Source organism: Legionella nagasakiensis, assembly GCF_900639915.1.
Classification (GTDB): domain Bacteria; phylum Pseudomonadota; class Gammaproteobacteria; order Legionellales; family Legionellaceae; genus Legionella_A; species Legionella_A nagasakiensis.
Window position 1 is genome coordinate 173,015 of sequence record NZ_CAAAID010000004.1, and the last position, 56,577, is coordinate 229,591.

Consider the following 56,577-nt stretch of genomic DNA (forward strand, 5'->3'; position numbering starts at 1 on the left):
TACCAATGACACAATAGTGTTCAAACGATTCTACAAATGAAACAAAATTCCCTCTAGCCAAGCGAATATGGACAATATCGGCTAACGTCTCATCCGCCCCAATCACGGCACCATTGACCATTTTCCCTTGAAAACTCATCATTTGATAGGTAGTACCATAAGGAGCAATTTTTAAGACGGCGGGAAGCATGTCAGGCAATTGTCTCCACTGTTCAACCGAGATATTATCCTGTCTACTTTGATTCTGGCTGGAGGCTTTTTGATAAACAGAAACGGAAAGCAAATCCGTGCCCAATGCCTTAAACTGTGCCAGCGCTTTTTCAGTAGCCAACTGGCCGCAGCTCATTAATGCGACCACTGCGGCCGTCCCCACCAATATCCCCAAGACAGCCAGAAATGATCTTAATTTTGCCGCCATGATGTTAACCAAAGCCTGGCGACAATGACGGTTAAGCGTCATGACTCATTTCCCGCTTCTGCAACAATTTGACCATCGGCTAAAGTAATTCGCCGCGAACACAGTGTTGCAACCTGCTCATCATGAGTCACCAAAATAATCGTACGTCCTTCATCATGCAAGGTTAAAAATAATTTCATAATTTCTTTTCCAGTCTTAGAATCCAAAGCACCCGTCGGCTCATCGGCAAGAATAACCTGTGGTTCGCCAACCAAAGCACGGGCAATTGCTATACGTTGCTGCTGACCACCGGATAATTGCGGTGGGCGATGATCAGCATAGGATTCCATGCCAACACGGCGTAAGGCCTCATACACTGTTTGCTTTATTTTTGCCGACGAAACTGAACGATACGTCAGAGGTAGGCTGACATTTTGTACAGCAGTAAACCGTGATAATAAATTAAACTGCTGAAATACAAATCCAATATTTTGATTGCGCAATATGGCCAACTCATCCTGACTTAAACCAGCAATATCTCGGCCTTGCAAAACATATTGGCCTTCATCGGCCTTATCCAATAAACCAATGATATTCATTAAAGTTGATTTACCTGAACCAGAAGCCCCAACAACAGCCAACATATCGCCTTGTTTTACCGTCAATGAGACCTGCTTTAAAACAGTACTCTCGACATGACCTATCCGATATCGTTTAACAATATCAGTCAATGAGATAAGTGACATCATAAAACCTAATCATAAACCACAACGTCTCCTGGCTTTAAGCCAGAATCAATCACGACTTTATCAACCAATGCAATTCCCGTGGTTATTTCCTGTAACCGACATGCGCCATTTTTTTCTTGTAATTGCACCACACTTTTTCCAGATTTCAACTTCACAGCCGCGATAGGGATGATTAACTTGTCTGCACTATCCGCAGACAATTCGATAGAGGCACTCAGACCTACTTTTACCCAAGCCTGTTGTTGAGGCGTTAAATGTTTGACTTCTACAATCGCGGTAAATGATGGCAACGTCGCTGTGCTCGTCATTGAAGCCTGAGCATTAACAGCAATTAATTTTCCCTTAAGTTCTTCCTTGGGAAAAGCAATGCTGCGGACAATTGCGGGCATTCCTGGTTTAACTTTATCAATATCCACCTCAGGGATATCAATTTCTACACGAACGCCGCTCATGTCGCCAATCAGCGCGAGTACTTGACCTGCTTTGATTGCTGTTCCGACCGTCAGCTTCCCCGTTTTGTCATCATTTGATTTTGGCGGATACAAGAGCACGCCATCACCGGACGCCTTTAAGTGAATCATATTATGTTTAGCAGTCAAAGCGAGCCGTACTTTATCAAACGCTGAAAAACTTAAAGACGAAAGATTCTGCCCTGTGCCATCATCCATCTTCTCAAGCATTTCCGATAACTTACGTGTTGCCTGCATCAGCGTCACACGCGCATTATTTAGGCTGGATCTTTCACTAAGATAATTATTTTTGGAAAGAAGCCCCGCCTGCCATAAATCTTCCGTTCCCACAAATTTGGCTTGTGCCACCGTATACGTATCTTTTGCTTTCAAATAATCCGTCAATATTTCATTATATTGTTTTTGCAGTTCGGGAGAATTTAGCGTAAATACCACCTCGTTTTTTTTAACGTTCTGACCATAGTGATAATGCATAACTTCTATAACCGCATCCACCGGGCTAGTCAGTGTGTTTTCCTTCAATGGCTGCATGATCCCGGTAAAATGTAACGTTTTATGGATATTTTCCGCTTTCACCTGATACACTTTTGTAGTATTTTTATTGGTCGAAGGCTTGCTGCAAGCCACAACAATGCATGAACAAAATATCAAGACAGCTAGTTTGCCAATCATATCGACCACATATCTTCTAGATTTTCTTTTTACCTGAGTCATTCTCATTTTTATCCGCAATATCTAAGTTTTATTTGCCAGTCTTCTAGCGTCGTTCCCAACATGCGCTGCAATGCAGAGACCTGATTCAAATAAGCTATTTTTGCATTGATGAGTCCATTCTGTGCTTGTAATAATTGATTCTGGGTATTGTTAACATCCAACGAGCTTGCAATACCGGCCTGTTGTTTTTTCTTCTCCAAAGCATAAGATTGTGCAGCTAATTTAACTTGTCTCATGGCCAATTCATAACGTTTCGCTTGGCTTTGTATATTGTTGATGGTGTTTTTAATGTTCGTTATCAGGGCACGTTTAGCTGCAATTAAATTTAAACGATCTTTTTCCAGTTTGACTTTGGCGGTAATTAACTGATCGCGACGGCCAAGATCATTAATAGGAATCGTCAGCGTTACGCCCGCCGATTCAATGGTATTACGGCCATTGTAAATGCCCAAAAGACCCCGACCGTTACTGTCCACGCTATTCAAAGTTCCGGTTTGCACATTAGCATTCAGATTCAATTGCCACAATTGCTGATTTTTGGCAACGATGTATGCTCTTTCATCAGCACGAAGCGCCATTTTTAGCGCTAAATACTGGGTATTGTGATTTAAAGCTGTTTCAATGGATTCTTCAACATCAGGGATGATAATTTTTCCTAAAGAAACATCACTAGGAACGGCTAATTTCAATGCCGGATCAAGTCCAATGGTTTGCAGTAACTCTTGAGAAGCATTTATAAAATCATTTTCTGCTTGCTCCACCATCAAATTTAACGACTCAACTTGGTATGATTGCTGAATATTTGCCGTCGGTTCAAGTTGCCCTGCTTTTATTTTCTTTTCATTAATTTCATAGGTTTTTTTAGCTTCTTCCAATTGCCGCCGTTCGTTTTGCAAATTATTACCGCTTAAAATTAACGCACGATAGCTGGTAATCACCTGAGTGATCTGATCAATAATGGACTGCTGCAGATTTAGTTTATTTAACCATTCATTATCTTGGGCATTCAGCAATCCAGCTTCGTTAACCGCTTTGCCAAATCCTCGCAGCAGTGGTTGAGAAATAGAAAAATTAAGTAAAGGATTATAATTACCGGTTGCCGCAACATTATTATCCATTTTCAACGATAAATCGGTGCCTAGTTTGGTTTTTAAGTCTATTTCGGGCGTCAGTATTGAACTTTTTGTCGTTGCACTGCCAACACCACTGTAATGGCTTTTTTCAATCTGCGCGCTTCCTGCCAGAGCATACTGCACTTCGAACTGATTTTCCGCTAAACGCAACTGATAGCGCTGAATAATCCGATCAAGTTCTGCATTCTGAATATTGGGATTGTAGCGCAGGGCTAATAAAATTGCTTCTCTGAGACTTAAAAATTGTGTTTTGGTTGACCGTGGTTTTGGAGAGGTCGGCAATTCTATCCAATGTTCCAGCATATATTCCGGATTCTTGATTGCTTTATCCAAACGCTCCTCAGCAACCATAATTCGCTGCATTTCAGAGGCCGGATCATTGACCCAACGAAACAAGGATGTTTCAGGCACACCTGGATTTGCCGAATCACATGCAGAAATTGCTTCGCCATTAAAGAAAAATGCACTGGTCATCCAGCAAATCTTAGTGACAGCTTTCCAATTCATTCATTTCCTACCAATCCTGGCACCGCAAAACACTGTCTGTCTTGCAAGCGCAGCGCCGTTAACTGCCCTCCCCAAAGACAACCTGTGTCAATCGCATAAATCCTAGGATGAGGGCATTGACCCAGCAAAGCTGCCCAATGACCAAAGACAATATCCGCTGAAATTTCATGGCGCTGGGGAACCGCATACCAAGGATAAAGATTCTTCGGTGCATTACTCACAGTGCCTTTATAGTTAAAGCATAAGCGTCCTTGTTCATCACAAAATCGCATGCGAGTAAAATAATTACAAATAACTCGTAATCTTGTTGTACCACTTAAATTCGCAGACCATAAGTCTGGCTCGTTACCATACATATGGGATAAAAATTCCTCATAATAATCACCACGTAAGGCATATTCCACCTCTTCTGCCAATTGCATTGCCTGCGACAAAGTCCACATCGGTGCAATGCCAGCATGACACATCACAATATTCAACGCTTTATCATAAATTAAAATGTCTTGCTTACGCAGCCAATGTCCCAACTCATCACGTTCAGGTGCTTCTATGATTTCTCGCAATGTATCATCCGAATTAACTTGGGTATTTTTGCAAAACAGCCGATTCAAAAGATGTAGATCATGATTGCCGAGTGTAATTCGTGATTTTTGGGGTAATTGTTTAATAAAACGCAATACGGCGAGTGATTGGGGTCCACGATTAACCAAATCCCCTACGAACCAAAGCCTATCCTTACGTTCATCAAAATCCACCCGTTCAAGTAAACGCTGTAAAGGATCATAGCAACCTTGCACATCGCCAATAACATAATCAGCCATTATGTTTATTTCCAAGCTTCACTAAGGCTGCAGAAGCGTTCACAACTTGCCATTGGCCATTGGAAGCCAAGTGACGAAGTGGCTCCGAGGTTATCCCAGCCTGTTTTTGCGTAAAATGGCTGCTGTGCTGCGCCATATTAACTAATTCAGTGGCAGATTGTTCGGTTATTTTTCCCGTATTTAAATTATGAACCTTGACTTGATTCGGTAAAACAATCGCATAGTCTGAAACAACGATGCCACTGACCATTTGTTGGTTTTTGGCTTGTTCAAAGCGAGAAATAACCTGACCATCAGCAGCCATACGGTGCAACCCCAATGATAAAAAACCTTTTTGTATGGCTTGCCAGTTTTTAAACTCAGGATGCTCGCGTATGAAGTATTTAAATATATCTGCACACATCAACATACCGCCGGGAACCATAAATAACGGGGCTTTATTGATCATGATCTGGCCTTTTTCCAAGGCCGTTGTTAACCACTTGATAAACTCCATGCCAATCAATCGCTCTTTTTCAATCAATGACTCTGGCGTCGAATCAATAAACGTCGAAATTCGATTCCCTCGACCTCCACGGCCAGCCATATTTCGAATTAAAAACTCACTGAAGTATCGCTGAATCGCAATGGCATCCGCACGAATCAAAATCGCACCCAACGTACCCGCAGATTGCCAATCTTCATTAAGAAGCGCAAGCCATACAGCCAATACTTGTGGATTACCAGCTATCCAGGAAAACCCAGAGGTCGGCATTAACGCTCGCCCCAACAGTAAATTTAAACGACGACGCAGCTCCTCTTCAGGCTCTTTTTGAAATTCAAAATGATAATATCTGCCAACCGATGACATGCTTTCCAGCAATGGATTCCAAGTCTTTAATTGCTGTCCATTTAAGTCAAATAATTCGACGCTATAATTACTTTGCAATTTCCCAATGCCCTGCAACATACCTGCAGAAAATAAAGCATACGTCCATAATTTTTGCTCTTCAGATAATTCTGTGCCTTCTTGCAATACATATTCTCTAAAAAGATGTAGTGCCGCCTCCGTACGATTTAAAGCATGATCGAGTATGCCAGCAGGCAAAGCGTAATAGCTATTTGAAGTTTCAGGTAAACGTTGACAATGGTTAATCAAATTATGAATTAAAGGTGCACAAAGCAGCTCAAAACGTGACGGTTCGAGCCCACTCGATAATTCAATCTTCTCAAGTAATTCTTGTCTTTTACTGTCAGCCAACAGCTGTGCCGGTGATTCAATTGCAGTTAAATCTTTTAATGGCTTGGAACTGGTCGACTTTGCTTTTTTACTATAACGGTGAAACAAGGTAACCTCCTGACCTTAAAAATACCTTACCCATTATCCCTATTATTATACTTTTTAAAGCGAGTTATTTAGAACCTGTCTTCAGAGTCGTTCGGGTGAGACGAAATGCGTTGAGTTTAGAGGATCGCAGCGGAGCATACCTATTAAGTATGAGCAGTGGGCCGCATAAAATCAACGAATTTAGGCCGAAATAGTAGACTATGAAGACAGATTCTTATTTTCTGTCCGAGCGAAGTATACACTATTTGGCAACAAATTTCGCTATTTGAACATACTCGGCAATAGAGATTTGCTCAGGTCTTAATGTTGAATTAATGCCGAGCGCACTTATTTCAGAGGGACTGATGAGCGGTTTTAAGTTATTTGCTAAGGTTTTCCGTCGCATGGCAAATGCCTGCGCCAGCAAACGCTCAAGGAGAGAAAAATGAATAAAAGGATAAGGCGAAGTCTGATACGGGGTAAGACGCAAAACAGCCGACTCAACCTTGGGCTTGGGATAAAATACGTCAGCAGGCACATTAAACAAATGCTCTACCTCGCAATAATATTGCACCATGACGGTTAAACGCCCATAATCTTTGGTGCCAGGGGAGGCAGCCAAACGTTCCACCACTTCTTTTTGCAACATAAAATGCATATCTTGAATATGTTCCGTGTAATGCAGCAAATGGAGGAGTAACGGCGTGGAGATATTATAAGGTAAATTGCCAATTAACCTAAGCGAATCACCAAATTGACTATAATCAACCATTAATGCATCGGCATCAATCAGGCGCAATTTTCTCGACGCCTCCGGCATCGTCTGCAATTGCGCTTGTAAATCTTTATCGATTTCAATCGCTGTGAGCGCATGCAAATGCTTCAAAAGAGGACGTGTTAAAGCACCTTGTCCAGGACCTATCTCCACGACTCGATCATCGGGTTTCGGATTAAAAGCCTGTAAAATGGCCGCAATGATTTGCGGACTTTGCAAAAAATTTTGACCAAAACGCTTGCGCGGACGATGATGCATAGTACTCATTCCTCGGCCAGTTGCCTTTCAGCCATTTGTTTAAATAACCCAGGGCTTGACATCAACTGCGAATAAGTTCCCTGTTGCACAAGCTCACCATTGTCCATGACCAGGATTAAATCAGCTTTTTGAATAGTGGTTAGGCGGTGAGCAATAACAATACGGGTAACAGCCAAGGCTTCCAAACTGCGAATCACAATACTTTGAGTGCGATTATCCAGTGCACTGGTTGCTTCATCAAAAAAGAGAATTTTAGGATTTCTGGCCAAAGCTCTTGCAATCAAAACTCGCTGTCTTTGCCCGCCAGACAAGGTTCCTCCACGCTCAGAAACCATAGTATGCATTCCCATTGGCATGGCTTCAATATCTGCGCGCATACCGGCACGTTCTGCCGCCTGCATTGCATCTTGCAGGGTAAGCGGCGCCGAGCCTACAATATTTTCAAAAAGACTACCAGGCATTAGCATGCTGTTTTGTAAAACCACACCACACTGTTGCCGTACCCGTTGCGGATTTAATTGTGCCATATCATGTTCATCAAAAAAAATACTGCCTTGTAACGCTTGTTCAAATCCCAGAAGCAAGCGAAATAAAGTGGATTTCCCCGACCCCGATGGCCCCGTAATTGCAATATATTGGCCTGCCTCGGCAATAAATGAAACGCCTTTTAGAATCATGGGGCCTTCCTGGGCATAACGAAACACCAAATCATTGACTTCAATTTTACCACTTAATTCGCCCGGATCCGTCTTACCACTATGCACTTCAGGTAAACGCTCAATAATAGGCATCATCTGCTTAAGCATAGGAATGCTCTGAATGACTGCACTAAAAGCATTGGTCAAACCCACCATTCCCGCAGTAAATTGTCCTAATGCGGCGTTAAAAGCCAAAAAGGAGCCTAAGCTCAACTGCTCCTCGAGCCTACTGATGTAGGCAAAAATCAACAACGACAACAGTGGCAACCATACGACATTAAACGTTGCAAGTGTCGCATTTAGCCAATTGGCATGGTAACCTTCTGATTTAATAGCAGTATTACGGTTTGCCCATTGGGCAAATGCCATTTTCTCCTTACCGCCAGCCTGGATTTTGGCAATGCCGGTTAATAGCTGTACCACCATTCCGGAAAGTTTGGCGAGCTTGTCTTGCATGACTTTATAATATGAAAACTGGCGAAGACTCACAACGATGGTGAAGCCACATAAAAGCAACGTCCCACCCGTGGCGATGAGCGCAAGCTTCACATCATAATAAAATAACAAAATAAAGCTAAATAGCGAAAAAACGCCGCTTAATATAGAAGAAATTGCCACGCCGGCTATCACATGGCGCATGCCGCTAGCGGCCATAGCTCGAATGGTTAGCTCTCCGGTAGTAAATTGCTTAAAAAACCCTACAGGAAGTCGGATTAAGCGATCCCAGATGCCTATCTCAAGATTGAGATTCATTTTCCCACTTAAACGCAGCACGGAAATCGCCCGCACCAATTCAAATAGTCCGGCAGCAAACGCCGCGACCACCAAGGCCAGTAGAATTTGCAATAATTGCCCTTTTTCTCCATTAGGTACGACATAATCAAAAATATAACCAGTAAACCAAGGAGTAGCCAAACTAAGCAGAGCCGCCAAAGAGCCCACGATTCCTAAGCGCAGCAAATCCAGTTTCGCGCCCCAAAAGGAAAACGGCACAATGCTTCTTAAATCCAGCTTTTTCTGTGGCAAAGGGCGGTAAGCCTGCCAGGCAATCGCTTTAAACATTTTTGCTTTTTCGGCAATGAGTCGCTCGCGCACCTGATTTGCTGGGTCAATTAATTCATAACCGCCACGACGAGGCAACGCAATGCAAAAATATTTCTCATCTCTGGATTGCAGCAACAGCGGGCTAGTTGCAGTACGCCACCATTCTCCGCTCAAATTAATTTCTCTAAATTGGATGCCGGTGGCTTGCGTCACATCCTCTAAATTGCGGATAGCATGGTGTTCAGGAATGATCATTTCATAAAATTCCGCCACATGAGCCATACAAGGAGTCAGAGTATCTTGCGCCGATGATTTATGAATGACCGGGATTTCACCCAAAATAGACAGCATATCTTGATAGCTGCGTTTAAGCGCCTCTTCTTCAATTTTTTTTAAATTTTTGGCATGCTGCAACTCTTTAAGATCATCAAGACGAGTTGCTTTGAGCAATTGCGGATAAATCGTGCGATAAAAATTTAAGACACGTGTTTGTATATATTTCGCGTCAATACTTTCCCGCAGGTTAGCCTCTTCGTTATCTTTTATTTTATGAATGTTCAAATAGGCAATAAATTGCTGCTTCCAGATGGACAATGCTTGCAAGATTGCCTCCTGCTTGGTTTCATCTTCTATAGCTTGCGCCACCTCTTCCCAGCTCATGGCTTGCAGAATTGCATCCGGGGTCCCGCTTGCTATCAATGCCCAAGTCGGCTCCGAAAGCGCCTCCTGCAAACCCACCACAATTCCTCCAACACCAAGCCGGCCTACAGGATAGCGCTTGCCTTTATCTTTTCCCTGAACAGGCGATAAAAACAAATCCACAATCCCTTCCAGAATACGATAATGATGGGAAATGCTATGACAACTCAATTCGCCTAAATCAATCATATGAATTTTTTCTTTGGCTGCATCTCTCATCGTCATCTTTATGCCTCAGTTGCCAGAAGTTGGCTATACATTCCCTGTTTTGCCATTAATTGCTTATGGGTGCCTCTTTCAACCACCTGTCCTCTATCCAAAACAATAATTTCATCACAGTCACGAATAGTGCTCAGTCGATGCGAAATCACTAATACAGTACATCCAAGAAAGCGGATATTATTATCAATGATTTGCTCCATTTTGGGATCCAGTGCGGATGTCGCTTCATCCAATATCAATACACTGGGCTTTTGTAAGAGCGCACGAGCAATTTCCAGACGCTGACGTTGACCACCACTAAAATTGCTTCCACCTTCCTTAATGATGCTTTCATAGCCTTCTGCCCGCTGTTCGGCAATGGTTTCATGAATTAATGCCATCCGGCAGGCAGTGTGAATGTCTTCATCACTGAAGATGGGATCCCATAAAGTAAGATTATCTTTCAAACTAGCTTCAAAAAACTGCATTTCCTGATCAACACTGGCAATGGAGCGGGTGCGTACTTCATTGGGTATCTTTGCCAAAACAACACCATCAATTGAAATTTGCCCTGACCAGGCCTCATAATGGCCAGCCAGAAGTTTCCCAATGGTCGATTTTCCACTGCCTGAACCACCTACCAATGCAACACGTCTTCCAGGCCTAATTTCAAGGCAAAAATTAGTTAATAAAGGCTCAGCCAATGGGCTGTAGCCAAAGGTTACATCGTCAAATTTCACATGTCCGATCAATTTATCGCTAGAGGAAACAAGCGATTTTTTAATCGGATGATAGCGCGCGGCTTCCTTATGGCTCACCACATCGTCAATCCGGAACAAATCAGCAATGGTTTCCTGAAGCATTCCTGCCATCATCACCAAGTTGCTGATTGGTTGATTAAAATTACCATAGAGCATCTGAAAACCAATCACCGTTCCAATGGTCATCTTCCCTTGAATAACCAGCCACCCGCCAAAGCCTAAAATGGCCGTATTCCCTAAAAGACTCAACACATTGGGAATAACTGAAATAGTATCGCGAACAATGCCCAGACGTTGTTCGGCCTGAAGATAATTGGCATGTTGTCCGGAAAATTTTCTAAAAAAGTCAGTTTCAGCACCGGATGCTTTATAAGTTTCAATCATTTGTAAGCCACTGATGGCCGTACTCATCATTTTATTCATGGCTTTGGTTTGACGATGACTTTCATCTGCCCTCTTTTTGTTAATAAGCATTAAGACCACCGCGTTTAAGGACGTCAAAAGTACGGCGATGATGGCCAAAGGAACACTTAACAGCAGCAGCACAATCAGGTAAATCAGTGTCAATAAAACATTGACGGCATTCGTTCCAAATTGCTGTGAGACAAGTTTAGCTACTGCATCACTGGATTGCAGGCGCTGCTGAATATCGCCTATATAGCGCTGAGAAAAAAAAGCCATGGGCAGACGCAGCAAATGCCAGAAAAATTCAGAAGCATTCACAACCGATAGCTTAATTTCAAGACGCATCAGTAAGGATTGCTGCAGCCAGGTCAATATACCTTGGAATATTGCGGCAAGTAATAGGCCAATCAATACTGGCCGCAACCATCCTTGCATCTGCTGCACCAGCACATTATCAATGAAAATTTTGGTGATCCCCGGGATAGCAATGCCAGGAACAGCCAGAGCCAATGTCGTCAGGATCACAAAGCAAACCGCAGATTTAGAATGGCGCAACCGTCGCAGTAAACCCGGCAATATACGTGGTTTTTGTCCGTATTTTTGAAAGTTCTTATCGGGCTTTAACTCCAGAAAGATGCCCGTGAATCCATCATCAAATTCACTCCAGGTTAATTTTCTGGCGCCGTTAGCTGGATCATTAATATAGACATACTTATCCGTTACCGCTTCCAACACCACAAAATGATTAAACTCCCAGTGAATAATTGCCGGTAAATAATAATTTTTCACTTCTTGCAGCTCTAAGCTGTAAGCGCTGACTTTCATGCCGTGTTTCTCTGCCGCCCGATAAATATTATCAGCACGGCTACCATCACGCGACACACCGCAGTCGCTGCGCAAGACATCCAGAGGCAACCAGCGTCCGTGATAAGACAGAATAATCCCCAGCGCAACCGCACCACATTCCACAGCTTCCATTTGCAGCCGAGTTGGGGTTTTGATTCGAGTTGAAAATAAATTCACCAACATGATTTTAATCAACGCCTAATAAATGTTTCAATGCCGGGATAATAAGCGTAATCGGAGCCTGGGTTTTTGTCGTGACTTCCACGGTACACAATGTACCATTGCTGATTTCAAGATCAGGCCCCCGGGAAGACGTCCATTGGTAACCACTGGGTGTATTGGCTTCAACCAAATCAACGCGGGCAAAAAGCTGCGGTCCGGTTTTCGCAAAATCGCGCACCAGCTGCTCATTGGCAAGTACTCCCATCATGCCTGCCTCACTGCTGGGAAAGCGCGACACAAAAACCACCCTGCCAATAATGCTGCCATACTCCTGTTTTTTTACTGTGGTAGGTACAACATGGGCCACCATGCCCTGGCGGATGTTTTTGCCTTCGGCCGCAGGAACATAGATTGCAGCATCGATGATTTCAGCAAATCCTTCAATGTCAACCAGAATTTCTCCATGCTTGACAATATGCCCCGGCTTGCCAATGACTTCAATGACAATACCCGCGACAGGACTTTTCACCGTGCTTGTCACTTGTATGCGGCGCTTCATGGCCACGTATTCATGGGCAGTACGTAATATGGTATTACGCAATTGGCGCAAGCGCTCCTGGTTTTGTTCTATATGGCGTTGGGTTTCAATTTTATTCTGCGTCATCTTGTTGGCAATGGCATCCCTTTCCTGCAATTCTTTATAATAGCGGCTTTTCAAATCTGCCATTTCCTGACGGCTAATAGTCCCACGCCCCACCAGTTTTTCACGCGCTTCAATAGCTTCTTGTAAAAATTTAAGATGCAGATTGGCATTTTGTAAGTCCTTTTGCCAATTTTCCTGCAATTCTTTATTCTGCTCACGCAACAGGTGTAAATCCTTGGCAACGAATTGATTTAACTCTTCGAGCTGGTTCTTTAACCCCGCAAGTTCTTCTTTTTTATTAGTCAGTTCTAATTCCTGTACCGGTAGCTCCAGTTGGGCGACTGGTTGGCCTTTCTTCACCGTATCGCCCACACGCACCAAAATCGCTGCAATTCGCCCTTCCGTCTGAGACACCGCATCATAAATCTGCTGGCCACGGCTGACCAAAATACCATTTCCATGCACCCGTGTAGCAATACTGCCAAAAAATCCCCATATTAATCCGGCAATTAACAACGTGAGCAATACGGCAAGAATCACCCAGTTTAAAGGAGAGACAATACGAAAAATTTGATCCAGCCGCTCAGGGTCATTTAAACGTTCGAGGCTTTTTTCGCGAAACAGTTTAGCCATGAATTAGAGAATTCCTTATTATCATTGGTACCCGGCTATGCTAGCAGAATCCCGTTGCCCATAAGCGCAGCTTTGTTGGATAAATCAAAAATTATTCCTCCCTTTATTAAGGAAAGTTAGGAAGGATATATAAGGAAATCTTTTAAAAAGAAAATTCTTTTATTAATCAACTCACACGATCAAGTTACGAGAAATTATAATGCATTGATTGCCATGTAAGAAATCCCTCCCAGCCTCCCTTAATAAGGGGAGGAGTTAATACAATGTTTGCAATAACTCCCATAAGTGCTATGCAATTTACATGGGAATTACTCCTGTATAGAGTAAGATAACTGGCTATAAAGTTGAAGTATTTTTTTGAAGGAAAAGCGGAAATGTTGGCTCCAAACTTATTGTTTTATATTGAATTCGTGACATTATCTCTTGAATTACATAATCAGGACGTTTATGTTAAATCATCTCATTGAACTTCGACGCCGCCTTTTGCATATCGCATCGGCTTTTCTGGCCTTGTTTATTCTATTTTTTTTTAGCGCCCATGATTTATTTCACTGGGTGGTGTCCCCTTTACTAAAGGCGTTGCCAGGACATAATGGATTAATTGCCACCCAGATAACGTCTCCCTTGATAACGCCACTGCGCTTGGCAGCCGATGCGGCATTGTTGGCTACGACGCCTTTTGCGCTGTATCAAGTCTGGGGATTTGTTGCACCAGGTCTTTATCATCATGAGCGCCAAAATTTACGCATGTTGATAACCATCAGCTTGCTGCTTTTTATGATTGGCGTTTTATTTTGCTTTTATATTGTCTTACCGCTTATGCTGCAGTTTTTTGTCACCGCCATGCCTGCTGAGGTGCGCTTTCTGCCGGATATGGCTTATGCTGTGGATTTTATTACCCGCATGCTATTCATTTTTGGGCTCTCTTTTCAGGTTCCCTTATTATGTTTGCTCCTGGTACGCCTGCAATTGCTGCAAGTCGCCACATTAAAAACCATCAGACCTTATGTTATTGTTGCCGCATTTACGGTAGGAATGCTCTTGACGCCGCCGGATGTTTTTTCACAAGTGATGTTGGCCATTCCGCTTTGTCTTCTATATGAAATGGGCATTTTGCTTACTGTTTTTTTACAACCCAAAATGCCTTAATGCCACAAACTTAAACGGCACACAGTCAAGCGTTTGCGCAGCAAGTCCTCAGAGGCGCGGCTCAATTTTTTCCGAATCTGTATTGTGCGACTTATAGGCCAAATCCGCTTGTTGTGCTTTTTTCAGATTTTCTTGCAATTGGTGTTCCTTGAGTTGGGACTGCCAAAACTGGGACAGTTCCTTTTGGTAATGATTCAGAACACGAACCAGTTTTGCCAGATGCTTAGCAAGCATAGGCAGCTTGGAAGGACCGAACACTAAAAGTGCAACAAACACAATAAGCAATAACTCCCCAAAACTCATGGTTTCTTATCCTCTTCCTCATTCAACGCACGACGAAAACTTTTAATGGCTGCTCCCAAATCTGATCCTATGTTTTTAATTTTATTGGTTCCGAATAAAACAATAACAATCAAAAAGATTAATAATAATGACAATGGACTGATTCCGCTTATTCCCATAGGAACTCCTCATAAACTTTTTTAGCGTCGCATCAAGAAGGTTAATCCACCAACTATCGCTGTACCTAAAGCAATCATTGCTAATTTCTTATGATCAAGCACATTAAGATAACTCATACCGCTAAAAATAACCATGACCATGAAAAAAGCACTTCCAAGACGTCTATTCCAGGTATCACGTGTTTTTACCCCTGACTCATCAGACATCAGAGCCTCAACATCCATCATTTTCTGTTCCTTGCTTAATAATAATACATCGTTTAACAACCGCGGCAGGTGAGGTAATTGTTCAACAAAAAAAGGAAGATTTTCACGCAGATGTTTGAGTAAGGCTTTAGGACCTAATTGTTCACGAAGCCATTTTTCAAGAAAAGGCTTCGCCGTTAACCATAGATCAAGCTCTGGATACAGTTGACGTCCCAAACCTTCTATCGCCAGCAGTGTTTTCTGCAGCAATACCAGCTGCGGTTGCACCTCCATTTGAAAACGACGAGCAACCTGAAACAACTGCAGGATAACCAATGCAAAAGAAATGTCTTTTAATGGTTTTTCAAAAATTGGCTCACACACCATACGAATAGCACTTTCAAATTCATGAACACGAGTATTTCTTGCGACCCAACCGGATTCAACATGTAATTGTGCAACTCGTCGATAATCACGATTAAAAAAAGCCAACAAGTTTTCTGCTAAATAGCGCTTATCACTATCATTCAACGTACCAATAATGCCAAAATCAATGCAAATATATTGCGGATCATGCGGATTAGTGAATGAGACAAATATATTTCCTGGATGCATGTCTGCATGAAAAAAACAGTCGCGAAAAACCTGCGTGAAGAAAATCTCAAGCCCTCGCTCGGCAAGCTTTTTGATGTTCACGCCGTAATTTTTCAAGGTTGCAATATCGGTAACAGGAATGCCATAGATACGTTCCATAACCATGACGTTATCGCGAACATAATCCCAATACACTTCAGGAATATAAAGTAATGGAGAATTATGAAAGTTACGCCGTAATTGCCCCGCGTTAGCCGCTTCACGTTGCAGATTTAACTCATCTATTAAATTGTGCTCAAATTCTCTGACAATTTCTCGCGGCTTAAATCGTTTACTTTCAGGCCAGTATCGGTCGGCCAGATTAGCGATGGTATGTAAAATACTTAAATCCTGTGCAATTATTTTTTTAATGCCCGGACGCAAAATTTTTACAACAACATCTTCCCCGCTTTTCAAAGTGGCCGCATGGACTTGCGCGATGGAAGCAGACGCGAGCACTTGCTCATCAAATTCAGCAAACACTTCGAATGCAGACTGGCCAAACGCTTTCTCAATAATCGCTAAGACTTTTTCGCTGGCAAAAGGTGGTACCTTGTCTTGTAATTTACATAACTCCAAAGCAATATCCACAGGCAGAATATCGGGTCTGGTTGATAAGGCTTGTCCGAATTTGACAAAAATAGGTCCTAATTCTTCTAAAGTCCTTCGCAGAGCCTCACCACGCGATAGTTTTTCCCTGCGAAACCAATTCCATGGATTCAAATACACAACAAAACGAAGCGGCGCAAAAAGACGGATGCTCACAATCACTTGATCAAGACCATTCTTTGCCAAAATATAGTTAATGTGCAGTAATCGCAGTAATTGCTTAATCGGTTTCATAGCGGGCCCGTAAGTGATTGATATGGGCCGCCAGACGCTCAACACGCAAGGACAGTTCATCAATGTCCTTGAAAAAATCCTCTATCTCTTCTCGCGGTGGCAGAATGCGTAATTCTTCTTGCAAATATTCAGTCATATTCTGACGTAAGGATGCTGTGGTGCGTTCCTTTAGGGCAAAGCCTTGCCGAAAAAACGAACCCACTTGATAGGCAACCACATCGCCAGTAAATTGTGCAAGATGCCCCTCCCAATCAATATCCAACTCATCAAATAATTTTTTGATCTGGTGGCCTAATTCAACATCACCCGACACCTTAATTTGATCATTAAATAAGGAGCGAACCTTTGAAGCAGGCAACAAGCTTAAACGAATTAACCCAAGTGGGCTGCTGTGGATTACTGTATCGATATGACCATTGTATTCAGGGAGTAACTGCAATTCACCTTGAGAAAAATAGATAAAAAAGCGAACGTTTAATGGTGCAATGACTATCTCTAATACCTTACCCTGCAAAGCCTGTAATTTGGGCATACTGGTCTCATCAAGCGATAACGCGTGGTTAATTGCTTTCTGTAAGGTCTTTATCGTCAATTCTTTAATCATATCGCTCTCTTACGTCTTCACTTGTCATCAGTACAGTACTATTTAGTCGCTTTAATTTTACTCACACCCAGCTTAATATTTATAGGCAATGTGGAGCGCCACAATCCCACCCGTCAAATTATAATAATGACAATCTTCAAATCCAGCCCGTTCAATAAGGATTTTTAAGTCTTCTTGTGAAGGATGCATGCGAATTGATTCTGCTAAATACTGATAACTTTCAGAATCTTGTGCAAATAACTTCCCAATTTTAGGCAATATATTAAATGAATACCAATCATAAAACGGTCTTAATCCTGGTAAAACCGGCGTAGAGAACTCTAAAATCATGATTTTCCCGCCAGGTTTACATACCCTGAACATTGAGCGAAGCGCCTCCTCTTTATCAGTGACGTTTCGCAATCCAAACGCAATGGTAATGCAATGAAAACTACTGTCAGCAAAAGGTAAGCTCTGTGCGTTAGCCTGTACAAACCTTAAATTAGTCAGCAATCCCTCATCAAACAGACGTTCACGACCAACCGCGAGCATTGCTGAATTGATATCAGCCAAAACGACCTGGCCAGTATTACCCACTTTTTTGCTTAAAAGACGGGTCAAATCACCGCTTCCCCCCGCTAAATCAAGAACAATTTGGCCTGGATGAACACGGCTTAATTCCACTGTAAAATATTTCCATAAGCGGTGAATTCCGATGGACATCAAGTCGTTCATTAAATCATAACGTCTTGCCACAGAATGAAACACTGCCCCAACTTTCTTTTCTTTTTCCTCCCAGGGAACGGATTGAAATCCAAAGTGGGTTTTTTTCTGCTGTTTGCTCATGACTGGTTTCTTTGAATAAATACATCGTCTATCTTAACCGATAATCATGGAAAAAGCGTATAGTTGAATCAATCAATGTTCTTCGCATTCATGTTCCACATTTGATAGGATCATCTAATCATCAAATTGAATGTGCATACTCCATTGCCATGCTGCTTGTTATTGCTGAAACATTTGCACCCCTGTTAAGTCTTTTTATATTCATCTTAGGTGCCGGTTTTTTTTCCACGCTATTAGCATTAGTCATGACCCTTAACGGTGCTTCTACCATAACCATCGGCGCTATGACAGGCATTTTTTATGCAGGTGTTATCTTCGGGTCATTTCGCATCGAACGTTTTATCACCCGTGTTGGTCATATTCGCGCTTACTCCGTTTTCTCATCCACATTGGCTGTTGTCTGTTTATTGCACGGTGTGTTTTATAGTATTTGGTTGTGGTTGATTTTGCGTTTTATCGCTGGTTTTGTTAGTGCTGGGTTGTTTGTAGTTATCGAAAGCTGGCTATTGTGTAAAAGCACGCATAATAACCGAGGTCAAATATTAGCTTTATACATGATTACTTTTTATGGAGCTCAAAGCCTCGGACAATTTATTTTAAACCTTGGTGACCCGCAAACCATGCTGCTATTTGCCGTCGCCTCGATGACCTGCTCATTGTCAATTATTCCATTATCCATGACGTATGTGCAATCGCCACAATATGATGAGCCCTCAACCCTGGGCTTGAAAAAATTGCTTAATCAATCAGCATCGGGCCTTTTAGGATGTTTTAGCTCGGGACTGATCATGGGAGGAATCTATGGATTAATGCCGACTTTTTTAAGTCACTTATTTCACTCCAGAGCGGAAGTCGCTAAGTATATGTTTGCAATCATCGTTGGCGGAATGATGCTGCAATATCCTGTTGGGAAACTATCTGATGTTTTCGAACGACGGCTAATGCTCATTATTATTTCACTTGCAACCATATTCATCTCATTAGCTGTTATCTTTATTAATCCTGAAATAACATGGTTGTTTTTCAGTTTGATGGCCTTGGTTGGCGGATTAACCTTTACACTATACCCCATCAGCATCACACAAGCTTGCGATGCTTTAGATACCGCCGATATTGTCGCCGGAACACAAAGTCTCTTATTGGCATATAGCATTGGCGCCATGATTGGCCCATTTATTGCGCCTGTTTTTATGCAATTCTTTGGTAGCTATGGGCTTTTTATTTATTTTATCAGTATTTGCGCTTTTTCTATCCCGTTATTTATTATCCGTAAAGCTCAAAAAGCCGATATTCCCCAGGAAGAACCTTTCATGTCCATGCCACAAACCTCACCCATTTTATTGGAATTAGACCCACGTGGTGATGTAAATCAGTCATAAAAAAGCCCTAATAAATTAGGGCTGGCAGAGAATAGTTACATCAGTCTATGATTGATGTGCAGCAGGTGTTCCTGAATCATTACTGTCATCACCTTCAGGATTTGGGTCATAGGAAGGATCACCTTCATCACCACTGCCTTCATCTTCATCACTGTTTTCATCATCAGTTGATTGTTGTGTGTTTTGATCATTATTACCGGCAGCATTATCAGGTGCCACATTATTTGCCGCAGGCGCCTGCTGCGTATCCGTTTGATTCATATCAGCGTGAGCAAACATTGAAACGCCAAACAAAACAGCCAACATAGCAATTACCTTTTTCACGATTAGCTCCATTAATTTTAGCAAAGGTCTAATTACTATAAATCGAATTTAACAATCGTCAAGAGGCTAACTACAAGATTTAAAATTATTTTTGTTAGTTAATTGTTGGCATGCCCTCAGGTATTTTTTTTCATCTGGCGTGGTTTGATAACGCTGTGCCAGCCATAAACATTCTGCCAAATGATCCATAAGCATATGTTCTACGACAAGAGGATCGCCGTGTCGTTTTAATAAGGTTTTATAAATGACTGCTATTCCAACCGGTCTGTTCGTGGCAATTTGATCGCGCACGGCTAAATGCAATCCCATATGCAAGAAAGGATTTGTTTGTCCTATTTCAGGGAAATAAGGTGTCTCATTAAGCATCCCCTCCTCAAGGAATGAATGATACTCAGGGTGCTCTATGATAATTGCAGCAATTTGCTTTTCCAAAGGAAGCAATGATTGTTTTTCTTTATATTTTTTCCAACTTGAAAAAAATAGCGCACGAGTATCTCGAACTTCATTGCTATAAAACATAGTTTATCATTTAAAAATTCTACATAAAAAAAGAAAGTCTAACGCATTCAACCAAAAAACAACAACCACAGGGTAAACGCATCTGACAGCGCGACTTAAAATCAAAATGCCTATATTTTTTGTTTTATGCACATAAATCAGTCAAAAGAGTGGGTTTTTGTGCTCAACAATTAGATGCGTTACCTTGCCCACAGCCCAATTTCATTTGACAACTGCAAACAAATTATGCGATATTTTCGCTGCGAGGTTGGACTTGCTATGTGTCATTCCACTGGGTCAATTGGCGACACACTGATTGGCCCTTTCTACTATGAAAGCAACGAACCTATATCTGGCTATTTAACAATTTTATGGCCAGAAAAAGCATCAAAACCCCACTAAAAAACTCAACACGGCGCCAAACGACCTCTCGAGTTAAGCTATGGGCGAAGTAATATGCCGTGAATGTCAGGACAGTGAACCACAATAAACTTGACGTGATCACCCCCATTAAAAATAAGTGAGGATGCTCAGGAAACTGGCTACTGCCGCCACCTATTAAAATCAATGAATCAATGATCGCATGAGGGTTTAATAAACTAAATCCCAAAGCAAGGATAATGATTTGCCATCGACTCATAAGCTGATGCTCAGAATGCATGACCTCAGTTCGACGACGAAAGGCTTGTTGCAAAGCGCGTCCACCATAATACAATAAAAACGCCGCGCCAAACCAGGCCATCCACAAACGAAAATTGGGGTGTAACTCCAAAAGTTGTTGTAAGCCAGCAACACTCGCCGTTACCAGAATGCAATCGCAAAAAAAACAAATAACCGCAGATAACACGGCGTGACGACGTAACGCCCCTTGGCGAATTAGAAAAATATTTTGTGGGCCCAGTGCCATGATAAGAGATAAGCCCAGGATCAGCCCATTAAAATAAACCGGCATGATATCTTAATGCATTAAAAATCAATTGTCGCATTATCACACATATTGTGTGATTTTGGAATAAAAAAAGGCCGCCCACCTTTAATATTTATTTACAGTTAGCCTAATAACTGTTATCACTTATTCCATAACGTCATAACAACATTGCAAGTTACCGGCACAGCAGTATAAAATGCCAAATTTGTTTATCCTGCCAATGATTATCCAAAATATTGAGTTTAAGGAGGGAGCGTGGGCTCTTTGTTGAAAAACAACACAATCGCCTGTATGTTAGCCACACTATTGGCAGTTTGCACACCACTACAGGCTGCTGACAATAATAACAATGGCAGCAAAGAAAATGGCTTTAGATGGGTTGACCCCTTGATCGACGGATTTTATCCAAAGTATCCTCCTACGGCACCCGCATCCGGTGAAAAAGAGCAATTAATTAAACGCGGTGAATATTTAGCAAAACTTGGTGATTGTATTTCCTGTCATACAAACGTCAAAGGTGGAACACCTGCTTACGCTGGAGGGCTACCCATTGCAACGCCTTTTGGCACCATTTACAGTCTTAACATCACCCCAGATAAAAAAACTGGAATTGGAAATTGGACCGAAAAAGATTTTATTCGTGCTCTAAAAAAAGGGCGAGATCCGAAAGGACGTAATTACTTTCCCGTATTTCCTTACGTTTATTTTGCAAATATTACGGATGATGATGCACGGGCGCTTTATGCTTATTTTATGAGTATTCCTCCAGTTGAGCTGGAAAACAAACGTCAGCCGTTTCCTTTCAATATGCCAGGGGCAAGCCTTGGAATGTGGGGCTGGAATTTACTGTTTTTCTACCCGAACAAACAATATGAATATGATCCAGAGCATTCTCCAGCCTGGAATCGTGGCAAATACATTGTCGATGGTCTTGGTCATTGCAGCATGTGCCACACGCCCTTAAATATTTTAGGCTCACCAAAACAGCGTTTTTATCTAACCGGAGGGTTTGTTGATGGTTACTGGGCACCGAACATCACTCAATTTGGTTTGCGCTCTGCAAATCGCTACGATGTAGCGGATGTATTTATTAAAGGGGAATTGATTAATATGGCAGGCCCCGTAGCAGGACCCATGGCTGAAGTCAATCATAATAGTTTAAGTTACCTGACAGAAGATGATCAATTAGCCATTGCCACTTATTTAAAAACCGTTGTGAGCGAAGAACCGTTAGGCGTACCCCCTTCAGATAAGCAACCAACGTTAAAGCGTGGTAAGCAGGTGTACGTGAACACTTGTATTATTTGCCATCAAGACGGAAAAATGGGTGCTCCCCTGATTGGAAATGGTGCCGGCTGGTACATGCGCCTTAAAAACAGTGGTCTAACTGGCCTGTATCGTCATGCAATTCATGGCTACAACAGCATGCCCCCGCGTGGTGCTTGTGTCACTTGTTCTGATAACGATGTCATTGCTGCTGTGGATTATCTTTTGAATAAATCATTATCACGTTCTCAATGGATAGATCTTAAATCAGGTGGTCCAGCTAAATTTCCTGCTAATGGTAAAGTCATTTATGAGGAAAACTGCGCAGTATGCCACAATGAAGGCAAGCTTGGTGCGCCTAAAATTGGCGATAAAGAGATGTGGAAACCACTCATTGCACAAAATATGGATGTGTTGATTGAAAACACCGTCATGGGTAAAAAACATCCTGTGAATGGTGGCTGTAAGCACTGTACCACAGGTGAAGTGATAGACGCGATTAAATACATCGTCAGCCAGTCCAAAACAGAAGGCAATTACTCATTGTGGTAAAAAAAAGAATAATTATTATTTAAAAGAGGGGCGGGAATGTTAAAGAGGTTAAACGTCTGCAACACAGTAATCTTGCTTTGCGCTGCAATGGTGACACAATCTGTGTCAGCCACTCCTGATCGCTGGCAGATGAATATGCATAAAGGAGTAACCCCCTTAAGCCACGATATGTATGACTTGCATATGGTGGCCATAGCCATTTGTGCAATCATCGGCATTGTGGTCTTCGGCGTCATGTTTTATGCGCTGATTCATCACCGTAAATCAAAAGGATATGAAGCGGCCAGCTTCCATGACAATACTCGATTAGAAATTGTCTGGACAATTATTCCCTTTTTAATTCTGGTAGGACTTGCGATCCCTGCAACTAAAGTCTTGATACGCTTAGAAGACAGCAATGAATCCGATGTGACCATTAAAGTGGTTGGACATCAATGGAAATGGCAATATCAATATTTAGATCAAGGCATCAGTTATTTCAGTAATCTCTCAACCCCTTATGCACAGATTGAGAATAAAGAACCGAAAGGAGAATGGTACTTATTGGAAGTTGATAAGCCTGTCGTTGTGCCAATCCACAAAAAGATTCGCTTTTTAGTCACGTCCAATGATGTTGTTCATTCTTGGTGGGTTCCTGAACTCGGTGTAAAACGCGATGCAATTCCTGGATTCATGCACGAAGCTTGGGCTCGTATTGAAAAACCCGGGGTTTATCGGGGACAATGTGCCGAATTATGCGGTATTAATCACGGCTTCATGCCTATTGTTGTTCGAGCCGTTAGTGAGGAAGAATTTGCTCAATGGGTAGCCGCCCAAACAAAAATCGAAGACAAGTACGCTGCTACAGAAGACAAACCCACCGAGCAAAAAACTCTGACTCGCGCTGAATTAATGAAGTTAGGTAAAGAAAAATACGACTTGATTTGTTCGGCCTGCCATAAAGCAGACGGCACGGGCCTACCGCCTATGTTCCCGCCACTAAAGGGAAGCTCAGTCGCCGTTGGCAAGCCCATATCAAGACATATTGACATCGTTCTTAACGGTGTTGCAGGAACCGCCATGCAACCTTATCGCGATCAATTTACCGACGAAGAAACTGCAGCAGTCGTTACCTATGAACGAAATGCATGGGGGAATAACACGGATGATGAAATTCAGCCAGCCGATGTTGCAGAAGTTCGGCAAGGCAATAACCAACAACCTAAAATGGTGAAAAAAGCTCAAGCTGGAGGTTTACGATGAGCCAAGCATTCGTACATGAAATCGAACACGCTGAACATGGCCCAGTGCAAGGCAAAGGAGTGATTGGCTTTATCAAACGCTGGTTATTTACAACCAACCATAAAGACATAGGTACCTTATATCTCTGGCTGGCTTTTTTGAGCTTTTTTGTTGGCGGCGGCATGGCCTTGCTCATTCGCGCCGAATTATTTAAGCCTGGTCATCTTTTTGTTGATCCTAATTTTTTCAATCAAATGACCACATTACATGGTCTAATCATGCTGTTCGGTGTTGTTATGCCAGCCTTCACCGGTTTAGCTAACTGGCAGATTCCAATGATGATTGGCGCACCAGATATGGCACTGCCACGATTGAATAACTGGAGTTTCTGGATCCTTCCATTTGCATTTGCTCTTCTAGGCTCAACGCTTTTCCATAATGGTGGTGGACCAAACTTTGGCTGGACCATGTATGCACCATTATCTACCCGCTATGCCCCTCCAAGCACCGATTTTATGATCTTTTCCGTGCATATGATGGGATTATCTTCCATCATGGGTTCCATTAACATCATTGCAACCATTCTAAACTTGCGTGCGCCAGGCATGACCATGATGCGATTGCCAATGTTTGTATGGACCTGGCTCATTACGGCATTTTTATTAATTGCCATCATGCCAGTATTAGCAGGAGCAGTCACCATGATGCTCGCCGATCGTCATTTCGGTACCAGTTTCTTTGAAGCCGCAGGTGGTGGCGATCCAATTCTCTTCCAACATGTATTTTGGTTTTTTGGTCATCCTGAAGTGTATGTTCTTGTATTACCAGCCTTTGGCGTTGTATCGGAAGTGATTCCTACCTTCAGCCGTAAGCCACTGTTTGGCTATCATTTTATGGTTTATGCCACGGTCAGCATCGCCCTCTTATCCTTTCTCGTTTGGGCGCATCATATGTTTACGACAGGGATACCATTAGGTGCTGAATTATTTTTCATGTACGCGACCATGTTAATTGCTGTTCCAACAGGAATCAAAGTATTTAACTGGGTTGGAACCATGTTTAAAGGCTCTATGACCTTTGAAACACCAATGCTTTTTGCCGTTGCATTTGTTTTTCTATTTACCATCGGTGGTTTTACGGGTTTGATGCTTTCCTTGGTTCCCGCCGATTATCAATATCAGGACACCTATTTCGTCGTTGGTCATTTCCATTATGTGCTTGTCCCCGGTGTGATATTTGCTCTCATGTCAGCCATCTATTACTGGTTGCCCAAATGGACAGGGCATATGTACAATGAGCGGCTTGGGAAATGGCATTTTTGGTTATCCGTCATCTCGGTCAATGTTCTCTTTTTCCCAATGCATTTTTTGGGCCTTGCCGGCATGCCGCGCCGTATTCCTGATTATGCTTTGCAATTTACTAACTTCAATATGATTGCTTCCATTGGCGCCTTTGTATTCGGATTTTCACAACTGCTGTTTTTATATAACGTGATTCGAACCGTAAAAGGGCATGGGAAAAAAGTAGATGCACAAGTGTGGGAAGGGGCTCATGGCTTGGAGTGGACATTATCATCTCCGCCACCATATCATAGTTTTACCACACCGCCGGAAATTCATTGAGAATATGAATGGCAGCGAAAAGCCACTCTAAACTTTTAATGATTTTAACAGCCATCGTCCTAGGAATGTTTGGTTTTGGTTTTGCATTAGTGCCCATTTACAATAGCTTATGTAAGGCGCTAAATATTAATGGCAAAATAAACCCTGAAGCAGTTTCTTATGATGCAAACACCCATGTTGCTAAAGAAAGAGATGTACTGGTGGAATTTGTAGCAACAAATAACAGTGGTATACCCTGGGATTTTTATCCTAAAACACGCAAATTGCGCATCCATCCCGGTGAAATTGCCAAATTGTCATTTTATGCGGAAAATAAAACAAGTCACACAATGACTGTACAGGCAATCCCGAGTGTCACACCGGGTATTGCTGCTAAATACTTAAAAAAAACAGAATGCTTTTGTTTTACGCAGCAAACTCTAAATGGCCATGAGGCAATGGATATGCCATTGTTATTTCATATTGATACTGATTTGCCAGCTAATGTTAAAACAATTACTCTGGCTTATACCTTGTTTGATGTAACTAATAGATGATGATTTTTAACTAAAATTTTAAAAAAACAGGAGAATCAAATACTATGGGAGACCACGGCACCTATTATGTCCCCAAGCCGAGCCATTGGCCGTTAGTTGGTTCAGTCGGCCTGACTACCATGTTGGTTGGGGCGGCTTCCTGGCTGCACGCCGATTGGTATGGGCCTTATATATTTTTTCTTGGCCTGTTTATATTGTTTTTTATGATGTTTGGCTGGTTTGGCCAGGTTATCTATGAGAGCGAAAAAGGTCTTTATGACATGCAAGTTGACCGCTCATTTCGTTGGGGGATGTGCTGGTTTATTTTCTCTGAAGTTTGTTTCTTCGGTGCATTTTTCGGGGCTTTATTCTTCTCGCGCTACTGGACCGTACCGATGCTGGGTGGAGAAGTCCATCCGATCACGCATTTTACTTTGTGGCCTGATTTCAAAGCAACCTGGCCATTACTGAATAACCCGAATAATCAGATTTTTGTTGGAGCACACGAAGGGATGGGGGCTTGGGGGCTCGCCGCCATCAACACGTTAATCCTGCTGTCTTCTGGAGTAACCATCACATGGGCTCATTGGGCATTAAAGCTCAATAAACGCCGTCAATTAGACATCGGTTTAATATGTACTATAGCACTTGGAATACTCTTTTTGACGTTACAAGCCCATGAATATTATGACGCTTATACGGAGATGAATTTGACCTTGGATGCAGGAATCTACGGCACAACCTTCTTCATGTTGACTGGTTTCCATGGCTTGCACGTAACCATCGGTACGATCATTCTTATTGTCATTCTTTTGCGTTCTCTTCGTGGTCATTTCACCCCGGAAAGGCATTTCGGTTTTGAAGCAGCAGCCTGGTATTGGCACTTTGTTGATGTTGTTTGGCTATTTCTATTCGTATTTGTTTATTGGCTATAATATGCTCGCCCTGACTGCTTATCCGCAGAGAGGGCGAGAGTCTAATTGTGAACCTTAATTGGTAAAAGAATTTAATTCTTATCCAGCTTCACCTGTCCAAGAAAAGTAATTGCTGGATCGAGACGACACCATGGAAACCGCCATAGGACGCTTGAAACCAAACCTTCTACTTCAAATCTAGTTTTTGGGCGACCTTTTTAATCTGGCCTTTTGTCATCTCAGCCGTCGTGAGCATCTCTCTCTGATATTACGAGACAGTGCATCCTGTTGTATGAGAGTCATCGGGCATCTCTACTGGACGATGTGCACGAATACTTCGACAAAGCTCACTTATACCTCGGGTTGGTCCTTCTATTGACAAATAATCTAAAATTCGAGGATTTCTCACAATTGCATCGTGAATTTTACGTACCCCAGCTTCACCACCAAAAGTATTTTCTGTTAAATCCATATAAACTTCAGAATGGATTTTATTTGCACGAATAACATCTGATAATTTTTGGGCTCCAGCTTCTTTAATTGCGTTGAAAACCAAATAAAGCTTCATTTTCAAGCTCTCAGGCATGCTTTCTAAAGCATCTAAAATAATAGCAAAGCCATCGTCTTTTAATCCCTGTTCACTTAAATCCAACTCAAGCCGAGTAGGACAATCCATTGTTTTTAAAGCCTCAAATAAGATACTGATTTCTACAGTTGTAAGATGTTTAACGCCAAATTGTAATGATAATTCTTCTGGACACTCATTAGACTTTAGCGCATCGGCTAAACTACAGATAACACCTGTTCCATGTTTACTAAACTCGTACATAATGCTTAAACCATCCCTTGTTGCACCACATTTCATGCCCCTAATTAACGCGGTAGAGCCAGCCTTGGTAGTTGGATTAAATAATAAATTTAGCGATAACTTTTTAGTACTGCTTGGCAAGCAAAGCGCATCTGCAAATGCAATGAAACCCTTATCTGAAATATTATTATTTGCTAAGTTTAGAGACACTTTTGATGGGCCATGTTCTGACTGTAAAGCACTGGCAAGCACCATAGCCCCATCATTCCCAAGCCTGTTACTACTCAATCCTAATTTAACTTCAGAAGCTCTACATCCGCTGGCAATTGTGCTCGCCAAAACCTCTAATGAACTCGCGCTAAGAGAGGTTTTGGTTAATATGAGATTTATAGAAGCTGGGCAATTAGCGGACTGTAAAAACATGGCTAGCTCAGAAATATCCTGTTCACTTAGAGTATGATTGGTGAAGTCTAAACAAAGACTTTTGATTGAATTTTCCATAGCAAGGCTCTCGCAGAGCGCTTTCATTTTATTCGTTACTGGGCTAGTTGGGGAAAACTCAAATCTTACATTCTCCTCATGTTTATGCTCATCATACAAAGCATTAAAATCTTCCGCATGAGGCACATGAATAATTGTTTGAGGCATGAGTGATATTCCTTACAGTTTGAAAGCAAAGATACAATATTTAGTTCATTATAATACCACTATGAAATAAATTAAAGCAAAAAGCGCAGGTGTTTATTTTATTCAGGCGTCTATCAATCCATTGAACTAAGCACATTAAATGATAATGCCTTTATGTTCAACCATATAAGCTGCCCTATAACACACAAGCAAAAACTAGAACAATCAAATGATTAATGTTTTTTGAGACAAAATAGAAAAAAAACATTAAAGCTTACTTTTCTCTCCAGGCTAATTATCAGATTTTTTTATGTCATAAATAAAACATAATATTCAATTTAATATCTTATTTTGAAAAAAATAACCTTTTGATGTAAAATAAAACCAATTGATATAAAAAATAATCATCTTCCAAGTGATATTAATGAGACAATTATATGCCAACTAATAAATTCCACTACATCTGGATGGGACGTTTGCCTACAGGTAAACATGAAGATTCTTTTAAAGATGGTCCAAATACCTTGGCCCAACAGTTAAGAAAATATATAAAAGATGTTAAAGAAAGAACGCCAGATTCTCCTAACCCTCAGGATCAAGAAATAATAATGTGGGTTCCAGAAGCACTCATTGAAGGAATCAAAGAAGCAGGTTTACTAGATCCAGACATTACGCTTAAGCCCATAGAAGATCTTTATAAAAATGCTAAACATTTAACCAAAAAAGAAATAGAAAACTTAGAAACAACTGTTGAATTATTAGGGGAACATAATGCATATGCCTCTCAAAAAGACATTCTATCAGCCGCCATACTAGAAGAATATGGAGGGTATTTTTTGGATACGACAACATCCATCGATTCCGTTGAACATTTAATTAATAATCAACCTAAAGACGTATGGTTCCCAAGAATTACAGAAGAAGCTGCAAAAAGGTACGATGGAGTGACTGTCATCTTGCCTGATGTATGGGCTTTATATAATCCAACGCCTGGTGGCGGCACATTTAAGGCAATGGCTGCTAGCTATGTTCAAAGATGTCAATTCTATTTTCCAGACAAATTTGAAGGCGTTACATTTGATATGGATAAAGCGAGGGATCCGTATGGCGATTTAAAAAGTGGCTATTTTAGTGAGGAGAGTTATGGGCAAGGAAGCGCAATAATGGCTTCCCCTGATAGGGATGAGTTAATTGGGCAGACCGCTATCTTCTCATTCTTGGATGGACTGAATCAAACAAAAGGCCCTTTAACCGATGCTCGAATGCGTGAACTAAGCTCATATGCTGAAGAGGCACCAGAGGGTAAAAAAGTTGTAGAATTAGGTCTTGAAAAATTTCATAGAGGACTGTGGCGAAAACAAGCGATTGCAGATGCTGCGGAAGAAAGAAGAGAAGAACGAATAAGAGAGCAAAGAGAGGAACGAGTAGAAACTCAAATGCAACAAACTGCACCACCGCCTACAAATCGCTACCACATGTTCACAGTACAAGGATCTGACTTTGCAAATTTCAAGGCAAAATATCAATCATTAAAAGGAGATGCATTGAAGCATCAGATTATTAGTGACTTTGAAAAAAAACTATCTGAAATAACAGATAGAAAAACACTCGATCATTTTGTAGCTGATTTCAAAAAAAGCACCGCTTATGAAATACTGTCAAAAGGACAAGGGTTAACAACCAGGCTTTTTTCATTAGATACCACTTCTAAAATAAAAATTGATAATATAGTCAAAGATAAAGAAAGAGAGTTAGACGGACAAAATTTATCTATTACCTAAAATACTGTTACTACTTCAGCTGATTTTTTAATACCAATATTTCATCTCGTATTTTTGCCGCTTGTTCAAACTCCATATTTTTTGCATGAGCATACATTTGTTTTTCCAAAATACTAAGTTGTTTAGCTAATTGTTCTGGTGATAACCCCTCATAGACCATCCTCGTTTCTTTTACCTTACTTCTACGAGCATAAGAATGTGAGCTTTCCAGGATATCAGTCACCGATTTTCGAATTCCTTTGGGCGTGATGCCATGTTTTAAGTTAAAAGCAATCTGCTTGTTACGCCTGCGTTCCGTTTCATCAAGCGCCCGTTTCATTGAGCCTGTTATCTTATCTGCGTAAAGAATTGCCCGACCATGAATATTGCGTGCGGCCCGGCCGATGGTTTGAACCAAAGAGCGATCCGAGCGTAAAAAACCTTCTTTATCGGCATCAAGAATAGCTACAAGAGCAACTTCTGGCATATCCAATCCCTCTCGCAGCAAATTAATTCCCACCAACACATCAATCTCGCCAAGACGCAACTCACGAATGATTTCTACCCGCTCGACAGTATCAATATCCGCATGCAAATACCGCACTTTAATGCTGTGTTCATTTAAATAATCCGTCAAATCTTCCGCCATTCGTTTGGTCAACGTCGTGACCAGAACGCGCTCGCCACCAGCAACGACATAACGAATCTCTGACAATAGATCATCAATTTGATTGACAATAGGACGAACTTCAACGTGTGGGTCGATAAGGCCCGTGGGCCGTACGACCTGCTCTGCCACATTGTCCGAGTGCTCCTGCTCATAAGGCCCAGGCGTTGCCGACACATAAATGGTTTGTGGGGAGCGTTCACTAAATTCTTCAAAACGTAATGGACGATTATCCAAGGCAGATGGCAATCTGAATCCATACTGAACAAGAGTTTCCTTACGTGCACGATCGCCACGATACATCCCGCCAATCTGCGGTACTGTAACATGCGATTCATCGAGAATGAGCAAAGAATCCACCGGTAAATAATCAAATAATGTCGGTGGCGGCTCACCAACTTGTCTTCCAGATAAATAGCGAGAATAATTTTCAATGCCAGAGCAATATCCCAACTCCAACATCATTTCAATATCAAAATTGGTTCGTTGTTGTAATCGTTGTGCTTCTAGCAATTTGTTTTGCGCATTTAATTCTGTCAGGCGTTGTTGCAATTCTTCCTTGACCCACTCAATGGTTTGCAAAATGCGTTCACGCGGCGTGACATAATGTGTTTTGGGGAAAATAGTAATACGCGGCAAGCGCTGCAAAATTTCACCCGTTAATGGGTCAAACGTTGCAATGCTGTCGATTTCATCATCAAATAACTCAATGCGCACAGCATCTTTTTCCGCATCAGCGGGAAATACATCAATCACATCTCCATGCACCCGAAATTGCCCTCGTTCTAAGGTTTGAGGACTGCGAATGTATTGCATTTCTGCAAGCCGTCTTAAAATTTTACGCTGATCACATTGTTCTTTGCGGGAAAGATGTAATACCATACGCAAGTATGAATCCGGATCGCCCAAGCCATAAATCGCGGAAACCGTGGCGACAATGATGGCATCCTTGCGTTCAATGAGTGCTTTGGTGGCTGAAAGACGCATTTGTTCAATGTGTTCATTAATGGAAGCATCTTTTTCAATGAATGTATCCGAAGCAGGGACATAGGCTTCAGGTTGATAATAATCATAATAAGAAACAAAATATTCCACCGCATTATCGGGGAAAAATGCTTTAAATTCGCCATATAATTGGGCCGCCAACGTTTTATTGGGCGCCATGATTAATGTTGGCCGTTGCAAAGCCTGAATCACGTGTGCAATGGTGTAGGTTTTACCTGAACCGGTTACACCTAAAAGAATTTGGCGCGCTAGCCCGGACTCAATGCCATCAACCAAGGAAGCAATGGCCGCAGGCTGATCCCCTGCGGGTTGGTAGTTTGCGTAAATTTTAAATACTTTCTTCATAATATGAACTATATCATAGGAGTTTACTGATGGATATTGTACTGGCAGACAGAATACAGCAAGTCAAACCATCGCCCACATTGGCGGTCGCTGCTAAAGCGACGCAAATGAAAGCGCAAGGTCTTGACGTCATTGGCTTGGGCACAGGCGAACCTGACTTTGATACCCCAGATCATATTAAACAAGCCGCCATTGCCGCTATTGAGTCTGGCTTTACCAAATACACAGCCGTAGATGGCATTGCGGATTTAAAACAAGCCATAAAAAATAAATTTAAAAATGACAACGGCCTGGATTATCAGTTGAATCAGATTCTTGTTTCTACTGGAGGCAAACAAAGCATCTATAATCTATGCCAAGCGTTTCTTAACGACGAAGATGAAGTTTTAATTCCAGCACCTTACTGGGTCTCTTATCCAGACATGGTATTGCTGGCAGGTGCTAAACCTGTGATCATTTCCGCCCCCTCCTCACAACGCTACAAAATTACAGCCGAGCAATTAGCCGCAGCCATCACGCCTAAAACCAAATTATTCTTCATCAACAGTCCTTCCAACCCCTCCGGAATAGCCTATTCCTATGCTGAATTACAAGCCTTGGGCGAAGTGCTTAAACAACATCCGCAAGTATTAATCGCCACCGATGACATGTATGAACATATTCTCTGGTCACAACCTTTTGTTAATATTTTAGACGCTTGTCCCGACTTATACGAGCGCACCATTGTGCTCAATGGGGTCTCAAAAGCTTATGCAATGACTGGCTGGCGGATTGGTTATGCTGGTGGCCCGGCAAAATTGATTAATGCAATGAAAACCGTGCAATCACAATCCACATCCAATCCCTGCTCCATCGCACAAAAAGCGGCTGTTGCGGCCTTAACAGGCGGGCATGAAACCGTGAAGCAAATGGTTAAAGCCTTCCACGAACGCCATGATTATGTCGTACAACGACTCAACAGCATGTCAGGTATTGAAGTCATTCCAGCAGATGGTACTTTTTATATTTTCCCCAACGTACAGGAGATTATTGAACGCCGCGGCTTTGTCAACGACATTGAGTTTGCCGACAAATTATTACAAGACGTCGGGGTGGCACTCGTCCCAGGCTCTGCCTTCGGCAGCGAAGGATGTATCCGAATTTCTTTTGCCACCAGCATGGACATTCTGCGCGATGCCATGGATCGTCTGCAAAGATTTTCAGAAAACTAGATTAATTTCACCTTAGTCTATTGACCCATGAGCGGAATCGATCTAAGATTCCGCCTCATTCCCCGGTAGCTCAGTCGGTAGAGCGGATGACTGTTAATCATTAGGTCGGCGGTTCGAGCCCGTCCCGGGGAGCCATATATAGCAACGCTTCTAGCTCAAAAACCCAAATCAAAAGTTTATTCTTGGTACCGGTTTTGGTACCGATTCGAAAATGTAATCGATTGTTATTCTTTTTAATCGCTTGATGATTTCTAAGTTTTTCATGCATTGTTTTTTTAAAAAAAAAGCCCCACATGGGGGCTTAATACCTTGAAAACACATGCGTCTCGCCATTAACATCTACCGAACAATAGTCATTGATAAACAGATCACGGGCAAAAGCCTCACAATCAAAGTAATATCTCAAATTATCCGGTATCTGGTGCGCATAACATTCATCAAATAATTGCCAGGCAAAATCAACCTCTGAATCGAAGCAACCTTGATAACAGTTATCCATCACTGATTCAGCTTCTGATACCTCGTAATCAGATAGCAGTGCTTCACCAATGCGGCCATATTGCTGGATAAAACTTGCATACTCAGCAATGGTCTGTATCGCGGTAAATTCATCGATATGAATATCACCAAAACCTTCATAATCATGCAGCGCAAATTCCTCTGCGCCAGCTATGGGGCTATTTTCCAGCATCTCGTAGATTTCCGCCATAATATCGCTTTCTGATTGTGTGGCGTCAATCCACTCGCCATACAAGATGGCGTTATTATAAGATGCAAGGCATGCAACATAGATTTGAGGGGTATCCATTGGACTTTCTCCTTATTCATTTAAAGAGCAAGCCCCATGGGAGCATGCTCCCATGTTGGGTGATTGATTAAAACGGTATCTCTTCTGTCGTTTCGTTCAACATTTCTCGCATTTGAGCCATGTGGCTTTCGGCGGTGTTGTTGACAGCCTGGTCATTACTGGTCTTATTTTGACCAAGTAACTGAACGTTACTAACCACAATACTGATAGCAGAACGGGTATTTCCGTCTTTATCAGTCCATGTATTAGAACGCAGTTTGCCTTCAATGAAGACTTGGCTGCCTTTATGTAAAAATTCAGCGACTTTGGTATATTTGCCAAAGAAAACCAATTGATGCCATTCCACCCGTGTTTTCCATTCATCGTTTTGTTTAAACGATTCATTGGTGGCCAGAGTGGCGGCGACAAAAGGTTGACCGTCTTTGCCGGTGATACTTTTTGGATCAGCACCCAAATTGCCAATCAGTTGGATGCGGTTCAATGATGCAGTCATAATATTCTCCTGTTAGGGTTAAAAATCTCATAACAGAAAAACAGCCGCATAGAGCAGACACTTTTCTGTTATGCGGATAATGATTTGCTTCAAGGGATTAACAAGCGATCTTTCTACCTGAGAAAGTTTTTACAAAGGAAATGAGCGATTCCAGTTTATTCAAACTCAGTTCTGCCTGGTGGATGTCATCCGCAGATATTTGCAGGCGAACGCTTTGAAGATCATTCACACAGCAATTGAGTTCAAACAACAAATGCTCAACTTCCAATTGCACCGCTTCTGTTATTTGCATGATATGCTCCTTATAAATAAAGAGGATTAGCCCCATCAGGGATAAGTAATCCCCTGTGGGTTATGCAAAACAAAGATCACCGACGTGTCGGTTGATTTGCCTGATTATTAAAGATGATATGCCTAGCGCATTCCGTAGGCTTAAAGCCGTAAGACGAATCCATGAAGTGTTTCCCGACTAAACGTTCCACCATCAAATTAGGGAAAAAATGGTGTATCACAAGACCTCGCGGTTTCGTCAGGATTTCACTGACTCCTCAGTTGTGTTTCTTTGATTTTATCAAGTTAAATGCTTGAAACAATGGTTTTGGTATAGGTGTAATTAAATGATATTGATATATAGCAAAAGAACTTTTCATGACTGCTATCCACAATAAATTCGAGTTATGACCCTACGAGAATGACCCATTTCCCGGGAAAGTATCTCTCGAACCTTACGGTCAACTTTTTTCTCCGCTGGCGACATTTCTTTATATGCCTTACCACCTTCCAAAGGACAACGCATACCCTTGCCTTGAGGATCATACATTTTGGACAGTTCAAAATATCGTCTTTGAGCATAAGCATGGCGAAGTCCGTGGCATTTCTTTATACCCAGACGTTCAGTTTCGGTCTGGTAACATCTGAGATGTTGCTTGTAAGTTCTAGAATCAGGAATTAGTGAATAGCCTTGCTTTACTTGTAGTGACGCCTTTTGTAGCCACTGGCGCTGCTCTTGATTGGTAATTTCCAGTGTTCGGCCAATACCGCCTTTCGTCCAGCTAGGTTTAATTTTAAGGCAGTTACCATGCCATGCTTTACTGATGATGATTTTCATCGATTCTTCACGGCGAAGTCCGAATAATGCTTGTGCTTCAAGGGATAAGCGGAGCATCGGATCAGTACATTTTGAGGTATCAAGGTTATAAATGGCTTTGTTGTGGGTGGGGGTATAATTTCTTCGTGTTATTGCGTAATCATCATTAGCAGGTTTTACCAGCGTTGGTTTATCTAACAAAATCGCCAGTTTTCTCAGTTTGGACATGTAATTTTTGATTGTAGCGGGCTTCTTGTCCTGTTTTTTCCAATGTTCAACCAATACATACACATGCTTAGGTTTTAATCCTTTGATATGGCCAATTTTGTATCCAAGCTCGTGTAGATCCTTAACGCAACGGTTGAGCATGTGGCGCATGTCGGCAAGGCTTGCGTGGGAGTAACCTTTGATCTGTTTCAATCCTTCATTGATAGAAAATTGTGCGCTGCGTAGCTTTGATTTACTCATTGAGATATAACCATAACGTGTTGCGTGATTTAATGCCCATCTCATCCCGTATCACCCAGCAGGTTTGATAATTGCCTAATAAGGGACACAGTGCTTGATACAAATATCTGGCATAGAGATAGCGCCATGATTTATTGGTCGGTAGATGGTGGGTAGTTAATTCGTTGCGCCACGCCGTTCTGATACTATCGTAGTTGTTTATTTCTCTCATGCTTTTATTATTCGTCAGCTGGCATAACTCAACCACAATCGCCTTTTGTACAGTATTTCTAATCGGAATCATGCGATCCTCTGAATTAAAAGCGATTTCTCGAGTGATCCAAAGACTTTCCTCTTTGATATGAATATCTGGCAGTAAATGAATGGCTTCGGAAAAATTCAATCCAAATTGCGTTTGCAACGCCATGATCAGTCGAGGTATAGGCAAATGCATGTGTTCCCAGATATCAGGCTGGATATCGATTTGTCTTTTGTGAGTTTTCGCGCGCGCGAGTTGTAAGCTTTGGTTATCAATTTCAGCAATCGGGCAGCCAATATTTGCAAGATATTTTCTAATGGTGGTCATATACCGCATGATGGTTGCTGGATTAATGCGGCGTTTTTGCCAGTGCTGAACCAGTTGTTCAATGTGGTACTTTTCCAATGCCTTCCAAGACACTGGGACATGGCCAATCACAAAAAGATCATCAATCATTTTGTGGATGACAAAAGCACGATGTTGTTTATCCTTGAAGCTGCCCCGATGATCCATTTTTAAATATCGGTTGGCGGTCTGTCTTAAAGAATATTTTCTCATCATCCGATCCGAATTATTGTTTTCTCATCAGCCGGTATTTGCCCTGTCTTTGGTTTAGTGTTGGTCGAGCGGCTCACTCAAAGGCGATACCTGGCTGATGCCATAAAAGCTCGATACAGGGGGCAAATCAATCGATCAATGGCTAACGATTCATTTGATTACAACGTTTTTTCCTGGTTTTATCCTCCTTAGGTTTATTGATTAATGAATACGACAAAGCAACAGCCTTGTCACAAGTCCGTGGTCAAAATGAAAGGTGTTGACTGCAAATGCTCAAACGCATTTGTTCTACCGGTTGGTAGAAGATCCATGAAGGGTTTCCCGACTTAACGTCCAGCCACAAGGTTAGGGAATGAAGTGGCATTGCATAAGACGTCAGATAACGTTTCGCCGGATTTGCACCAGCTCATCAGTTATGCTCAATTTAAAATTACCAAAGCGGTGCTTGCTACGCAAGGGTTTAAGGGCAATATTTTGTCCTATCGCATGAGGCGCGCCAGGACAAATGCGTTTAATGGGTTGATTTTACTGCGTAAAATCATGGGTGGTGTTCTGCGTCACTGCACATGATTTGCAGTGACGCAGCTTGATAAATGTTATATTATGCGCACCCAGAAACTGTAATTTTGATTTAAAGCAATACTCACAAAACGAACAGTAAAATTTAAATTTAACAAATCAGACTCAACTTTATGACTAAATACATTAATCAAGAATCAGAAAATCAATTATCTATAGAAAACATTGAGCAGAATCTATTGTACTTGCAAAATTCTTTCCCTAAAGAGGCTGTTTCAGCTGCTATTAATCAAAAAGTATCTATCACCCCCAAATTATTAGCTTGTTTAAATCACGCTATAGAAAACAGAGCGGATTTAGAGGATGACTATATTGGGCATTTATTTGCTGTTTTTTTGCTGTCACAATTTCAGGAGGAAAGTGCTTTCCCCTTAATAATAAAGCTTGCACGATTACCTGAAAATGAAGTTGATACATTAATTGGCGACTGCATAACAGAAGACTTACATCGATTTATTGCCGCAACCTATGATGGTGATTTAATTTCGATTAAAAATCTTATTGAAGATATAGAAGTAAATGAGTGGTCTCGTAAAGCTGGATTAAGAGCTTTAGTAGTGCTTGTAAAGGCCGGAAGAATAGAAAGTAACGCAGTTGAAGAATATTTATCGAGTCTTTTCGATCATCCTTCATTTATTGATGATGATGAACAAATCACCCACTTGGTAACAGTTTGTTGCGATTTTGCACCTAAGCGTTTTTATGATGAGATACAAAAAGCATTTGAAGAACAAAAAGTTGATGAATTTGTTATCAATATGGCTGATTTCAAACTATGTTTGTCTCGACCAAGCCCGAAATATATCGATGATCATTACACATTAATTGAAGACACCATTGCTGAGATGGAGTTCTGGCCTTGTTTTAAAAATTCAAACAAACGCAAGTCGTCAGGCAGCCTTTTTAGCCCAGAGTGGTTTGAAGAAGATAGCCATGCATCCATGGTTTCAACTCAAGTTGTTCGTGGCGCACCCAAAATAGGAAGAAATGAGCCTTGCCCTTGCAATAGTGGAAAAAAATATAAAAAATGCTGTTTGTTGCTGCATTGACAAGAGAACAATTAATGATTGGTTCCAAAGAAGCTTTACTCATGTGGGAAAAAATTCCTAACCATGCACGCATGAAGCTACTCAATAATGTATATTGTAGTCGTTGTCAAAAAGTTACCAGTGCTGCTCAAGCCTATGTGGTGCTGAATGGGGGGGATTTACTTATTAAAGGAAATTGTATTCGATGTGCTGCGGATGTTACTCGTTATGTTGAGTTTGATTAGTGCCGGTAATGATACTGAATCTATCCTCTCTTAATTTTTACTGATTGGCAAAGGTATCCGTACCTTGTAAACCTCCCCGCCACTCACTAAAACAAAAGCCTGTCCCTTCGGTAAAGAAATAATATCATCCACCCCAATCATCGACACAGAAGAAGTTTGCACCCGATCCTCATTAGTTGTATTAAAATAAACCCCATCATCCCCATGAGGTGTATCATTCACCATAGATACCTGCGTATGACCAACCACACCCACTTGAGGCAGGATTTTGACTAGCAGGTTGGCGGTATCTTCATTTTTAACCCGGAGCATAATCAAAGTATTGAAGTTGCCCTCAGAAACATCAGCTTTAGCTCTGGAACTCAGAGCCACCTCCATGTCTTGAATGGTCTGGGCATAGGCGGTCACCTGAAAACCAGCGCCACCAGCTTTATTGAGTATTTTCACAAAGGAATCTTGGATGATTTCTGATAACTCATCGCAATGCAGGTTTAATTTGTAATTGGCATCGGTTTCCTTGTAAATTTTTCCAGCAGTAGATACCAGATCGGATAAAAATGCCTTGCCCACGGCCTGGGCGATGTTGGGGTTGGTGAGGCTGTCTAGCCCAATATATAGGATTTTTTTGTTTTTGATGATGTTCATCAACTCGATATCTTCTGGTTGTTCGTTAGATGACAGGATTTTTGAAGCGTTGCTTTTATTGATTTCTGATAATACCGGACCGACACTAGCGGTGATTTTGTCGTAATAGTGTTTATCCATGATTGCAGCATCATACAGGTCTATCAGGATTTGATCTTGCAAGGATTCAATGTTGCCGTTTTTGATGGTCTTGTTGATGTGGGTTTTGACGTATTGAATCACGGCTTGATGACGCTCCATGGGCGACTTGGTTTTGTTGTTTTTGCCGATTTTGCTGTCGTGTTCTTCAGTGATTTCTTCGATTTGTTGATGATAGTCTGGGTAAAAGCTGGGGAGGATGGCATCGGCGTAAGTCATTAATAACTGATCCAAGCGACTGATATAGAACGATATGGATTGGTAGTTAATGGCTTGTTTCATTTCTTCTAAACAAATCGCTACGATATTGACGTATTTCCAGGCAAAGGCGGCAAACTGTTTGCCTTCTCCTTCTGCGGCAATAGCATCGGTGATTCTTGTTGCGACTTCGCTGACTTGATCGTAGTTTTTTAATGGGTTGTAGTGGGCGGATTGTTCGGGGAAGCCAAGGTGGACGATTTTAAAATCATCGGATCTGCCTGCTACTTTGGCGGCAGCTTTCATATCTCTGACAAGTTCTTGATCGCCTTTGGGATCAACCACAATGACCGCTTCACCGTTTCTGATATCTTGATTGATCAGGATGCTGGCCAGTCTGGTTTTGCCCACCCTTGTGGTGCCAACCACAAAGGAGTGGCCGACTCTGACATCTTGGGGGATATAAACGGGCTTATCTTCTTCGCCAACACCATGCAAGAAAGGGCTTCCGCCAACGGGTGGATCGGGTCGAAATGGGTTTAATTTTGAGCGTATGTTGAGCCACTTGGCTAATGTGCTGTGTTCATGGTTTTGGCAAAAGCGACGCACTGCTTGATAGCATTTGCCCCTTTGCATGAAGCGTTCATTTTTGACTTGTTTGATTTGATGCAGCTTTTGAGTATGGCTTGGTCGCCAGCGAAACCCCCTGCCAATGAATAGCCAATTTTTTGATAGGGGTATCTGGGTGGTTGATAGCGCATAGGTGGGCATGGCCAGTAAACGGTGGTGGTAGCGTTTTACTTTTAATGCCTGATAACCACGAAATAGCCCCGGAATGAATAGAGTGATTGCTGCGTATTTTGCCATGCCTTGGGTAAGCAGGAAAAAATGCGGTTGGGTGTAGGCTAATATGGCTAAGGTAATGCAGGTAATTGCAGAATAGGCTTCTGTGGGTTCACGTAATAAATTATTAATGGGGTAGTCTTTCATGCTTATCTCCAGAGCATCAGTAAATCAATCAGGATAAAGGTGGCGAGCAAATACCAGCGTGCGCTTTTGGCCATGTTGAGCTGGTGGCTGCTTAGCTCAGTTTGCTGTTGAAAACGGTGGATGATTTTAGGCCATAGCAGTATAAATGCCAGATAAAAAACGCCATGGAATATGAGAAACCAAGGCTTCATGGTTGTGAGTTGATGTTGTACTTGCATGAGTGAAGATGAATGATTGAATAACCAAGGGATTATCAGCAGAATTGCGAAAATTGGCAAAATAGCTTGAATCAGGACTATAATAGTTGAACGTAGGTAATTTTTTAGCATAGGGATAGCTCCAAATGAGAAAGGTATTTCAATTGTTGGCAGTGGTGCTGGATGCCATTGTTGGCGTTATAGATGATAAGCCTCGCAAGCCATATATGAGTATTGATGAAGCGCGTGAGAAGTACGATGCTGGCTTGATTGGTATGCATGAATTCAATCAAGTCTTTGAACGAAAAGATACCTTTTAATTGATTCATCGTATCACCCCTGTAGCAATTTTTGCTCCTGTCTTTGCTGCCTGTATACCCGATTGGCTTAAGCTTTCACTTTGTTGCACCGAACTATCAATCATTCCCATTAAGCTTGTGCCTGCTTCACCACCAAAATGACTGGACATTCTCAGCAATAACACCGGAGCTGCAAAATAAAACATGACCGCCATATTTTTCATGGCTGCAATGGCTTCATTTTCACCCAATGGATCAAGCACAGTGCGTTCAACAAATCCCACAAGATGCCAGAGGTATTGCAAAAATATGGTCATGATAAACATGGCGCATAGGCTTCCTAATGCTCTGGTACTGTAGCAACTAAGCGTTAATACGATTGGCGTTAAGATAATCAGAAAGAACATGAAAAATGCCTGCATGACGGGCAGGGTCTGCATAATCGATTCACGTTTTAACGGTGTTGATGTCCATGATTTAGCCCATTGACCGACATTGACTAAACTATTGGTAATAGCACTACCCACTTGGCCATTGTTGGTATCCATCATGTTTTTAACCGCATTAATCTGCATGTCTTTGCTGTCGTTTAATAACATTTTGGCGACATAATCTTCCGCGCTAATCTCTGCTTTCCATGCTTTGGGGTGTTTCAATTTGTACTGGCGAACGCGATCCAGCATGGCGTAATAGTTCAGGTGCTTATTGAAGAAGCTGGCTTTGTTGGCCACTTCAACCAAATCGGTTCGAATTTTATTCCACCATTGCTGGCAACTGGGATAACCATTTTCCGGCAGTTGTTCTTCTGCCAAGTCGCCTCGATTACGTGCCTTTTGCAGATTCGGATTAGGTGCTTGATTGTAACTAAACCCTGCGACTGGGTGTCTGGCATGAATTTTTGCGTAATAAAGCTGTTGTAATATCTTTGAACCCATCCAGCTTAAGTCTTCTTCTCCACCAAAGCGTTTAAATAAAGGGTCGATTTCACTGGCTGGATGCTTATCGTGATAAAACTGCGTTCTGGCTTCAATGAAACATTGGCGGTGAAAATCCAAGGCTTGAGAGCGGACATCGTGTGGCAGGTACGTGGATACCAAATCGCCTTCGATGGATTGTAGGCTATCGGTGCAGCCAGTCACTTTCATTAGGCTATAGGTAAAACTCGACATGAAGTTTTGAATCATGGCAAAGCCAATGGGAATCTTAACTTGTTTGGTCAAAACATCGGCAAAGGCTTCATCATAGGTTGTACCGGTATCGCCAATGCTTGCAGAAGATGGCGATTTTAATCCGCATAACGGCTTAAATTGCAGTGCCTTGGTTTCAAGAGGAACACAGGGATACACAAATATACCGCAGATGAAAACCGTGATGGCCAGTTCATACAAAAAGTGGTTTAAGGCATGTTCGACAGCAAAAAAGGCTCCAGCAGGCACCAAGACATTTTTTAAAAAACGATACCCAACGGCCAGAAACCCCAGATATAACAGCCCCGTTTGCCACAGGGCGTTAAATAAGATTTCATATTGCTGCCAGCCAAGGTAGGTGGTATATAAGGATAGTGGGTTAAAGACAATCATATTAAGCCCCTTGGTTGATATAAACCGCACCATTTTTCACGGCAGGTTGTTCCCGATCTTGCCCGGGCAGGTTTTTGCTTTGAGCTTGTTGGCGTATTTCCATGATCATGCCCAGTGTTTCTGTCATCATTTTTTTGCGGACTTCATTTTCAAAAGCCAGAGAGTGAATATCGTCATCCAGTTTTTTCAATGCAAAACGAACCATGTTGAGCGCGGGTTTTAAATTTTGTACTTCTTGAACCTGCAAGCCAGCCTGTAACATCCGGCGCATCATCAGCGCTTTATCCAGCATATTTTGCACCGCGATTTCTTCAGCCAGTTTTGAAACGGTCAACAGTTGTTCTTCACGGGGCAGGTGTTGAATGGTGAGAATAATTTCATCGGTAATCAGTAAATTAGAAGCGCTGACTTTACGAAGATTGTCCTCGGTTAAAGCCCATGAGCCATGGACCAGATTCCACAAGGCTTTGGCAATATTCTGGCTGCATGTATTGGCATTGGCGCAACTTTGCAACAGCGCTGATAAACCTATACCTGCCTTAGCATCATGATTTTCTTTGTTATCGCTGGTACTGACATGGATATCACCCAAAACTTTAACTGCCCATAATGCAGCATCATTGGGTGATGGCCATATCTGGGTCATTGGTGTGTGTTCGTGGGGTTTAGCTGTGCTATCAAGCGGTTTGCGTTCAAGCAGGATGTTATAGCCCGCTATGACTACATCATTGATCACTTTAATCGGTCGTTGAAACTTACCACCAGCATTGCCTTTTTCATTGCCAATCCACGGTAAACCATATTCATCACGCTTCTTGGCAATGCTTTTTGAGGTTTCGGTCACATCGACATTATCGGTTTTTGCACGTTTGGCTGCATCCAGCCAGCCTTGGCTATCGGATACTGATAACATGCTTTCAACTGGCGATTGGTTTTGCTCCAAAGCTTGTTTGACTTGCTGGCAATCTTTGACCTTGAGGGTAAATTCATTTTGCGCACTGGCAGCCGTATTTTGGATGACGTTGTATAAAGCCGGCATGGATTGTTGCAGTTTATAGAGGGGATAGCCTGCCACTGAGCCTTTAAGATTTCCTATTACACCGGCAGGAATATTAATCGCTGATTTTTTTAAATCCTGAAAGGTATTGGTAATTGATACGACTGGATTAAACCCACTACAGGAAAAGCCCATGCGCCCATCGATATCGGCACCAATGCGTAAGGTTTGATCTTTATTAATCGGAGGCACAAACAAATTTGAAGCACCGCCTAATTGATAATAATAATCCGATTGGCTTGGCATAAAATCACCAGCCAGGGCGAGAGATGGAAATAACAGGGTGATGATGAGCGTTTTTTTCATAAGTGCCCCTATCGTTTTTGAGGTTGACCCACTTTGGGAAAGGTTAAAAAGCGCACGAGTTTGCCATGATGCTGCACACAACCTCGGTACTTGCGCCACAACACAAACACATAATTGCCATTCCCTGCTTTATCATCCTCAATACCAAAATCATCAGGATCACCTGGGTGAATCGTGCGATTGTTTGGATAGACTTCCTGCCAGATAACCTTGCTGTTATTCGGATCAAAAATGGCATTGGCGACAATGCAGTTTTGTCCGCAGCTGTTGCTGGTGGATTTGGTGACATGTAACGAATTTTGATTGGTCACAATATCCACCGCGTGCATGGCAGCCACCACTGAGGCGCGATAATTATAAGGCTGGGTGATACGCATCAGGCGTGGGATTTCAGAACCCCAGATATGGGTGAAGCTGCCAATGTCATGATTAATGAGTAACTGTGGGTGTGTTGCCATATAAACGAGTTCAGCGGCTTCCGTTCTATCCATGATGGCATCGGCCTCTGACAGATAATAAGGCATGCCAAAACCCGTTTCAGGGCGATGCGATAAATAAGGAAACCGATAAAATCCAGCCGGGCTGCCAATAACATCGACTACACGAGTACGCTCGTCATTGCCATGAAGGTTGGTATTCTGCCCAGCATCATTGCCAAAGCCTAAATTAAAGCCAGTCGCTGCTTGATAGGCTTTTTGATACACACTTCTTGCAACAGCGTTTTCATATAATGCCCGTGCTTCAAGCCAAGGGTTTTCTTCTGGGTTATGGCTGACAGTAATCACCAAATCAGGCAGAAATTGTTCAACGGCTGGAGTAAACTCAATCTTTGGTGGGAATTTTTTCACCGTCCAAGCACAAGAGCCAATGATTTTATAATGGCTGTTGTGAAAGATTTTTTGTAAGATGCGCCCTGCAATAGTGAAGCTATTCATTGGATGCGGTGGTTTCGTGCTTTCCTCAGCCAATACTGGATTAGTCATAAAAATAAGCCCGGTTATCGTCAGGTACTTTAGGCTGTTCGAGTTTTTCAGCCATGATTTCAGCAGCTTCAAGGACATCATGTTCTTTCTCCAGTAAATGGCGTTCAGCTTTTTCACTTTTTTCATTCATCAACAGTGCTAATAAATAGCGTGGCGGAATGACACGAAATAATCCTTGGTATCGTGAACCTAATAAAACGGCTTCGGCATACAATCCTTTTTGTGAGTCAATATCACGAATCAATGCTTCTTGTTGTGGGGTCAGGGTTTTAAACTGCTTGATGTTGGTGATTTCATTTTCATCCAGTCCAAGGGCAATCCAAGTTTCAATCAACGATAAAATCTTAGTGGCTTTGGCTGAGCTCATGTCAGCCACATTTTGTGTAACAGGAATCAGCCAAAGGCCAAGTTTACGAGCGACTTTAGCGATTAAGGTGGCGTAAGAAACAATGACATCAATTTCAAACTGCAAATGGGCTTCATCGATAATCAGAAACATGGGTCTTGAATCGTTTTGTGTACGTTCGGCCATGGCAAGAATTCTGGGTAACAAAGACACCATCACCAATGCCAGTTTGCCCCGGTCATCTTTAATGGCTGATATATCAATATGGAAAATATCAAAATCATCTAAGGGTTCAGTGGGTACATTGAAAAAACGTGCTTTAGAACTGTTGATGACGTAACTTTTCAACCGGTCTGCCATATCTTGCAGGCGCTCTTTTTTCCGCTGGATAGGTTCTTTGTCTATACGTCGTTCAAAGGCTTGAAGCACATGTTCGGTAAGCATTTGCGGTACTTTTTTCTGAACAGAGTCTAAAATCGCATCACCTAATATTTCAATTAACAGCGTTTCATCGGCTAATGTAAAACCTTCTTCTTCCCGATTATTGGCTTCGGTGATCATGGTTCTTAAGGCCAAAGCCAATTCTGTTAAGTAGGAGCGTGTTTCATTCTGGCATTGCAATTCATCTTCACTGGCAGGTGTTGATTGTTCTTTTTTTAATTGCATCAATTGCTCAGCTTTTAGGGAGGATTGCTCGGAAATCTCAGGGATGGCCTTGTACGCATCACAGAAGGGATTTAGCGGAACGGCCTTGTCCTTCTGATTTGAAAGTAATAATTGTTTAGTCTGTAAGCCATGCTTTTGACAATGGGTTAAAATGCGATCAAAAGAATTACCCATTTCAAAGAGGACAATACGGGCATTTTTCATAGCCAGTAAAGATTGAATCAACCAGCCAGTTAACACTGATTTACCACCACCGGAGTTGGCAAAGATGGCACAGTGCGAGTTTTGGCTGACAAATTCATGGTGTAGTAAATCAAAAAAGACCGGTTCACCCAGACGATTAAAAAAAGTAAAGCACGGCAAGTGTCTGGCACCTTGATTACGTCCATAAACAGGTAATAAGGCTGCAAGTTCAGTGGCATACATGAGCCGGTCATAACATAGATATTGTCTGGCATATTGGGGAATGAAATTAAATGGTAATGCGTTCAGATAAGAGTTAAGCGGATGCACATCATAGGCTGAATCAATCAAAGGCATTTTGGCTTCAATAAAGATATCGTGTAGTCTTTTCTCAACTTCCTTTGTATCACCATCAGTACGATAAAAAACGGCTTGATTGACCCAGAACAAACGATTGCCCATGGTTAATTCATTACGGGCAGTTTTGATATCATCACGCACTTGCTGGGGTTTTAGGCTGGTACCAACGATGCCTTTTTCAAGCTTTGTTAAATGGGCATCGAGGGCGGTGTCATTGGCAAAAACGACTTGAATGGTATAAATACTGCCTTCGGGAAGCGTATCTAATAATGCATATCGATGTTTGGGGTTGGCTTGTGGTCGTTCTCTTGAAATGAGGCCAATCGCTGGCGCTTCTTTTAAGCCATCCACATATAGAACTCGATGTTTCGTTCCATCAAACATAAAACCCTGTTCATCACTTTCTGGTTGGGTAAATAAGATATTTTGCGCCAGATTAAATCCTGCTGGTTTCGGGCTTGGATAAGGAAACTGTTTAAGTAATTGCTCAGCATTTTTAGGATTAAACCAGCGTACCCACCATTGATAATAATCTTTGCCGGATAACCGCTTTAAAGCCAGCCCGGGTGAACGCAGCTTGGTTTCAATCTGAGTTAAAACGTCTTGATGTTCTTTGAGTGCATCACCCCGACTTGGATTTAATGCATGATACTGGCGATAAAACAACACTCGAATGCGTCGCCTTCTGCCTCGAAAGGGTTGTCCTGTTTTAGGATCGATAAATAAGCCTTCCGGGCGAGACATTTTTTGGAACAGATCCCTTAAACGACGGAGATAATCCTGCGTCATTGGGCTATGAAGGGTTTTCTCATCGATAGAGTGACTGATATGTTCCATGACCGGTTCAAGGTCATATTCATCTTGCACATACATTTGCATCACCCAAGGATCAACGGCATGAAGGGGCACAACCGATGCAAAGGTATCTCGTATTTTATCAAAGACTGCTTGCAGGTGACTGGTAGCTGCTGCTTCTGCTGGTATATCACCCAGTTCAAAGCCCGAGCCTAAACTTTTACCATCACCCAATAAAAAGACTTGATGCCCATCGTCAAAATCGGCGATGTTTAATCGGTCTGCAAAAGATAGTTGGGTATTGCTAAAACATTGTTTAACCGTCTTTATTGTACAGGCATGAGGATTTTTCTTGCCCAGTAACCAATCCCATAATGCATTCATAAAGCCCCCTAATATAATTCAGATGCCAAGGCATACTGGTTTTGTTTGTAGAGGAAAAACCGCGTGGTGTAAGCCGGCTTGATGATCTGCTCATCGCCAATATTGGCGACATGCGCAAAGACATGGATTGGGATTTCTGGATTAGCCAACGCCTTAAAAGCAGGTTGGGCTTGTTTTACAGATACCCTCTGAGCTCTCAAAGGCTGGACAGGTTTTTGGCTGTGCTGATACAACTGGCTTACTGTTAAGCCTTGTTCTGGAATGGTGCCTGATGTCACCTTTGCAGTTGAACAAGCGCATAAACTCAGACTAGCGCAAAGCATTATCAAATTCTTTTGGTTGATGGTAGCCATAATCCAATACTCTCCCGTTAAGTTCTGTATCGATGTTGATGGTTTGATTGATATGAAGGCTTAATTGATTGGGAATAAAGCCACCTTTGACTTTGATACTGGCTGGAACAAAAACCATATCAAAACTGCCTTGAATGCGTTTTTCCAACCAGTCCGACACTTTCTGACTTCCTTCACCTAAAGCGCCACCTGCAGCAGAATGCCCTAAATTGCCCGTTGGTGTGGCAATCGCTGTGCCACCTTCAGCTTGATAACTCATCTGCCATTTTGCTAATGCGGTGCCGGCACCTTGAATACCGCCAGCCACCATCATGGAGGTTAAGACTTGTGGTGCGTTGCTGATGTACTGGCCTTTGATACAGGGATTTCCATATTGAGTGGTGAGATAACCAATGCTGTCGTTATTAATTAAATCGGCGGAACTTTTCATTTGTTCTTTGCCGACTGTTACAAAGTGACCATCTTCAAAAACGAATAAAGCAGAGGTCACATAAGCCCGAGCGCAGGAAATGTTATCGAGAAAAGAACCTACCCCGATGGAGTAGCCACTGATTTTCATACCGATAATTTCATCAGGTAGATGCATTCCATTAGCGGTCATCAAATCGCCCCGGCTGATCAGTGCGGAAAAGGGAAATAAAGGCTGCATCAATTTTCCTTCAACCGGCACTTCACCAATTAAAGCTGATAACAAAGTGACTTTGCTAAAATCACTACCGGCAGGGATGGTATAAAATGGCTTTGATGTTGGTGTATCTTCTTTTGCTGTAGATTCAGCCCATAAACTATTTTCTTTAAAAGCTTGGTTGGGCTTATCAAGCAACGTATCCAAGTCTTTGATCTGGGCTTTAACGGTTTCAACAGCATCACCCATGGGATAAGATTTTGCTGTACTATGAGTTAAGTCGCTGATCTTTTCTTTAAGTGCCAATAATTCTTCTTGCAAGGCATGATTGGGTTCAGCTTTAACCGGTTGCTGTAACTGTTCATGCAGGGATTTATTTTCACTCTGCATTTGTTCAAGCTTTTTTTCTGTTTCCTGCAACCGTGCAGATACATCCCGAATATTGTCATTAAACTGGCTGGCAATGGCTTCGTTAAAGTTATTGGGATTGGTTGCTGTTTCTGTAACGGGTGTGCTTTGTCGGCCATTTACTAAAATCAAAATGACAACCAGAACCACCGACCCTGAGAGTATTTTTATTCCGCTATGTTTCATCATCGGCTAAACCTCGTATGCATGGTTAGGGCTTCATGAAAGGATTGGGTTGATACTAAAAAGACCACCGTACTTTCATGCTGGCTTCTGGGGCTCAATCGAGCACTAGGGTAAAAACTTGCGGTTTGCCAGTGACCGATTAAGCCAGAAGGTTTTAACGTCATGGGGCGATCGAGAAGGTTTTTTAATTCCACTGCTGTGACATATAACGAGCCACCACGCCATGAAGCAATGGGATGGGCTTCAATACTGGCACCATAAAAAAGATTGGTGGTTTTATGGGTTTGCATGGGCGTTCGATAAACACCATTGGGAATTTGACGAACTCGCTCAGGTGCATAGAGTGATTGAATAGCAAAGCGTGTTAATTGGATGGCATTGTATTCATAGTGACTGGCAGCATCCTTACTTTCACGCTTTGGATCATCGGTTAATATTTCAATGGGTGTGGTATTATTAAATTGATCATCGGCTTTTAAATTCAGAATAATCACTTCACCATCAGGGATAAGCTGCACAATGATTCTGGCCTGCTTAAAGGGGGCTTGTGCTTTAAGGTATAAACTGCCTTTGACTTTTAATATCTCCAGATTTGGACTTAACTGCTGATCGATGATTTTAATGGTTTGAGGAAATTGAATCAGGCGTTCTTGTTTGTTGGGCAGCTCTATGGTTAATGGTACTTTTTCCCATACCAGATGCTCGCCTTGCAGGGCATAGCTTGAGCTGGTTATGATTAAACTGAGTAACATAATCTTAATTGTCTTCATGGGTTTCCTCCGCTTGTACCAATAAATCCTTCAATCGTTGCTCTGGCTGGGTATAGCCATCCAAAGCCAACTGAAAGGGATTGTGTAGACGGGATAAATTAAGTTTGACCACGCGCAAATGATAGATAACCACTTTGTCAGCAATAACCATGGCTGAGTTATCTTTTAAGCGTTGGGTAATGCGCAATACCAGCTTGACTTCCCAAGCATTCTGGCTGATTTTTTTGATGTCTTTTGGTTCCATAAACCGATACAGGCTGGCAACCTGAGCCCGTTGGAACAATTGCGCATTTTTGTAAGTGGTTAAAGTTTGTTGTAATAGCTGCTCATGGCGAGGGGTGAAATAATAGTGGAAGCTTTTGATGTTACGGTTAAATTCGTTTTTGCCATTATGAGACCAGCTAAATAAAGTCGGCATCAGTGAAGTCACGAAGCCTTGGACATATTCATTGGGAATATCACTGGCTTTCATTAAACCGCCATTTGCAGCCATATTCGGACTTAACCAGAATTCATAACGCTTTGGGGTGTGAAATAAGGTGATGATTAAGGCCAACACAATCATCATTAAAATGCCCACAAAGGCCAGCAATAAACGATTATGATGGTGAAGGTTGTCGATTTTCTTCCAGTAGTCAAACATCGCGTACTCCCACAGTTTTGTTTTTATTCCACCGTCCTTGGTAATGCATCCATGGGGAATGTTTGAGCCTTAATCGCACCATTAACTGGATAGCCTGTTTCATGACATAGCCATAAGGTTTGCCCACTTTTAAACGAGCAATGCATTTAGGCCAGACGGTAATCGCCAAAATGAAACCGACAATAAATCCCACACAACCACTGGCAATCGGAAAGCGTAAAAGGCATCCAACAACTGTGAACACGATGGTGGTGGCTGGTGTGGTGATAACGACTATCCAGAATAATTCACGCAGACTTAAGCCTTTCCAAGCTGCAAAGTCATGTGATAAATGGCGCGATGAAGGCTGATTCATAACATCACCTCCTATATTTTGAACTTGGTAATCATGGAATAACCGACATAGCCAGAGGCAATGCTAATCGCAAGATAGGTAATCCCCATCACAGCAAAGGTACCAAAGGCGACCATTGAGCCTTCATTTTTCTTCGATTCCTCAATACCATGCTGAACCGTGGTAATGAATTTAATGAAGGTGACAACAGCCGTGATAAAAAGCAGCAACCCCAAACCTTGTTTGACGTAATTGCCCGTTACCGACATCATATTTTTAGAACCATCGCCAATGTTGTCGGCATCGGATATTTTTGGAAACCAGCTATCAGCGGCAAAAAGAGCTGGCGCATAAAGCACGCTGATAGCGCTTAAATAAAATGAGCGAAGTATTGCTTTCATAGAATCCCCTTAAATGGTTAACAATAAAATGAACACCATCAGACCAATCACCAGCCTGACAAGACGTGATCCAAGACGCAGTAAAAATCCATCCTGTTCTTTCTCCTCTGCGCCCATGAAGTGGTTGATTGACCACATGACCGCAATAATCACCAGACTAATGGCAATAAAGCGGATACTGCTGGAAAAGACATTAACCGACACGCCTTGGCTTCCTTGTTGAAAGCTTGAGGCAAACAATCTGGCAATTTCGTCTTTACTCATTAGGGTTTCCTCACAAAATCAAGCGCTAAAGGTTTTACTTTGCGAGGGGCAATGGCAGGTTGATTGATGTAATCAATTAAACCGTTGCGAATGGCGAATAAGTCCTCACGAAGGCCGGCATGATAATGGCCTTCGGCATCTTTAAAGCCTTCAATATGTAATTGAATACGCGCATTGGGCGATATTTCGGCTTGGGCTTCATCCAATAAGGGTTTAATCGCATTAATCTGATTGATGATGCGCACCAAGGTTTCATTCAAATTTGAATCATTGGCATGGGTTGTAAAACTGGTGATGAGTAAGGCCAAACATATCAATCGTTTCATAGCATCCCCTATAAATATTTCTTAAATCGGCTGGCTGTCATGGCCACCATTAATGCCAGCAATAAACTGACTGGAATAAACATAAAAGCCGGTGTCAGGCTGATGGGCATGGCCAACCAGACCATGAGTAAAATCATCAAGCCTCTTTTGAAGTAGTAATTGAGTCGGTGAAACACATAAGAAGATTCACGTCCTAAACAAGCAGTGCGGATGGCGCGTTGATTCAAACCATCCACCAGTCCGGCAACCATAGCCAGGGTAAATAGAGGCATGGCTGCCAGTAAGATCATTAATTTGATCAACATACATTGGCTGGTCAGTGCCATTAGCTGGATAAACTGCTGAGTTTTTTCGATTAGATCGGCGATAAACTGGTTGATTGCCAATTTGGCAAGATAAGGATTGGCAATTGTGAAATCTGGATTGGTATCTAAAGGGAGAGCCGCCAACAGTGAACCTTGATAAACCGGCGTAATCGCTTGTCTTTGGGTATCGACCAACTGTGATAATCCGTTAAAGGCAAAATGATAATCATGCAGCAACCATTGAGCGACAGACCATATCAATAAGCAGAGCCAGCCCAGCAAGAGCACAAGACTTAATTGCAAGGTCATTTGTCTGGAATATTGTTTCACTGCCATACCTTACCCCCAGAAATAACCAATGGGTAATGCTGTTCGTTGATTAGTTTCAACAGAGGATCAACATTAACAGGCAATAAGGGGAGCTGACTTTGTTCCTGTAATTGGGCAATCACTTCAAAATTATCGACATTAGTGATAAAGCCGATGGCTTGCATGTCTTTTAGTTGTTTTTGATGTTGTTGTAACCATTCTTGTGAGGCTTTATCGACGCCAATGATAAAAATAGTTGTATCTAATAATGCATTGTTGATTGTCTTGGCAGCTACTTTGCCAGTAGATGCTTGGCTAATAGCTGGAATGCCAATTGGGCTGCTAAGATTTAAAGCCATTGAAGGATCATTTGAAACTGTGGTTAATGGAATGACTTCCAAACAATAAGCATTGAAGGCAAATATCATTAATAGACCAATCCGCAACATTAAAACCTCCCCAAATCAACAACCTGAGAAGACTTGCCATGAGAAATCAACAGCAAGGGTGTATGTTTCTTTTTAAGGGTTAAGGCGTCATACTGCTGTTTACCCTGACTCAAGGTAATTTGCTGGCTGGTCACTAAGCTCAATGGAATCTGTTGACGGTTTGCCCAAAGTTGGACGGCATCGTTATCCATATCAATAAACAGTAAATGCAAGCTGGTGTTGGGTGTGCGTGTGATGGCATCCACCAACTGCATGACGATGGTTTTCACTGCGTCATCAGGCTTGATAAATAAATAGAGGGTTTCGCCTTGTTGCAACTCAATCGGTTGGTGGGCATAAGGTGAAAAGGGTGTGGGATCAAAATCGCCAATAACAGGAACGTCTTTAAAAAGCTTGTTATAGGCATTGTAAAAAGCATTATTCCAAGCAATATTCTGCGCCACTTTTTGGGCTTCCTGCTTGGCTGCCAGTTCAGCAAAACGGTCACGCTCAGCATCGTTTCTGGCATTCAAGCCCAGAATATCAATTGGACTCAGGCGAAGCCCTTTGTAATAAATACCGCTTCGGCTTTGCATTAATTGGATATAGCGTTTTCCCTCCGCCTCGGTGAGATTCCAAACTTTGGCTTCATGATGCTGGGCATCATTTAGTTCAATGGTGTGATCATCAACAACATCATCCTGAAACTCAGCCAGACCTGCTTTAGATAAAGCATCTTCAGCACCATGCAATTGAGGATTTATAATCCCCGGAATGGTGAAACCTGCCAGTGCTTGCTGGCTTATTAATGCGCCTAGAATAAGAGCCTTCACCTTAACCATGCGCCACCCCATTTGTATTGACATGCAGGCGCACAAGGGCTTTGTCTTGATTCTCAAACTCAATCACCTGTTGGGCAAAATCCAGATGAACAACCGTCCAGCCGGCAAGAGAATCCCCCAGCTCTAAAGCTTTCGTTTTAAAATCATAGGCAACCGATGCCACACTGACTTCCTGAATGCTATCAATGCTAAGAACTTGGAATGGCAGTGCACTGGCTGGCAGCGTTTTGACAGGATGCTTTTGCTCATCAAGTTTATTTAATAATGCTGCAATACCATCCAGTTGCTTTTTCAAGGCGACTTGTCCGGTAGTAAACAGCTCACCCAATTGGTGATCATCCTTATTGTTTAGCTTCTGGATGAATTGTCCAAGTTGGTGGAGGTTTTGATTAATTGGCGATAAATCAGGGGCTTTGACTGGTTGATTTAGTTTAGACTCAATCGCGTGTAACCTGCTTTCAAGGCTTAATAAGTCTTGTATTTGAGATTGAGCCGGTGTTTTATGCACACACACCATCACAACCAATATCAGATTAAATCCCATTAGACTTAACCATTTAGCATCAAGATACCTTCTCATGCCTGCCTCCCTTTTATCAGAGTGAAATTAACTTCCCGTAACAAATCATCGTGTTTAAGGGTGAAAATCTGTTGACCAACCAAGACTGTTAAACCGTCACTAATGGTTAACGGACCGAGGTTGCGATCAACTTGGGGTAAGGGTTGTTTTAAAACCATTTGCAGGCTGGGACTTTGTTTATCCTTGTCGGCCAGATGAAAGCCTGAATAAGCCAACCAATGCTCAACCGCTTGGCCAATGGTTTGTACCGTTGAGGGAAAGTGCACTTGCTGCACGGTTTTCAAAGGATTGATTTGCGCAGCTAGGGCTTGATTTTTTACCGAGGCATAACGCCCGATTTGAGTCGTATTTGCTGCATCCAATTGCAGGCTTAATAACGACAAACCACTGACAACGAATAATTTCAACATACACACCTCCTGCCGGCGCTAAAGCCGGCTAAACAGTTAAGAGCTTGCGCCGTCCTTGGTCATCAATTCCTGGCGGATCAGCTTACGCATAAAAATCTCTTTTCTATCAACTTCAATATGCGAGGGCGCTTTGATGCCAACAGCGACATGACCATTGCGTTCATACAAAATCTTGATCTGAATCAGTCCCTTATCGATGTAAATTTGTTCCCCAATTCGGCGAGTAAGTACTAGCATAAAGTTCTCCTTTTATGATTTTCGGGTTAAATCAGCCAACATCGCCTTCAGGTGCTCATGAGCAACTTTGGGTGAAGCCAGTTGAGTCGGTTTTGTATCTATTGTTGTGAGCTGTCGTCGTGCCACTTTTTCTTTGCAACAGGCAATAAACTCAGGCAGCGTTGGCGGGAATCTATTGTGCTCCCGACAATCGATTAAAGCCTGTTTCAGCGCTTGGTTATCAAAACGCGTCAACGCATCAGACCATTCATATTTAGCAAATTTCAATGAATCGGCTGTTGGATAACTGCTAATCCACACATGCCCATAAATTGCTGCAAATCGGCTAAAGAGAGTATCCATGCGTTTGTCATAATCTTCCGGGTTTTCCGAATTGGATGACGTTGGTGCTTGTTTCCTGCTTTGGTTCATCGTCTTCGAAATCGAATGAGACGCCTTTGCAGGCTTCTGAGTGAACGTCTGCGGCAGACTTTCGGCGATGATTTTGTTTATTTGTTGCATGTTGACGCTCCTGTGTTTGAACCATTTCTATTTCTTCTAGCCAGCAAAGCTGGGCCAACCAGTTTTCAGGATATTTCCACTTAGGCACCCAAATACCAGCATCAATACAGCCTTGACGGTGTTCTATTTGTGCTTGAAGGGCTGAGATCATTTGCTCAAATAACGCATCAGAGGGATTCAGCTTTTCAAAGGCAAGCAAAGCATTGCATCGATTAACCTTCTGTGGATAACTTTCCCAAAATTTTTCAAATTTGTTGCGCACATACACACACAAATTATTTGAGTTATGAGGTGTGTCGGGTTTTAGAGTTTCGCCTATGTTGGGTTTTTGAGAAAAATCACCATATCTTTCTGATTTATATGACTTTTCATTGACCGTCTTTGTGTCGGGTTGCTGTGTCGGGTTTGTGTCGGGTTTATTTTGGACAGAATCACTCGAATCAGCCAAAAGACACTTCA

Annotated in this window: 60 protein-coding genes and 1 tRNA gene (2 of these 61 only partly in view); 14 read left to right on the forward strand and 47 right to left on the reverse strand. The window is 42.1% G+C overall.

All coding sequences use genetic code 11. The features are described 5' to 3' along the window. The 10 genes from E1O52_RS05210 to E1O52_RS05255 all read right to left on the reverse strand — a co-directional run. On the reverse strand, positions 1 to 460 hold the beginning of the coding sequence (locus tag E1O52_RS05210) for an ABC transporter permease (protein ID WP_133127646.1). It extends 737 nt beyond the left edge of the window; the window shows 460 of its 1,197 coding nt (coding positions 1–460); its start codon is at positions 458 to 460; its stop codon lies off the left edge, out of view. Further along, on the reverse strand, positions 457 to 1,146 hold the full coding sequence (locus tag E1O52_RS05215) for an ABC transporter ATP-binding protein (RefSeq protein ID WP_133127647.1): 690 nt from the start codon (positions 1,144 to 1,146) through the stop codon (positions 457 to 459). The genes E1O52_RS05210 and E1O52_RS05215 overlap by 4 nt, the downstream gene beginning before the upstream one ends. 5 nt (positions 1,147 to 1,151) lie before the next feature. Then, the gene (locus tag E1O52_RS05220; protein ID WP_242602165.1) at positions 1,152 to 2,330 is read right to left on the reverse strand and encodes an efflux RND transporter periplasmic adaptor subunit; all 1,179 of its coding nucleotides are present in this window, start codon (positions 2,328 to 2,330) and stop codon (positions 1,152 to 1,154) included. Positions 2,331 to 2,338: 8 nt separating this feature from the next. Further along, on the reverse strand, positions 2,339 to 3,937 hold the full coding sequence (locus tag E1O52_RS05225; protein ID WP_133127734.1) for a TolC family protein: 1,599 nt from the start codon (positions 3,935 to 3,937) through the stop codon (positions 2,339 to 2,341). A 29-nt stretch (positions 3,938 to 3,966) separates the two neighbouring features. After that, entirely contained in the window at positions 3,967 to 4,791 is an 825-nt protein-coding gene (locus E1O52_RS05230; protein ID WP_133127648.1) for a symmetrical bis(5'-nucleosyl)-tetraphosphatase, read from the reverse strand. Continuing rightward, positions 4,784 to 6,118, reverse strand: a complete 1,335-nt coding sequence (locus E1O52_RS05235; RefSeq protein ID WP_133127649.1) for a conjugal transfer nickase/helicase domain-containing protein — start codon at positions 6,116 to 6,118, stop codon at positions 4,784 to 4,786. Before E1O52_RS05235 ends, E1O52_RS05230 begins: the two co-directional genes overlap by 8 nt. 241 nt (positions 6,119 to 6,359) lie before the next feature. Next, entirely contained in the window at positions 6,360 to 7,130 is a 771-nt protein-coding gene (rsmA, locus tag E1O52_RS05240) for a 16S rRNA (adenine(1518)-N(6)/adenine(1519)-N(6))-dimethyltransferase RsmA (protein ID WP_133127650.1), read from the reverse strand. Positions 7,131 to 7,135: 5 nt separating this feature from the next. Further along, a complete protein-coding gene (locus E1O52_RS05245) occupies positions 7,136 to 9,796 on the reverse strand; it encodes an NHLP bacteriocin export ABC transporter permease/ATPase subunit (RefSeq protein ID WP_133127651.1) in 2,661 nt (886 codons plus the stop codon). A 2-nt stretch (positions 9,797 to 9,798) separates the two neighbouring features. Then, on the reverse strand, positions 9,799 to 11,967 hold the full coding sequence (locus E1O52_RS05250) for an NHLP family bacteriocin export ABC transporter peptidase/permease/ATPase subunit (RefSeq protein WP_133127652.1): 2,169 nt from the start codon (positions 11,965 to 11,967) through the stop codon (positions 9,799 to 9,801). 4 nt (positions 11,968 to 11,971) lie between these two features. Continuing rightward, entirely contained in the window at positions 11,972 to 13,222 is a 1,251-nt protein-coding gene (locus E1O52_RS05255) for an NHLP bacteriocin system secretion protein (RefSeq protein WP_133127653.1), read from the reverse strand. 447 nt (positions 13,223 to 13,669) lie between these two features. Between E1O52_RS05255 and tatC the strand changes: the two genes are divergently transcribed. Then, entirely contained in the window at positions 13,670 to 14,371 is a 702-nt protein-coding gene (gene tatC, locus E1O52_RS05260) for a twin-arginine translocase subunit TatC (protein ID WP_133127654.1), read from the forward strand. Between the two features lie 48 nt (positions 14,372 to 14,419). Here tatC and E1O52_RS05265 read toward each other — a convergent pair whose 3' ends face one another. From E1O52_RS05265 to ubiE, 5 genes are all read right to left on the reverse strand, one after another. Next, positions 14,420 to 14,674, reverse strand: coding sequence for a Sec-independent protein translocase subunit TatA/TatB (locus E1O52_RS05265; protein WP_133127655.1), 255 nt, complete (start codon positions 14,672 to 14,674; stop codon positions 14,420 to 14,422). Next, on the reverse strand, positions 14,671 to 14,832 hold the full coding sequence (tatA, locus tag E1O52_RS05270; protein ID WP_133127656.1) for a twin-arginine translocase TatA/TatE family subunit: 162 nt from the start codon (positions 14,830 to 14,832) through the stop codon (positions 14,671 to 14,673). Before tatA ends, E1O52_RS05265 begins: the two co-directional genes overlap by 4 nt. Before the next feature lie 21 nt (positions 14,833 to 14,853). Continuing rightward, positions 14,854 to 16,494 carry a ubiquinone biosynthesis regulatory protein kinase UbiB gene (gene ubiB, locus E1O52_RS05275; RefSeq protein ID WP_133127657.1) on the reverse strand — a complete coding sequence of 547 codons (1,641 nt, stop codon included), beginning with the start codon at positions 16,492 to 16,494 and terminating at the stop codon, positions 14,854 to 14,856. Beyond that, positions 16,481 to 17,098: a ubiquinone biosynthesis accessory factor UbiJ gene (locus tag E1O52_RS05280; protein ID WP_133127658.1), complete on the reverse strand. Its 618-nt coding sequence runs from the start codon at positions 17,096 to 17,098 to the stop codon at positions 16,481 to 16,483. The genes ubiB and E1O52_RS05280 overlap by 14 nt, the downstream gene beginning before the upstream one ends. Positions 17,099 to 17,170: 72 nt before the next feature. Beyond that, positions 17,171 to 17,923 carry a bifunctional demethylmenaquinone methyltransferase/2-methoxy-6-polyprenyl-1,4-benzoquinol methylase UbiE gene (gene ubiE / locus E1O52_RS05285; protein ID WP_133127659.1) on the reverse strand — a complete coding sequence of 251 codons (753 nt, stop codon included), beginning with the start codon at positions 17,921 to 17,923 and terminating at the stop codon, positions 17,171 to 17,173. 149 nt (positions 17,924 to 18,072) lie between these two features. Between ubiE and E1O52_RS05290 the strand changes: the two genes are divergently transcribed. Then, positions 18,073 to 19,302 (forward strand): MFS transporter, encoded by a 1,230-nt coding sequence (locus tag E1O52_RS05290; RefSeq protein ID WP_133127660.1) that lies wholly within the window; start codon positions 18,073 to 18,075, stop codon positions 19,300 to 19,302. A 45-nt stretch (positions 19,303 to 19,347) separates the two neighbouring features. Here the strand turns inward: E1O52_RS05290 and E1O52_RS05295 are convergent, their stop codons facing one another. From E1O52_RS05295 to E1O52_RS05305, 3 genes are all read right to left on the reverse strand, one after another. Continuing rightward, positions 19,348 to 19,626, reverse strand: a complete 279-nt coding sequence (locus tag E1O52_RS05295; RefSeq protein ID WP_133127661.1) for a hypothetical protein — start codon at positions 19,624 to 19,626, stop codon at positions 19,348 to 19,350. 66 nt (positions 19,627 to 19,692) lie between these two features. Continuing rightward, positions 19,693 to 20,145: a DUF1841 family protein gene (locus tag E1O52_RS05300; RefSeq protein WP_133127662.1), complete on the reverse strand. Its 453-nt coding sequence runs from the start codon at positions 20,143 to 20,145 to the stop codon at positions 19,693 to 19,695. Positions 20,146 to 20,470: 325 nt separating this feature from the next. Next, positions 20,471 to 21,076: a LysE/ArgO family amino acid transporter gene (locus E1O52_RS05305; protein ID WP_133127663.1), complete on the reverse strand. Its 606-nt coding sequence runs from the start codon at positions 21,074 to 21,076 to the stop codon at positions 20,471 to 20,473. Between the two features lie 231 nt (positions 21,077 to 21,307). On the opposite strand from E1O52_RS05305, the gene E1O52_RS05310 reads away from it, so the two are divergent. The 5 genes from E1O52_RS05310 to E1O52_RS05330 are packed head-to-tail and all read left to right on the forward strand — an operon-like array spanning position 21,308 to position 27,163. After that, positions 21,308 to 22,870 (forward strand): c-type cytochrome, encoded by a 1,563-nt coding sequence (locus tag E1O52_RS05310; protein ID WP_242602167.1) that lies wholly within the window; start codon positions 21,308 to 21,310, stop codon positions 22,868 to 22,870. Positions 22,871 to 22,906: 36 nt separating this feature from the next. Next, on the forward strand, positions 22,907 to 24,112 hold the full coding sequence (gene coxB / locus E1O52_RS05315) for a cytochrome c oxidase subunit II (RefSeq protein WP_133127664.1): 1,206 nt from the start codon (positions 22,907 to 22,909) through the stop codon (positions 24,110 to 24,112). Next, on the forward strand, positions 24,109 to 25,713 hold the full coding sequence (gene ctaD, locus E1O52_RS05320; protein ID WP_133127665.1) for a cytochrome c oxidase subunit I: 1,605 nt from the start codon (positions 24,109 to 24,111) through the stop codon (positions 25,711 to 25,713). The genes coxB and ctaD overlap by 4 nt, the downstream gene beginning before the upstream one ends. Before the next feature lie 8 nt (positions 25,714 to 25,721). Beyond that, the gene (locus E1O52_RS05325; protein ID WP_133127666.1) at positions 25,722 to 26,249 is read left to right on the forward strand and encodes a cytochrome c oxidase assembly protein; all 528 of its coding nucleotides are present in this window, start codon (positions 25,722 to 25,724) and stop codon (positions 26,247 to 26,249) included. A 44-nt stretch (positions 26,250 to 26,293) separates the two neighbouring features. Then, positions 26,294 to 27,163 (forward strand): cytochrome c oxidase subunit 3, encoded by an 870-nt coding sequence (locus tag E1O52_RS05330; RefSeq protein ID WP_133127667.1) that lies wholly within the window; start codon positions 26,294 to 26,296, stop codon positions 27,161 to 27,163. A 247-nt stretch (positions 27,164 to 27,410) separates the two neighbouring features. Here E1O52_RS05330 and E1O52_RS05335 read toward each other — a convergent pair whose 3' ends face one another. Next, positions 27,411 to 28,598 carry a leucine-rich repeat domain-containing protein gene (locus E1O52_RS05335; protein ID WP_133127668.1) on the reverse strand — a complete coding sequence of 396 codons (1,188 nt, stop codon included), beginning with the start codon at positions 28,596 to 28,598 and terminating at the stop codon, positions 27,411 to 27,413. Between the two features lie 416 nt (positions 28,599 to 29,014). Between E1O52_RS05335 and E1O52_RS05340 the strand changes: the two genes are divergently transcribed. Continuing rightward, on the forward strand, positions 29,015 to 30,358 hold the full coding sequence (locus E1O52_RS05340) for a hypothetical protein (RefSeq protein ID WP_133127669.1): 1,344 nt from the start codon (positions 29,015 to 29,017) through the stop codon (positions 30,356 to 30,358). A gap of 10 nt (positions 30,359 to 30,368) precedes the next feature. Here the strand turns inward: E1O52_RS05340 and uvrB are convergent, their stop codons facing one another. Next, on the reverse strand, positions 30,369 to 32,354 hold the full coding sequence (gene uvrB / locus E1O52_RS05345; RefSeq protein WP_133127670.1) for an excinuclease ABC subunit UvrB: 1,986 nt from the start codon (positions 32,352 to 32,354) through the stop codon (positions 30,369 to 30,371). Positions 32,355 to 32,383: 29 nt separating this feature from the next. Here uvrB and E1O52_RS05350 point away from each other — a divergent pair, with 29 nt between their 5' ends. Both E1O52_RS05350 and E1O52_RS05355 read left to right on the forward strand, forming a co-directional pair. Continuing rightward, a complete protein-coding gene (locus tag E1O52_RS05350) occupies positions 32,384 to 33,565 on the forward strand; it encodes a pyridoxal phosphate-dependent aminotransferase (RefSeq protein WP_133127671.1) in 1,182 nt (393 codons plus the stop codon). 59 nt (positions 33,566 to 33,624) lie between these two features. Then, positions 33,625 to 33,700 (forward strand) — tRNA-Asn (locus E1O52_RS05355). Between the two features lie 166 nt (positions 33,701 to 33,866). Here E1O52_RS05355 and E1O52_RS05360 read toward each other — a convergent pair. From E1O52_RS05360 to E1O52_RS05380, 5 genes are all read right to left on the reverse strand, one after another. Beyond that, positions 33,867 to 34,373 (reverse strand): antirestriction protein ArdA, encoded by a 507-nt coding sequence (locus E1O52_RS05360; RefSeq protein WP_133127672.1) that lies wholly within the window; start codon positions 34,371 to 34,373, stop codon positions 33,867 to 33,869. A 67-nt stretch (positions 34,374 to 34,440) separates the two neighbouring features. Further along, positions 34,441 to 34,866: a single-stranded DNA-binding protein gene (locus E1O52_RS05365; protein WP_133127673.1), complete on the reverse strand. Its 426-nt coding sequence runs from the start codon at positions 34,864 to 34,866 to the stop codon at positions 34,441 to 34,443. 97 nt (positions 34,867 to 34,963) lie between these two features. Then, complete coding sequence (locus E1O52_RS05370; RefSeq protein WP_133127674.1) at positions 34,964 to 35,158, reverse strand: hypothetical protein; 195 nt, start codon at positions 35,156 to 35,158, stop codon at positions 34,964 to 34,966. Positions 35,159 to 35,521: 363 nt separating this feature from the next. Further along, positions 35,522 to 36,421 (reverse strand): phage integrase N-terminal domain-containing protein, encoded by a 900-nt coding sequence (locus E1O52_RS05375; RefSeq protein WP_133127675.1) that lies wholly within the window; start codon positions 36,419 to 36,421, stop codon positions 35,522 to 35,524. Beyond that, positions 36,414 to 37,217, reverse strand: a complete 804-nt coding sequence (locus E1O52_RS05380) for a phage integrase N-terminal domain-containing protein (RefSeq protein WP_133127736.1) — start codon at positions 37,215 to 37,217, stop codon at positions 36,414 to 36,416. Before E1O52_RS05380 ends, E1O52_RS05375 begins: the two co-directional genes overlap by 8 nt. A gap of 357 nt (positions 37,218 to 37,574) precedes the next feature. On the opposite strand from E1O52_RS05380, the gene E1O52_RS05385 reads away from it, so the two are divergent. The 3 genes from E1O52_RS05385 (at position 37,575) to E1O52_RS05395 (ending at position 39,069) form a co-directional block, all read left to right on the forward strand. Then, positions 37,575 to 37,787 carry a hypothetical protein gene (locus E1O52_RS05385; RefSeq protein WP_242602168.1) on the forward strand — a complete coding sequence of 71 codons (213 nt, stop codon included), beginning with the start codon at positions 37,575 to 37,577 and terminating at the stop codon, positions 37,785 to 37,787. 122 nt (positions 37,788 to 37,909) lie between these two features. Further along, positions 37,910 to 38,845 (forward strand): DUF1186 domain-containing protein, encoded by a 936-nt coding sequence (locus E1O52_RS05390; protein ID WP_133127676.1) that lies wholly within the window; start codon positions 37,910 to 37,912, stop codon positions 38,843 to 38,845. Next, positions 38,824 to 39,069: a hypothetical protein gene (locus E1O52_RS05395; RefSeq protein WP_133127677.1), complete on the forward strand. Its 246-nt coding sequence runs from the start codon at positions 38,824 to 38,826 to the stop codon at positions 39,067 to 39,069. Before E1O52_RS05390 ends, E1O52_RS05395 begins: the two co-directional genes overlap by 22 nt. Positions 39,070 to 39,099: 30 nt before the next feature. Here E1O52_RS05395 and traD read toward each other — a convergent pair whose 3' ends face one another. Together traD and E1O52_RS05405 are read right to left on the reverse strand one after the other, a co-directional pair. After that, positions 39,100 to 41,040 (reverse strand): type IV conjugative transfer system coupling protein TraD, encoded by a 1,941-nt coding sequence (traD, locus tag E1O52_RS05400; RefSeq protein WP_133127678.1) that lies wholly within the window; start codon positions 41,038 to 41,040, stop codon positions 39,100 to 39,102. 2 nt (positions 41,041 to 41,042) lie between these two features. Next, complete coding sequence (locus E1O52_RS05405) at positions 41,043 to 41,369, reverse strand: hypothetical protein (protein ID WP_133127679.1); 327 nt, start codon at positions 41,367 to 41,369, stop codon at positions 41,043 to 41,045. A 14-nt stretch (positions 41,370 to 41,383) separates the two neighbouring features. Here E1O52_RS05405 and E1O52_RS13150 point away from each other — a divergent pair, with 14 nt between their 5' ends. After that, entirely contained in the window at positions 41,384 to 41,557 is a 174-nt protein-coding gene (locus E1O52_RS13150) for a hypothetical protein (protein WP_165474714.1), read from the forward strand. Positions 41,558 to 41,562: 5 nt separating this feature from the next. Here the strand turns inward: E1O52_RS13150 and E1O52_RS05410 are convergent, their stop codons facing one another. The 20 genes in view from E1O52_RS05410 to E1O52_RS05505 are tightly spaced (at most 36 nt apart) and all read right to left on the reverse strand, a layout consistent with a single transcriptional unit that may run on beyond the window. Continuing rightward, positions 41,563 to 43,116 (reverse strand): conjugal transfer protein TraG N-terminal domain-containing protein, encoded by a 1,554-nt coding sequence (locus tag E1O52_RS05410; protein ID WP_133127680.1) that lies wholly within the window; start codon positions 43,114 to 43,116, stop codon positions 41,563 to 41,565. Between the two features lies 1 nt (position 43,117). After that, positions 43,118 to 44,479: an integrating conjugative element protein gene (locus E1O52_RS05415; RefSeq protein WP_133127681.1), complete on the reverse strand. Its 1,362-nt coding sequence runs from the start codon at positions 44,477 to 44,479 to the stop codon at positions 43,118 to 43,120. Positions 44,480 to 44,487: 8 nt separating this feature from the next. Continuing rightward, positions 44,488 to 45,462: a TIGR03756 family integrating conjugative element protein gene (locus E1O52_RS05420; RefSeq protein WP_133127682.1), complete on the reverse strand. Its 975-nt coding sequence runs from the start codon at positions 45,460 to 45,462 to the stop codon at positions 44,488 to 44,490. Then, a complete protein-coding gene (locus E1O52_RS05425; RefSeq protein WP_133127683.1) occupies positions 45,455 to 48,196 on the reverse strand; it encodes a conjugative transfer ATPase in 2,742 nt (913 codons plus the stop codon). The genes E1O52_RS05420 and E1O52_RS05425 overlap by 8 nt, the downstream gene beginning before the upstream one ends. A gap of 8 nt (positions 48,197 to 48,204) precedes the next feature. Beyond that, positions 48,205 to 48,549, reverse strand: coding sequence for a TIGR03751 family conjugal transfer lipoprotein (locus E1O52_RS05430; protein WP_133127684.1), 345 nt, complete (start codon positions 48,547 to 48,549; stop codon positions 48,205 to 48,207). Then, positions 48,506 to 49,771: a TIGR03752 family integrating conjugative element protein gene (locus E1O52_RS05435; protein ID WP_133127685.1), complete on the reverse strand. Its 1,266-nt coding sequence runs from the start codon at positions 49,769 to 49,771 to the stop codon at positions 48,506 to 48,508. The genes E1O52_RS05430 and E1O52_RS05435 overlap by 44 nt, the downstream gene beginning before the upstream one ends. Beyond that, complete coding sequence (locus tag E1O52_RS05440) at positions 49,768 to 50,538, reverse strand: TIGR03749 family integrating conjugative element protein (RefSeq protein ID WP_133127686.1); 771 nt, start codon at positions 50,536 to 50,538, stop codon at positions 49,768 to 49,770. Before E1O52_RS05440 ends, E1O52_RS05435 begins: the two co-directional genes overlap by 4 nt. Continuing rightward, positions 50,525 to 51,181 (reverse strand): DUF2895 family protein, encoded by a 657-nt coding sequence (locus tag E1O52_RS05445; RefSeq protein WP_133127687.1) that lies wholly within the window; start codon positions 51,179 to 51,181, stop codon positions 50,525 to 50,527. The genes E1O52_RS05440 and E1O52_RS05445 overlap by 14 nt, the downstream gene beginning before the upstream one ends. After that, positions 51,174 to 51,536 (reverse strand): TIGR03750 family conjugal transfer protein, encoded by a 363-nt coding sequence (locus tag E1O52_RS05450; RefSeq protein ID WP_133127688.1) that lies wholly within the window; start codon positions 51,534 to 51,536, stop codon positions 51,174 to 51,176. Before E1O52_RS05450 ends, E1O52_RS05445 begins: the two co-directional genes overlap by 8 nt. An 11-nt stretch (positions 51,537 to 51,547) precedes the next feature. After that, positions 51,548 to 51,916 (reverse strand): hypothetical protein, encoded by a 369-nt coding sequence (locus E1O52_RS05455; protein WP_133127689.1) that lies wholly within the window; start codon positions 51,914 to 51,916, stop codon positions 51,548 to 51,550. A gap of 9 nt (positions 51,917 to 51,925) precedes the next feature. Then, positions 51,926 to 52,180, reverse strand: a complete 255-nt coding sequence (locus E1O52_RS05460; protein WP_133127690.1) for a hypothetical protein — start codon at positions 52,178 to 52,180, stop codon at positions 51,926 to 51,928. Then, positions 52,180 to 52,506 carry an RAQPRD family integrative conjugative element protein gene (locus E1O52_RS05465; protein WP_133127691.1) on the reverse strand — a complete coding sequence of 109 codons (327 nt, stop codon included), beginning with the start codon at positions 52,504 to 52,506 and terminating at the stop codon, positions 52,180 to 52,182. Before E1O52_RS05465 ends, E1O52_RS05460 begins: the two co-directional genes overlap by 1 nt. 8 nt (positions 52,507 to 52,514) lie before the next feature. Then, a complete protein-coding gene (locus E1O52_RS05470) occupies positions 52,515 to 53,147 on the reverse strand; it encodes an IncC plasmid conjugative DNA transfer DtrJ family protein (protein WP_133127692.1) in 633 nt (210 codons plus the stop codon). Further along, entirely contained in the window at positions 53,138 to 53,569 is a 432-nt protein-coding gene (locus E1O52_RS05475) for a PFL_4695 family integrating conjugative element protein (RefSeq protein WP_133127693.1), read from the reverse strand. The genes E1O52_RS05470 and E1O52_RS05475 overlap by 10 nt, the downstream gene beginning before the upstream one ends. Then, a complete protein-coding gene (locus tag E1O52_RS05480) occupies positions 53,569 to 54,390 on the reverse strand; it encodes a TIGR03759 family integrating conjugative element protein (RefSeq protein WP_133127694.1) in 822 nt (273 codons plus the stop codon). The genes E1O52_RS05475 and E1O52_RS05480 overlap by 1 nt, the downstream gene beginning before the upstream one ends. After that, positions 54,383 to 54,970, reverse strand: coding sequence for a hypothetical protein (locus E1O52_RS05485; RefSeq protein ID WP_133127695.1), 588 nt, complete (start codon positions 54,968 to 54,970; stop codon positions 54,383 to 54,385). Before E1O52_RS05485 ends, E1O52_RS05480 begins: the two co-directional genes overlap by 8 nt. Then, the gene (gene pilL2, locus E1O52_RS05490) at positions 54,967 to 55,380 is read right to left on the reverse strand and encodes a PFGI-1 class ICE element type IV pilus protein PilL2 (RefSeq protein ID WP_133127696.1); all 414 of its coding nucleotides are present in this window, start codon (positions 55,378 to 55,380) and stop codon (positions 54,967 to 54,969) included. Before pilL2 ends, E1O52_RS05485 begins: the two co-directional genes overlap by 4 nt. A 36-nt stretch (positions 55,381 to 55,416) precedes the next feature. Beyond that, positions 55,417 to 55,617, reverse strand: coding sequence for a carbon storage regulator (locus E1O52_RS05495; protein ID WP_133127697.1), 201 nt, complete (start codon positions 55,615 to 55,617; stop codon positions 55,417 to 55,419). 12 nt (positions 55,618 to 55,629) lie between these two features. Further along, the gene (locus E1O52_RS05500; RefSeq protein WP_133127698.1) at positions 55,630 to 56,028 is read right to left on the reverse strand and encodes a Vir protein; all 399 of its coding nucleotides are present in this window, start codon (positions 56,026 to 56,028) and stop codon (positions 55,630 to 55,632) included. Next, a protein-coding gene (locus tag E1O52_RS05505) for a hypothetical protein (protein WP_133127699.1) crosses the window boundary here: on the reverse strand, positions 55,967 to 56,577 show its 3' portion. 292 nt of this gene lie beyond the right edge of the window; only the last 611 of its 903 coding nucleotides appear in the window; its start codon lies beyond the right edge, outside the window; the stop codon is at positions 55,967 to 55,969. Before E1O52_RS05505 ends, E1O52_RS05500 begins: the two co-directional genes overlap by 62 nt.

Bases quoted from the DNA above. Each gene is read 5' to 3' on its own strand.
- E1O52_RS05425 (WP_133127683.1), bottom strand. From the start codon at position 48,196: ATGAATGCATTATGGGATTGGTTACTGGGCAAGAAAAATCCTCATGCC.
- E1O52_RS05300 (WP_133127662.1), bottom strand. From the start codon at position 20,145: ATGTTTTATAGCAATGAAGTTCGAGATACTCGTGCGCTATTTTTTTCA.
- E1O52_RS05435 (WP_133127685.1), bottom strand. From the start codon at position 49,771: ATGATGAAACATAGCGGAATAAAAATACTCTCAGGGTCGGTGGTTCTG.
- tatA (WP_133127656.1), bottom strand. From the start codon at position 14,832: ATGGGAATAAGCGGAATCAGTCCATTGTCATTATTATTAATCTTTTTG.
- E1O52_RS05230 (WP_133127648.1), bottom strand. From the start codon at position 4,791: ATGGCTGATTATGTTATTGGCGATGTGCAAGGTTGCTATGATCCTTTA.
- E1O52_RS05420 (WP_133127682.1), bottom strand. From the start codon at position 45,462: ATGACTAATCCAGTATTGGCTGAGGAAAGCACGAAACCACCGCATCCA.
- E1O52_RS05325 (WP_133127666.1), top strand. From the start codon at position 25,722: ATGGCAGCGAAAAGCCACTCTAAACTTTTAATGATTTTAACAGCCATC.
- E1O52_RS05405 (WP_133127679.1), bottom strand. From the start codon at position 41,369: ATGCTAAAAAATTACCTACGTTCAACTATTATAGTCCTGATTCAAGCT.
- E1O52_RS05430 (WP_133127684.1), bottom strand. From the start codon at position 48,549: ATGGCTACCATCAACCAAAAGAATTTGATAATGCTTTGCGCTAGTCTG.
- E1O52_RS05225 (WP_133127734.1), bottom strand. From the start codon at position 3,937: ATGACCAGTGCATTTTTCTTTAATGGCGAAGCAATTTCTGCATGTGAT.
- coxB (WP_133127664.1), top strand. From the start codon at position 22,907: ATGTTAAAGAGGTTAAACGTCTGCAACACAGTAATCTTGCTTTGCGCT.
- E1O52_RS05365 (WP_133127673.1), bottom strand. From the start codon at position 34,866: ATGACTGCATCATTGAACCGCATCCAACTGATTGGCAATTTGGGTGCT.
- E1O52_RS05245 (WP_133127651.1), bottom strand. From the start codon at position 9,796: ATGACGATGAGAGATGCAGCCAAAGAAAAAATTCATATGATTGATTTA.
- E1O52_RS05500 (WP_133127698.1), bottom strand. From the start codon at position 56,028: ATGAACCAAAGCAGGAAACAAGCACCAACGTCATCCAATTCGGAAAAC.
- E1O52_RS05350 (WP_133127671.1), top strand. From the start codon at position 32,384: ATGGATATTGTACTGGCAGACAGAATACAGCAAGTCAAACCATCGCCC.
- E1O52_RS05460 (WP_133127690.1), bottom strand. From the start codon at position 52,180: ATGAGTAAAGACGAAATTGCCAGATTGTTTGCCTCAAGCTTTCAACAA.
- E1O52_RS05445 (WP_133127687.1), bottom strand. From the start codon at position 51,181: ATGTTTGACTACTGGAAGAAAATCGACAACCTTCACCATCATAATCGT.
- E1O52_RS05475 (WP_133127693.1), bottom strand. From the start codon at position 53,569: ATGTTGCGGATTGGTCTATTAATGATATTTGCCTTCAATGCTTATTGT.
- E1O52_RS05290 (WP_133127660.1), top strand. From the start codon at position 18,073: ATGCTGCTTGTTATTGCTGAAACATTTGCACCCCTGTTAAGTCTTTTT.
- E1O52_RS05360 (WP_133127672.1), bottom strand. From the start codon at position 34,373: ATGGATACCCCTCAAATCTATGTTGCATGCCTTGCATCTTATAATAAC.
- uvrB (WP_133127670.1), bottom strand. From the start codon at position 32,354: ATGAAGAAAGTATTTAAAATTTACGCAAACTACCAACCCGCAGGGGAT.
- E1O52_RS13150 (WP_165474714.1), top strand. From the start codon at position 41,384: ATGAGAAAGGTATTTCAATTGTTGGCAGTGGTGCTGGATGCCATTGTT.
- E1O52_RS05380 (WP_133127736.1), bottom strand. From the start codon at position 37,217: ATGAGAAAATATTCTTTAAGACAGACCGCCAACCGATATTTAAAAATG.
- E1O52_RS05495 (WP_133127697.1), bottom strand. From the start codon at position 55,617: ATGCTAGTACTTACTCGCCGAATTGGGGAACAAATTTACATCGATAAG.
- E1O52_RS05395 (WP_133127677.1), top strand. From the start codon at position 38,824: ATGCTGTTTGTTGCTGCATTGACAAGAGAACAATTAATGATTGGTTCC.
- ubiB (WP_133127657.1), bottom strand. From the start codon at position 16,494: ATGAAACCGATTAAGCAATTACTGCGATTACTGCACATTAACTATATT.
- E1O52_RS05485 (WP_133127695.1), bottom strand. From the start codon at position 54,970: ATGAGAAGGTATCTTGATGCTAAATGGTTAAGTCTAATGGGATTTAAT.
- E1O52_RS05410 (WP_133127680.1), bottom strand. From the start codon at position 43,116: ATGATTGTCTTTAACCCACTATCCTTATATACCACCTACCTTGGCTGG.
- E1O52_RS05280 (WP_133127658.1), bottom strand. From the start codon at position 17,098: ATGATTAAAGAATTGACGATAAAGACCTTACAGAAAGCAATTAACCAC.
- E1O52_RS05455 (WP_133127689.1), bottom strand. From the start codon at position 51,916: ATGAAAGCAATACTTCGCTCATTTTATTTAAGCGCTATCAGCGTGCTT.
- tatC (WP_133127654.1), top strand. From the start codon at position 13,670: ATGTTAAATCATCTCATTGAACTTCGACGCCGCCTTTTGCATATCGCA.
- E1O52_RS05375 (WP_133127675.1), bottom strand. From the start codon at position 36,421: ATGAGTAAATCAAAGCTACGCAGCGCACAATTTTCTATCAATGAAGGA.
- traD (WP_133127678.1), bottom strand. From the start codon at position 41,040: ATGAAAGACTACCCCATTAATAATTTATTACGTGAACCCACAGAAGCC.
- E1O52_RS05250 (WP_133127652.1), bottom strand. From the start codon at position 11,967: ATGTTGGTGAATTTATTTTCAACTCGAATCAAAACCCCAACTCGGCTG.
- E1O52_RS05215 (WP_133127647.1), bottom strand. From the start codon at position 1,146: ATGATGTCACTTATCTCATTGACTGATATTGTTAAACGATATCGGATA.
- ctaD (WP_133127665.1), top strand. From the start codon at position 24,109: ATGAGCCAAGCATTCGTACATGAAATCGAACACGCTGAACATGGCCCA.
- E1O52_RS05330 (WP_133127667.1), top strand. From the start codon at position 26,294: ATGGGAGACCACGGCACCTATTATGTCCCCAAGCCGAGCCATTGGCCG.
- E1O52_RS05370 (WP_133127674.1), bottom strand. From the start codon at position 35,158: ATGCAAATAACAGAAGCGGTGCAATTGGAAGTTGAGCATTTGTTGTTT.
- E1O52_RS05440 (WP_133127686.1), bottom strand. From the start codon at position 50,538: ATGAAGACAATTAAGATTATGTTACTCAGTTTAATCATAACCAGCTCA.
- pilL2 (WP_133127696.1), bottom strand. From the start codon at position 55,380: ATGTTGAAATTATTCGTTGTCAGTGGTTTGTCGTTATTAAGCCTGCAA.
- E1O52_RS05220 (WP_242602165.1), bottom strand. From the start codon at position 2,330: ATGACTCAGGTAAAAAGAAAATCTAGAAGATATGTGGTCGATATGATT.
- E1O52_RS05335 (WP_133127668.1), bottom strand. From the start codon at position 28,598: ATGCCTCAAACAATTATTCATGTGCCTCATGCGGAAGATTTTAATGCT.
- E1O52_RS05465 (WP_133127691.1), bottom strand. From the start codon at position 52,506: ATGAAACGATTGATATGTTTGGCCTTACTCATCACCAGTTTTACAACC.
- E1O52_RS05390 (WP_133127676.1), top strand. From the start codon at position 37,910: ATGACTAAATACATTAATCAAGAATCAGAAAATCAATTATCTATAGAA.
- E1O52_RS05340 (WP_133127669.1), top strand. From the start codon at position 29,015: ATGCCAACTAATAAATTCCACTACATCTGGATGGGACGTTTGCCTACA.
- E1O52_RS05305 (WP_133127663.1), bottom strand. From the start codon at position 21,076: ATGCCGGTTTATTTTAATGGGCTGATCCTGGGCTTATCTCTTATCATG.
- E1O52_RS05470 (WP_133127692.1), bottom strand. From the start codon at position 53,147: ATGGCAGTGAAACAATATTCCAGACAAATGACCTTGCAATTAAGTCTT.
- E1O52_RS05265 (WP_133127655.1), bottom strand. From the start codon at position 14,674: ATGAGTTTTGGGGAGTTATTGCTTATTGTGTTTGTTGCACTTTTAGTG.
- E1O52_RS05415 (WP_133127681.1), bottom strand. From the start codon at position 44,479: ATGAAAAAAACGCTCATCATCACCCTGTTATTTCCATCTCTCGCCCTG.
- ubiE (WP_133127659.1), bottom strand. From the start codon at position 17,923: ATGAGCAAACAGCAGAAAAAAACCCACTTTGGATTTCAATCCGTTCCC.
- E1O52_RS05480 (WP_133127694.1), bottom strand. From the start codon at position 54,390: ATGGTTAAGGTGAAGGCTCTTATTCTAGGCGCATTAATAAGCCAGCAA.
- E1O52_RS05450 (WP_133127688.1), bottom strand. From the start codon at position 51,536: ATGAATCAGCCTTCATCGCGCCATTTATCACATGACTTTGCAGCTTGG.
- E1O52_RS05255 (WP_133127653.1), bottom strand. From the start codon at position 13,222: ATGGCTAAACTGTTTCGCGAAAAAAGCCTCGAACGTTTAAATGACCCT.
- rsmA (WP_133127650.1), bottom strand. From the start codon at position 7,130: ATGCATCATCGTCCGCGCAAGCGTTTTGGTCAAAATTTTTTGCAAAGT.